Origin of the sequence: Nostoc sp. ChiQUE01b (assembly GCF_034531255.1) — a bacterium.
Lineage (GTDB): Bacteria > Cyanobacteriota > Cyanobacteriia > Cyanobacteriales > Nostocaceae > Nostoc.
In genome coordinates this window covers 1-57,671 of the sequence record NZ_JAVRBM010000041.1, presented here as the reverse complement: position 1 = coordinate 57,671, position 57,671 = coordinate 1, and the positions used below count along the sequence as shown (strand labels likewise).

The 57,671-nt window shown below is 41.7% G+C and carries 45 protein-coding genes, 1 tRNA gene and 2 pseudogenes (1 of these 48 running past the window's edge); 28 read left to right on the top strand and 20 right to left on the bottom strand.

Annotated features, from left to right (window positions below; genetic code table 11):
* The 8 genes from RMY63_RS24315 to RMY63_RS24280 all read left to right on the top strand — a co-directional run.
* On the top strand, positions 1–1,509 hold the 3' portion of the coding sequence (locus tag RMY63_RS24315) for an AAA family ATPase (protein WP_322731175.1). It extends 3,921 nt beyond the left edge of the window; the window shows 1,509 of its 5,430 coding nt (coding positions 3,922–5,430); its start codon lies off the left edge, out of view; it ends in the stop codon at positions 1,507–1,509.
* A gap of 186 nt (positions 1,510–1,695) precedes the next feature.
* Positions 1,696–1,848 carry a hypothetical protein gene (locus tag RMY63_RS24310; protein WP_322731174.1) on the top strand — a complete coding sequence of 51 codons (153 nt, stop codon included), beginning with the start codon at positions 1,696–1,698 and terminating at the stop codon, positions 1,846–1,848.
* A gap of 1,532 nt (positions 1,849–3,380) precedes the next feature.
* Positions 3,381–6,191: a calcium-binding protein gene (locus RMY63_RS24305; RefSeq protein WP_322731173.1), complete on the top strand. Its 2,811-nt coding sequence runs from the start codon at positions 3,381–3,383 to the stop codon at positions 6,189–6,191.
* 185 nt (positions 6,192–6,376) lie between these two features.
* Entirely contained in the window at positions 6,377–7,306 is a 930-nt protein-coding gene (locus RMY63_RS24300) for an ABC transporter substrate-binding protein (RefSeq protein ID WP_322731172.1), read from the top strand.
* A gap of 12 nt (positions 7,307–7,318) precedes the next feature.
* The gene (locus RMY63_RS24295) at positions 7,319–8,764 is read left to right on the top strand and encodes an ABC transporter substrate-binding protein (RefSeq protein WP_322731171.1); all 1,446 of its coding nucleotides are present in this window, start codon (positions 7,319–7,321) and stop codon (positions 8,762–8,764) included.
* 94 nt (positions 8,765–8,858) lie between these two features.
* Positions 8,859–11,339, top strand: coding sequence for a hybrid sensor histidine kinase/response regulator (locus RMY63_RS24290; RefSeq protein ID WP_322731170.1), 2,481 nt, complete (start codon positions 8,859–8,861; stop codon positions 11,337–11,339).
* A 270-nt stretch (positions 11,340–11,609) separates the two neighbouring features.
* Positions 11,610–12,422 (top strand): response regulator, encoded by an 813-nt coding sequence (locus RMY63_RS24285; protein WP_322731169.1) that lies wholly within the window; start codon positions 11,610–11,612, stop codon positions 12,420–12,422.
* An 883-nt stretch (positions 12,423–13,305) separates the two neighbouring features.
* The gene (locus RMY63_RS24280) at positions 13,306–13,950 is read left to right on the top strand and encodes a sigma-70 family RNA polymerase sigma factor (RefSeq protein WP_322731187.1); all 645 of its coding nucleotides are present in this window, start codon (positions 13,306–13,308) and stop codon (positions 13,948–13,950) included.
* A gap of 313 nt (positions 13,951–14,263) precedes the next feature.
* Here RMY63_RS24280 and RMY63_RS24275 read toward each other — a convergent pair whose 3' ends face one another.
* Entirely contained in the window at positions 14,264–15,838 is a 1,575-nt protein-coding gene (locus tag RMY63_RS24275) for an AAA-like domain-containing protein (protein WP_322731168.1), read from the bottom strand.
* Between the two features lie 5 nt (positions 15,839–15,843).
* Entirely contained in the window at positions 15,844–17,265 is a 1,422-nt protein-coding gene (locus tag RMY63_RS24270) for an AAA-like domain-containing protein (RefSeq protein WP_322731167.1), read from the bottom strand.
* A gap of 252 nt (positions 17,266–17,517) precedes the next feature.
* Between RMY63_RS24270 and RMY63_RS24265 the strand changes: the two genes are divergently transcribed.
* Positions 17,518–18,048 (top strand): AbfB domain-containing protein, encoded by a 531-nt coding sequence (locus RMY63_RS24265; RefSeq protein ID WP_322731166.1) that lies wholly within the window; start codon positions 17,518–17,520, stop codon positions 18,046–18,048.
* A gap of 212 nt (positions 18,049–18,260) precedes the next feature.
* Here RMY63_RS24265 and RMY63_RS24260 read toward each other — a convergent pair whose 3' ends face one another.
* Positions 18,261–18,413 (bottom strand): hypothetical protein, encoded by a 153-nt coding sequence (locus RMY63_RS24260; protein WP_322731165.1) that lies wholly within the window; start codon positions 18,411–18,413, stop codon positions 18,261–18,263.
* On the opposite strand from RMY63_RS24260, the gene RMY63_RS24255 reads away from it, so the two are divergent.
* On the top strand, positions 18,414–19,010 hold the full coding sequence (locus RMY63_RS24255; RefSeq protein WP_322731164.1) for a Uma2 family endonuclease: 597 nt from the start codon (positions 18,414–18,416) through the stop codon (positions 19,008–19,010).
* On the opposite strand, the gene RMY63_RS24250 is transcribed toward RMY63_RS24255, so the two are convergent.
* The gene (locus tag RMY63_RS24250; RefSeq protein WP_322731163.1) at positions 19,001–19,246 is read right to left on the bottom strand and encodes a hypothetical protein; all 246 of its coding nucleotides are present in this window, start codon (positions 19,244–19,246) and stop codon (positions 19,001–19,003) included. The genes RMY63_RS24255 and RMY63_RS24250 overlap by 10 nt on opposite strands.
* A 488-nt stretch (positions 19,247–19,734) precedes the next feature.
* Between RMY63_RS24250 and RMY63_RS24245 the strand changes: the two genes are divergently transcribed.
* From RMY63_RS24245 to RMY63_RS24230, 4 genes are all read left to right on the top strand, one after another.
* Complete coding sequence (locus RMY63_RS24245; RefSeq protein WP_322731162.1) at positions 19,735–19,932, top strand: hypothetical protein; 198 nt, start codon at positions 19,735–19,737, stop codon at positions 19,930–19,932.
* Between the two features lie 40 nt (positions 19,933–19,972).
* On the top strand, positions 19,973–21,169 hold the full coding sequence (locus RMY63_RS24240) for a hypothetical protein (protein ID WP_322731161.1): 1,197 nt from the start codon (positions 19,973–19,975) through the stop codon (positions 21,167–21,169).
* A gap of 61 nt (positions 21,170–21,230) precedes the next feature.
* Positions 21,231–23,801 carry a phosphoenolpyruvate--protein phosphotransferase gene (ptsP, locus tag RMY63_RS24235; RefSeq protein WP_322731160.1) on the top strand — a complete coding sequence of 857 codons (2,571 nt, stop codon included), beginning with the start codon at positions 21,231–21,233 and terminating at the stop codon, positions 23,799–23,801.
* A gap of 12 nt (positions 23,802–23,813) precedes the next feature.
* Positions 23,814–24,704, top strand: a complete 891-nt coding sequence (locus tag RMY63_RS24230; RefSeq protein ID WP_322731159.1) for a hypothetical protein — start codon at positions 23,814–23,816, stop codon at positions 24,702–24,704.
* Here the strand turns inward: RMY63_RS24230 and RMY63_RS24225 are convergent.
* Positions 24,682–24,816, bottom strand: a complete 135-nt coding sequence (locus RMY63_RS24225; RefSeq protein ID WP_322731158.1) for a hypothetical protein — start codon at positions 24,814–24,816, stop codon at positions 24,682–24,684. The genes RMY63_RS24230 and RMY63_RS24225 overlap by 23 nt on opposite strands.
* A gap of 405 nt (positions 24,817–25,221) precedes the next feature.
* Between RMY63_RS24225 and RMY63_RS24220 the strand changes: the two genes are divergently transcribed.
* Positions 25,222–26,454 (top strand): DUF4336 domain-containing protein, encoded by a 1,233-nt coding sequence (locus tag RMY63_RS24220; protein WP_322731157.1) that lies wholly within the window; start codon positions 25,222–25,224, stop codon positions 26,452–26,454.
* A 179-nt stretch (positions 26,455–26,633) separates the two neighbouring features.
* Here the strand turns inward: RMY63_RS24220 and RMY63_RS24215 are convergent, their stop codons facing one another.
* Together RMY63_RS24215 and RMY63_RS24210 are read right to left on the bottom strand one after the other, a co-directional pair.
* Positions 26,634–27,029 (bottom strand): hypothetical protein, encoded by a 396-nt coding sequence (locus tag RMY63_RS24215; RefSeq protein WP_322731156.1) that lies wholly within the window; start codon positions 27,027–27,029, stop codon positions 26,634–26,636.
* Positions 27,030–27,111: 82 nt separating this feature from the next.
* Positions 27,112–27,513 carry a hypothetical protein gene (locus RMY63_RS24210; protein WP_322731155.1) on the bottom strand — a complete coding sequence of 134 codons (402 nt, stop codon included), beginning with the start codon at positions 27,511–27,513 and terminating at the stop codon, positions 27,112–27,114.
* 47 nt (positions 27,514–27,560) lie between these two features.
* Between RMY63_RS24210 and RMY63_RS24205 the strand changes: the two are divergent.
* Positions 27,561–27,683 (top strand): annotated as a pseudogene (locus RMY63_RS24205) (IS4 family transposase); the annotation flags it as partial.
* Positions 27,684–27,881: 198 nt separating this feature from the next.
* Here the strand turns inward: RMY63_RS24205 and RMY63_RS24200 are convergent.
* Both RMY63_RS24200 and RMY63_RS24195 read right to left on the bottom strand, forming a co-directional pair.
* Positions 27,882–29,216, bottom strand: a complete 1,335-nt coding sequence (locus RMY63_RS24200) for a 50S ribosome-binding GTPase (RefSeq protein ID WP_322731154.1) — start codon at positions 29,214–29,216, stop codon at positions 27,882–27,884.
* Between the two features lie 79 nt (positions 29,217–29,295).
* Entirely contained in the window at positions 29,296–29,484 is a 189-nt protein-coding gene (locus RMY63_RS24195; RefSeq protein WP_322731153.1) for a hypothetical protein, read from the bottom strand.
* Between the two features lie 246 nt (positions 29,485–29,730).
* Here RMY63_RS24195 and RMY63_RS24190 point away from each other — a divergent pair.
* Positions 29,731–32,205 (top strand): annotated as a pseudogene (locus RMY63_RS24190) (calcium-binding protein); the annotation flags it as partial.
* Between the two features lie 206 nt (positions 32,206–32,411).
* Here RMY63_RS24190 and RMY63_RS24185 read toward each other — a convergent pair.
* The 4 genes from RMY63_RS24185 to RMY63_RS24170 form a co-directional block, all read right to left on the bottom strand.
* On the bottom strand, positions 32,412–32,723 hold the full coding sequence (locus RMY63_RS24185; protein WP_322731151.1) for a type II toxin-antitoxin system RelE/ParE family toxin: 312 nt from the start codon (positions 32,721–32,723) through the stop codon (positions 32,412–32,414).
* Positions 32,723–32,950 carry an addiction module protein gene (locus RMY63_RS24180; RefSeq protein WP_322731186.1) on the bottom strand — a complete coding sequence of 76 codons (228 nt, stop codon included), beginning with the start codon at positions 32,948–32,950 and terminating at the stop codon, positions 32,723–32,725. The genes RMY63_RS24185 and RMY63_RS24180 overlap by 1 nt, the downstream gene beginning before the upstream one ends.
* A gap of 99 nt (positions 32,951–33,049) precedes the next feature.
* A complete protein-coding gene (locus RMY63_RS24175) occupies positions 33,050–35,674 on the bottom strand; it encodes a PAS domain S-box protein (protein WP_322731150.1) in 2,625 nt (874 codons plus the stop codon).
* A 455-nt stretch (positions 35,675–36,129) separates the two neighbouring features.
* On the bottom strand, positions 36,130–36,828 hold the full coding sequence (locus tag RMY63_RS24170) for a rhomboid family intramembrane serine protease (RefSeq protein ID WP_322731149.1): 699 nt from the start codon (positions 36,826–36,828) through the stop codon (positions 36,130–36,132).
* 204 nt (positions 36,829–37,032) lie between these two features.
* Between RMY63_RS24170 and RMY63_RS24165 the strand changes: the two genes are divergently transcribed.
* Positions 37,033–39,162, top strand: a complete 2,130-nt coding sequence (locus RMY63_RS24165; protein WP_322731148.1) for a tetratricopeptide repeat protein — start codon at positions 37,033–37,035, stop codon at positions 39,160–39,162.
* A gap of 198 nt (positions 39,163–39,360) precedes the next feature.
* Here the strand turns inward: RMY63_RS24165 and RMY63_RS24160 are convergent, their stop codons facing one another.
* From RMY63_RS24160 to lepA, 4 genes are all read right to left on the bottom strand, one after another.
* Positions 39,361–40,410: a cyanophycinase gene (locus RMY63_RS24160; RefSeq protein WP_322731147.1), complete on the bottom strand. Its 1,050-nt coding sequence runs from the start codon at positions 40,408–40,410 to the stop codon at positions 39,361–39,363.
* Between the two features lie 330 nt (positions 40,411–40,740).
* Positions 40,741–42,588, bottom strand: coding sequence for an alpha-amylase family glycosyl hydrolase (locus RMY63_RS24155; RefSeq protein ID WP_322731146.1), 1,848 nt, complete (start codon positions 42,586–42,588; stop codon positions 40,741–40,743).
* Between the two features lie 296 nt (positions 42,589–42,884).
* Positions 42,885–44,072 (bottom strand): glycosyltransferase family 4 protein, encoded by a 1,188-nt coding sequence (locus tag RMY63_RS24150; protein ID WP_322731145.1) that lies wholly within the window; start codon positions 44,070–44,072, stop codon positions 42,885–42,887.
* A 378-nt stretch (positions 44,073–44,450) separates the two neighbouring features.
* Positions 44,451–46,262: a translation elongation factor 4 gene (gene lepA, locus RMY63_RS24145; RefSeq protein WP_322731144.1), complete on the bottom strand. Its 1,812-nt coding sequence runs from the start codon at positions 46,260–46,262 to the stop codon at positions 44,451–44,453.
* Between the two features lie 594 nt (positions 46,263–46,856).
* Here lepA and RMY63_RS24140 point away from each other — a divergent pair.
* Positions 46,857–47,093, top strand: a complete 237-nt coding sequence (locus RMY63_RS24140; RefSeq protein ID WP_322731143.1) for a hypothetical protein — start codon at positions 46,857–46,859, stop codon at positions 47,091–47,093.
* 174 nt (positions 47,094–47,267) lie between these two features.
* Positions 47,268–49,025, top strand: a complete 1,758-nt coding sequence (locus tag RMY63_RS24135) for a sensor histidine kinase (protein WP_322731142.1) — start codon at positions 47,268–47,270, stop codon at positions 49,023–49,025.
* On the opposite strand, the gene RMY63_RS24130 is transcribed toward RMY63_RS24135, so the two are convergent.
* On the bottom strand, positions 49,022–49,198 hold the full coding sequence (locus RMY63_RS24130) for a hypothetical protein (RefSeq protein ID WP_322731141.1): 177 nt from the start codon (positions 49,196–49,198) through the stop codon (positions 49,022–49,024). The genes RMY63_RS24135 and RMY63_RS24130 overlap by 4 nt on opposite strands.
* A gap of 142 nt (positions 49,199–49,340) precedes the next feature.
* On the opposite strand from RMY63_RS24130, the gene RMY63_RS24125 reads away from it, so the two are divergent.
* The gene (locus tag RMY63_RS24125; protein WP_322731140.1) at positions 49,341–49,508 is read left to right on the top strand and encodes a hypothetical protein; all 168 of its coding nucleotides are present in this window, start codon (positions 49,341–49,343) and stop codon (positions 49,506–49,508) included.
* 117 nt (positions 49,509–49,625) lie between these two features.
* Here RMY63_RS24125 and RMY63_RS24120 read toward each other — a convergent pair whose 3' ends face one another.
* Positions 49,626–49,937 (bottom strand): DUF4351 domain-containing protein, encoded by a 312-nt coding sequence (locus RMY63_RS24120; RefSeq protein WP_322731139.1) that lies wholly within the window; start codon positions 49,935–49,937, stop codon positions 49,626–49,628.
* Between the two features lie 341 nt (positions 49,938–50,278).
* Here RMY63_RS24120 and RMY63_RS24115 point away from each other — a divergent pair, with 341 nt between their 5' ends.
* Positions 50,279–50,509 carry a NifU family protein gene (locus RMY63_RS24115; protein ID WP_012408256.1) on the top strand — a complete coding sequence of 77 codons (231 nt, stop codon included), beginning with the start codon at positions 50,279–50,281 and terminating at the stop codon, positions 50,507–50,509.
* Positions 50,510–50,587: 78 nt separating this feature from the next.
* Positions 50,588–52,822: a glycoside hydrolase gene (locus RMY63_RS24110; RefSeq protein ID WP_322731138.1), complete on the top strand. Its 2,235-nt coding sequence runs from the start codon at positions 50,588–50,590 to the stop codon at positions 52,820–52,822.
* 177 nt (positions 52,823–52,999) lie between these two features.
* On the opposite strand, the gene RMY63_RS24105 is transcribed toward RMY63_RS24110, so the two are convergent.
* Positions 53,000–53,084: transfer RNA gene (locus RMY63_RS24105), tRNA-Ser, on the bottom strand.
* A gap of 106 nt (positions 53,085–53,190) precedes the next feature.
* Between RMY63_RS24105 and RMY63_RS24100 the strand changes: the two genes are divergently transcribed.
* The 5 genes from RMY63_RS24100 (at position 53,191) to RMY63_RS24080 (ending at position 57,321) form a co-directional block, all read left to right on the top strand.
* On the top strand, positions 53,191–53,559 hold the full coding sequence (locus RMY63_RS24100; RefSeq protein ID WP_322731137.1) for a 2Fe-2S iron-sulfur cluster-binding protein: 369 nt from the start codon (positions 53,191–53,193) through the stop codon (positions 53,557–53,559).
* A 25-nt stretch (positions 53,560–53,584) separates the two neighbouring features.
* The gene (locus RMY63_RS24095; protein ID WP_322731136.1) at positions 53,585–54,130 is read left to right on the top strand and encodes a thermonuclease family protein; all 546 of its coding nucleotides are present in this window, start codon (positions 53,585–53,587) and stop codon (positions 54,128–54,130) included.
* Positions 54,131–54,263: 133 nt separating this feature from the next.
* A complete protein-coding gene (locus tag RMY63_RS24090; protein ID WP_322731135.1) occupies positions 54,264–55,076 on the top strand; it encodes an inositol monophosphatase family protein in 813 nt (270 codons plus the stop codon).
* 74 nt (positions 55,077–55,150) lie between these two features.
* The gene (locus RMY63_RS24085; protein ID WP_322731134.1) at positions 55,151–56,107 is read left to right on the top strand and encodes a J domain-containing protein; all 957 of its coding nucleotides are present in this window, start codon (positions 55,151–55,153) and stop codon (positions 56,105–56,107) included.
* Positions 56,107–57,321, top strand: coding sequence for an ATP phosphoribosyltransferase regulatory subunit (locus RMY63_RS24080; RefSeq protein WP_322731133.1), 1,215 nt, complete (start codon positions 56,107–56,109; stop codon positions 57,319–57,321). The genes RMY63_RS24085 and RMY63_RS24080 overlap by 1 nt, the downstream gene beginning before the upstream one ends.
* The last annotated feature ends 350 nt before the right edge of the window (positions 57,322–57,671 follow it).

The window sequence follows — 57,671 nt, the reverse complement described above, 5'->3', positions numbered from 1 at the left end:
CTTGTTCCCATCTTACAAGAGCAACATAATCGCTTTCAACTAAATTCAACCGTCGATAGATCATCATTCCCAAATCAAACCATCCACACAAACCTTTCTAGCAGCAGTATTTCTGAAGCCCTCGATTTGTCCACCATTTTGAAAGCCTCACAAGCTCTCTCCAGTGAAATTCAATTAGAGCAATTACTCACTACCCTCTTGCAAGTGCTAATGGAAAATGCTGGGGCACAAAAAGCTACCCTACTTGTACTCCAACAGGACAACTTAGTAATTGAAGCCGTAGCCAGCATCAATGAAGGAGTCACTCTATTATCTGTACCATTGCCAATTAGCGAAGCTATTCCGATTACACTGGTAAACTTTGTCAAACACAGCTTAAAAACTGTTGTGCTGGATGATGCAACAGCACAAACTGATTTTATCGCCGACTTATATTTTATGCAGCAACAACCTAAGAGTGTGTTGTGTACGCCGATGTTAAATCAAGGTAAACTCATCGGGCTGCTATATTTAGAAAATCCGCTGACAATTGGTGCATTTACAAGCGATCGCACCAAAGTTATCCAACTGCTATGCGCTCAAGCCGCTATCTCTCTACAGAATGCCCACCTTTATCAAGAATACCAGAATTATGCTCATCAACTAGAGCGATCGCTGCAAGAACTTGAGCAAGCCCAATTACAAATGGTGCAAAATGAAAAAATGGCAACCTTGGGCAATTTGGTTGCAGGTGTGGCACATGAAATTAATAATCCCATTGGATTTCTCGAAGGTAGCCTCTACAATGCCGAAGAGTATACTCAAGACTTACTTGCTCATATCCAATTGTTTAAACAACATCATCCCACTCCAGCGATCGCAGTTATTGAGCATGGCAAAAAAATTGACCTAGAATTCCTGACTGAAGATTTACCAAAGCTAGTAAGTTCGATGAAGGTGGCTTCAGAACGGATTAAAGATATTAGTACCAGTCTCCGCACCTTCTCCAGAGCCGATACAGCCGAAAAAGTTGCTTGTAACCTCCATGAAGGGATTGAGAGTACCCTGTTGATTTTGAAGTATCGCCTCAAAGCTAACGAAAAACGTCCAGCGATCGAAGTCATCACTGAATATGGAAAGTTACCATTAGTCAAGTGCTTTTTAGGACAGTTAAATCAAGTATTTATGAACATCCTTGCTAACGCAATTGATGCCTTAGATGCATCCATTCAGAAACGTTCTTTTGCCCAAGTGCAAGCAGAACATCAGCAAATACTGATTCAAACTGAAGTATCCAGTGACGAACAAACAGTAATAATTCGCATTAAAGATAACGGTCAGGGGATGCCAGAGGAGATTAGATCGCGGATCTTTGACCACCTATTTACAACCAAAGAGGTTGGCAAAGGAACAGGATTAGGATTAGCGATCGCTCGTCAAATTGTTGAGGAAACCCATGATGGAAGCTTAAGTTGCAATTCTATACTTGGTGAAGGAACAGAATTTGTTATTGAGATTCCAGTATTTTAACTCTACCTAGCTAAGAGGATGTTTTAAAAGTATTGGACGAATAGAATTCGCGACTGCACAAACTCTCGTCCATTTCCGTGGACTAATACAAAACAAGTCTTAACCTAGAAGAATCCTCGCATTGGCAGTGATGTGCAGTCGATCTCGTAGTTTGCGATCGCACGAGCCTTGAAATAATCAGAGTTCGTGGATTACGCCAATAATGATCTCGAACAGTTCACGTGCAGAGATCCACCACTACCTTCGGCAATGGGGATTCGCAATGCACCCAGCCGTGAACGACAGGAAGGATGCGATCGCGATCGTACCCTTATAGTTAGCATTGCCAGAAGAAAATAGCACCGACTGAGCTTTGAATATGACATAACTATTTTCTTTGCCTAAAATAAGAAGTATGTACTATGTCAAATCGATACACAAACAATCGTCAGTGTATATAATCCTGATTGTATGAAGAATTAATGAAGTGAAGGGCAATAAATTTACATATCTACAAGTACTAGTTGACTTATACTACCACCTATATAAATACTATACTGATGCTAATTTAAAAAATTTTTGCTATACATAATGCGCACTCTCCGCGATATCTTGAGGAGGGGTCTTATCTATATTTAGATATAGCAATTCTATTTGATTTGTGAAAATCCAGGGGCTTCAGATCCCCGACTTCTCAAATAAGTCGGGGATCTCGTTGTTCACGAATGATTTAGGACTGCTATCAGATTGATATTGCATTCTTTTTTCAAATTGGCATGGTCAAAGAAATCCATTATTTAATACGCCTTCATTCCCTGGTGACTGTTATTTTTAATAAAAATCTATTTTTGTTCAAAATCTACTAATATAGTCCAGTTTCAGATCCACCGTCCTCAGTATTTTCTATGCGATGGCTAAGACGATCTACGCCTAAGCTACGAGGGTATGTTTGGTGGAGATAGTTATCCCTAAGTAGCTCTTGATAACGTGCCAATGCTCCAGTGCGATCGTTTTCAATTCCTGTAACTCGTCGTCAGAACCTCGCAGCATAACCCCAGATTTGAAAAACTCTTACAGCTTGCTTGTCTACTAGGGGGACGACACGCTACACGAGCAGATAAAACAACCGTTTAGCTGCTGTTTAGCTGCTGCATTTGGCTTGTTAGTGGCTATCAAGACATGAAGAATAGATAAAGATAAGTACTGACATTATACATACTAGTCGGCAAATAATATGAAGAGTATGCAAAGATATCTCTTTAAGTGTGGACATGTCAGTAAATCTTCAGATATGGTTATCAAAGTGTTATTTAGATGTTCCCTATTTTTAAGCTACACACCCACGGGCTATAGCCCACAACGACTGCATAAAAATTCTTTCCCTATCGAAAGTGAATTATTCTCTATATTTACGACAGTAGGGCTTACGCTTTGATAAAAAATATGAAGTGTTGGTTTTAGGCATTCAAGCTTGATTTTTCGACACTTTGTCAGTGATGGCTGGGTTGATCTGCGGATCAAGAATGATAAAAAAAGTGTGAAACCATCTGTTTTCATAAATATACGCTCATAAATATGTACAATGCTTAAGACTTAGATAGTCGTAAGTAGTATTATTAACGGGTACACAAATAACGAATGAAAAAGGAAATAGGGAATTAGGTAAAGAATTTAACTTTGAACCTCCTGCCTTTTTCAAGTTAGTTAGATAAGTCCTACTTAACAAGCTTATCAATAGGGTAAATCTTCGAGAAAATTGCTAGCCCCCAAGGGTGACATAAAAGTATGTCGAAAGCGTTAACTCTCGACGATTTCTGTATGTTCTGAAACAACATTAACAACAAGTTAATAGCTGAAGTTACTCAAAAAATCAATTCAGGAAGATAAAAGTTATGGTGAATATCATTGGAACCAACGGTAAGGATACTCTACTGGGTAGTCAGGACGCAGATACAATTAATGCTAAAGTAGGTGATGATTTCATTGATGGCAAAAATGGCAATGACCTTTTAAGCGGTGATGCCGGAAATGATACCGTCATTGGTGGTGCGGGGAATGATACTCTCCTTGGTGTTACAGATAACGACTCCCTCCGTGGTGGTGCGGATAACGACTCCCTCCGTGGTGGTACTGGTAGTAACGTAGTACGGGGTGATGAGGGAAATGATACCCTTGATGCTTCCTATTCTTCTGGAAATAATATTCTCAGTGGAGATGCTGGGGATGACTACCTCGATATTAGCTATTCTGCTGGCAACAATACGGTTTCAGGCACAGACGGCGATGATTCCTTTTACGCCAATGAAGTCCAGGGTATAAACACTTTAAATGGAGGCGCTGGTAATGACACCTTCTATTTGTCCGCCTCAAAAACTGCCCCTTCTTCCTTAATTACTCAAAGTGTAAATGGGGAAACTGGTGAGGATTACTTGTCTGTATATTACACCAGTGCTACTAAAGGAATCACTTCGAGTTTCGATGCTGCTAGTAAGACTGGCTCGATTAGGGCTGGCACAAATCAGATTAACTACAACAATATCGAACAATTAGAAATTAGAGGTACAACCTACGCTGACTTTATTGTTGGGAGCAATGGCAACGATTTACTCTTCGGAGGCAGTAGTGGCAATGATTTAAATTATGGCAATGATACGATTTTTGGCGGTGAAGGTAACGATTACTTAAATGTTGATTATTCAACAAGCGATAACATTCTTAATGGTGGTGTTGGTAACGATCAATTCAGTGCTACCTCTTCAACAGGCGATAACATCCTCAATGGAGAAGATGGCAATGATAATCTCTCTGCGTCTAAAACGGATGGCAATAATACCCTCAACGGTGGTGCTGGTGACGATCAATTAAATGCTAACTATTCAACAGGGAATAACATCCTCAATGGAGGAGAAGGCAATGATTCTCTTAGTGCCTCTCGCGACTATGACTATTCCGCCTCATTTACCTCTGGCAATAACACTCTCAATGGTGGTGCTGGTGACGATCAATTGAGTATTAACTATTCAAAGGGCGATAACATCCTCAATGGAGATGATGGCAATGATTCTTTCTTTGCCTCTGGCTACTACGACGACAAAAAAGCCGAGGGCACGTTTGGTAATAACATTTTCAATGGAGGGAATGGTAATGATTCCTTCTCTTTCGTTTTATATACTTCCCCACTTTCCTTAGCGACTCAAACAGTAGATGGGGGGACAGGTAACGATTTGTTGAGCGTTTCGTATATCTATCCTAGTGGGGGAATCACAACAACATTCAATGGTGCTACTAATACTGGCTCGATTAGGGCGGGCACGGATCTAATTAACTACAAGAATATCGAAGGATTAGATATCTCAGGTACAGTCTACAATGACTTGATTGTAGGAAGTAATGGCAACGATACCATCTCGCTCTACGGTAGTAGTAGTGGCAATGATACTATCGATGGGGGAAAAGGTGATGATTTATTGGAAGCCTATTATTACAGTAATTCTAGCGGGGGCGAGGGAATCACTTCGACATTCAATGCTGTTACTAACACTGGTTCCATTACATCAGGCACGAATCAGGTTAGCTACAAGAATATTGAACAATTAAATATCTCAGGTACAGCCTACAATGATTTGATTGTGGGGGGCAATGGCAATGATACACTCACCGGAGGCGATCGCGGCAAAGATACCATAGATGGAGGCAAAGGTAACGATTTATTGTCCTTCTATAACTATTCTATCAGCCAGGGAATCACAACGACATTCAATGCTGCTACTAACACTGGTTCGATTACAGCAGGCCCGAATCAGGTTAGCTACAAGAATATCGAACAATTAAATATCTCAGGTACAACCTACAATGATTTAATTGTGGGGAGCAATGGCAACGATACCCTCGCTGGGGGACGCGGAAATAACACTATTCTCGGCGGTGCAGGTAAGGATTACTTGACTGCTGACTATTCAAATGGTAATAATTCCCTCTCTGGTGATGATGATAATGATTATCTTAACGTCTCTGGCTCCTACGACGACTACCGAGGCGATTTTTATCTCGATGCTATCTCTGGTAAAAACACCCTGAATGGTGGCGCTGGTGACGATAACTTAGTTACTAACTATTCATCAGGCAATAACCTACTGAATGGGGGCGATGGCAATGATACTCTGACAGCCGCTGGTTCCGCCTCCTTATATTCCTCATACGGAGCTTATACTGTCTCTGGGAATAACACGCTCAATGGTGGTGCTAATGATGATCGCTTGATTGTTGACTACTCATCAGGCAATAATCTACTGGATGGAGGCGATGGTAATGATACTCTCACAGCCTCTAATGCCTCTGGCAAAAACACCTTCAAAGGTGGCAAAGGTAATGATAACCTGTATGGAGGAGCTGGTACTGATACCTTTGTTTTCAATAGTTTCAATGAAGGCGTTGATAATATTTATAACTTCAATGCGACTAATGAACTGATTCAGGTATCGGTTGCTGGTTTTGGTGGTGCGTTATCATCAGGTTTACTCTCAGCTAGCTCTTTTACCCTTGGAACATCTGCAACAACGAGCAATCAGCGATTTATCTATAACAACACTACAGGTGCACTATATTTTGACCAAGATGGCAGTGCGGGTGGATTTACTCAGGTACAATTTGCTTTAGTTACTGGTGGAGTATCACTAAGCCAAAACAACCTTCTAGTTGTTTAACAAAGTTTTTTTGGGGTTTAATTCCCATGCCTAACGACGGCAGCACGTTTTGATGCCTAACTAAAATCCCCGTCACAAAACGTAATTGCGAATTGCGAATTGTGAGCCACTTGCAATCTTGGCGATTTCCGTCGATTGCAAAGTGGCGAACCCGAAGGGCGAATTGCGAATTGGTTTAATCGCCAATGAGCCAAGCAACTATTCACATTTTTTACTGGCGAGATTTGCTAAAGCAAATAGGTCATAAAGAAAGTGATATACCAAAAATTTGGGATGCTTTTTGGGAGTTTTGGAAACAAATACAGGATGACTTGCGGACAAAACAAATACCAGATAAAAAACAGAATATTTATGGGTTAGGGTTTACTTTCGGTATTAGTTCTGCTGATACATACTACTTTTTTGAGCAGATTTTAGAAGCATACGATGTGCAAATTTTAGATTCTATGGATAAACTCCTCCTTGACAAACCGAAAGTACGTCAAGGTATTATTAACAGCTTAAAATGGTACACAAATTTTTATCAGCAAGGCTACGTACCACCAGATGCTGTAAATTGGTTAAATCCAGATAATAATCGTAGCTTACTTAATCAAAGCGTGGTTATGACTCCTAACAACTCGCTTTCAATTCCTGCTGCTGTGCGGCAAAACCCTGATGCATATTATCAAAAGCTTGGTATCTTAGAGTTTCCAAATAAACCCAATGGCTTGCCAATGCGCTACTTAATTACGGTTAAAGAAGCGTTTTTATTTGCCGAATCTAAGAAACAGAAACTAGCTAAGGAGTTTCTTGCATACTTAATACAACCAGAGGTGATGGGAAATTATCTCAAAGCTTCTGGAGGTCGTCATTTACCAGTTCTAAAATCAGCGTGGAAAGATCCTTTTTGGAAAAATTCTAAAGATCCCTATCTCTGGACTGCCATTAATATATTTCTCAACAGAGAAACTCGCCCATTTTATTTTGTCCAAAACCCAGCTTATAGCTTAGTTTTGAAAGATAATGTCTGGGGTAAAGCTATCAATCGAATTGTTGTAGATAAAATTTATCCAGAGCAAGCAGCTGATGAAGCGATCGCTCGGATTAAGCAAATTTTTGACCAATGGCAGTAAGCTTTTACAAAGATGACATTTAAAAGAAAAGCTAGTCAAATTGCTAAAGGCTCTCAGAATCGGGCACAATATCAACATTATCGCAGATATGTGTTGATCGTATTCACACTCAGTTTGATAATTATTGCTTGTACTAACACCTCTCAATTAAAACAATCTTCAGTCACCCATTCCCCTATTGACAACACAGTTTTAAAGATTTGGTGGGATAAAGGTTTTACTGTCGATGAGGATGAAGCAATCCAGCAGTTGGTGAGCAACTGGCAAAAACAAACTGGTAATCAAGTCAAGCTTTCCTTCTATATCGGCGATGAGTTACCGCAGAAAGCGCGTAGAGCCATTCAGGCGGGTAATCCACCCGATATTATGATGAGTTACGGCGCTGAAAGAGCTTTGAATCCGCATTTGGCTTGGGAAGGAAAGCTGGCGGATGTAACGGATGTAATTGAGCCAGTCAAAAATCTTTATCCTGAATATGCCCTGCAAGCTGTTAATTATTATAATAATGCTGCAAAAAAGCGAAGCTACTATGCAGTTCCAATCAATCAGGCAACAGTTCACATTTTCTACTGGCGAGACTTGCTAGAGCAAATAGGTCGTAGCGAAAGCGATATCCCCAAAGATTGGGATGGTTTTTGGAAATTTTGGAAAAAAGTACAGAACGATCTGCGGGCAAAAAAGCAAAAACAGGATATTTATGGGTTAGGTTTTCCTTTCTCTACTGGAGCTTCAGATACCTACATCTTTTTTGAGCATATTTTAGAAGCATACGATGTGCAAATTCTCGACTCCAAGGGTAAACTCCTGATCGATGACCCAAAGGTGAGACAACAAATTGTCCAGGTATTAGATTGGTATACTAAATTTTACCAACAAGGTTATGTGCCACCAGATGCACTCAATTGGTTAAATCCAGATAATAATCGCAACTTGCTCAACCGGATGGTGGTGATGACTCCTAATAACACGCTGTCAATTCCTTGCTCTGTCCGTCAAGATCCCGACACCTATCGCAATCAGCTTGGCATCTTAAAATTTCCCAACAAACCCAACGGCAAGCCAATGCGTTATCTACTCACACTTAGGCAAGCAGTTTTGTTCGCCGATTCTCAGCAACAGAAAAAAGCTTTGGATTTTCTTGCATATCTCACCCAATCACAAGTTATAGGTAAGTATCTGAAAGCTGCTGGAGGCTGTAATTTACCAGTTATCAAGACACTTTTGCAAGACCCATTTTGGAAAAACCCAGCTGACCCACACGTTTCAACTGCGGTTAAGACGGTGACGGAAGGTTCAACGCGGTTGTTTTATTATGTCCAAAACCCGGCATACAGCGTAGTGTTAGAGAAGAATATCTGGGGAAAAGCTCTGAATCGAATAATTGTAGATAAAATTTCTTCAGAGCAAGCAACTGATGAGGCAATTAAGCAGATCAAACAAATTTTTGCTCAATGGTAATCAATAATTATCTATATTAACTAAAGGAATAACTTATCTGCATGAATAAGAAAAAAGATAAATATCTTTAGAATAAGAAACAACTTGTAAATATATGAAGTTCTGGAATCAACACCTAACTATTAAAGTTGCCAGTTCCTTCTTATTCCTATCCTTGGTAACTGTAGGTGTAGTAGGAGGATTTGCTTTTCTCAATGCGAAGGAAGCTTTGAAGCAAGCTGCTTTTGAACGACTCAGTGCTGCTGCCACCTTGAAAGAAGAAGAAATTACCCGTTGGTTTGAAGACCAACAACGGGACTTTCTCTTAGTAACTCAGTTTCCAGACGTACAAAATAATTTTCAAATCCTTTTAAATTCCCAAGCCGCCGACGCAAATTATCGTCAAGCTTACAAAGTTCTCTCAGATTATCTCGCAAATATGGCTAAAATTAAGCCAAGTCTTGGAGAAATTTCCATTCTTGACCGGAGCAATCGGATTATTTTATCTACTAACAAGCAGCGTGAAGGTGAATATGAAATTTCAGCTAATATCACCTATATTGAACAGATTCAGCCAGGAGACTCTTTTGCCCCCATCTTCTATGCCTCACCTACTACTGGTAAGCCTTCAGTTACTTTTGCAACCCCTCTACGTGATGCAGCCAAGGTACGCCAAGGTGTTCTTTTAGCCGATCTAAATTTAGACCGAATAGATCAGATTGTACGGGAACGTACAGGCTTGGGTAAGAGTGGCGAAACTTATTTAGTTGGTTCTTTAGTAACTAAAAACGCTTTTATTTCTAAAGATAAAGATAAAACACCGGACTTTTCTCAAGGAGTTAGCAGCCAAGGTATTGATGCAGCAATGGGTGGAATTAGTGGTCAAGGACTTTATCCAAACTATGCTGGAGTGTTAGTAATTGGGGTATATCACTGGCTCAATGACCAAGACCTAGCCTTAATGGTAGAGATGAACCAGGAAGAAGCCTTTGCGCCGGCTCGGCGATTAGCAGGGACGATGATGCTAGTGGGATTCTTATCAATGGGATTTCTATTGATTGGAGTGTCTTGGCTTACACGACAGTTAAAAATCTCTGGCGAACAGTTAGAGAATTACAGCCATAGATTAGAAGTAAAAGCCAAAGAAGCCGAAACTGCCAACCGTGCCAAAAGCGAATTTCTCGCAAACATGAGTCACGAACTTCGCACTCCTCTTAACAGCATCCTTGGCTTTACTCAGCTAATGACCCGCGATTCTTCTATCAATGCTTCTCAGTTGGAACATTTAGAAATTATCAGTCGTAGTGGAGAACATTTGCTTACCTTGATTAATGATGTGTTGTCAATGTCCAAAATTGAGGCGGGTTTAACGACACTGAACAACAATAGCTTTGACTTGTACACTCTACTTGATTCACTTGAAGAGATGTTTCAAATTAAAGCGGAATCCAAAGGTTTACAGCTGATGTTTGAACGTAGACTTGAAGTTCCTAGATATGTGCATACAGATGAAAGCAAATTGCGTCAAATATTGATTAATCTCCTTGGTAATGCTATCAAATTTACTCAAGAAGGTGGTGTTAGTTTGCGAGTTAGGATCAAGGAAGAAAGTAAACTACAGCAACAAGAAGGGGCACAAGTAAGAAAAAACTCCTATCCTTCATCCTTCTGGCTTTATTTTGAAGTCGAAGACACTGGCCCAGGGATTCCACCTGCTGAAATTGAAAAGTTATTTAAGCCCTTTGTTCAAACAGAAGCAGGTCAAAAATCTCAGCAAGGAACAGGTTTAGGTTTAACTATTAGCCAACAATTTGTGCATCTAATGGGGGGAAGTATTACTGTTAGCAGTACTTTGGGCCAAGGAACGATTTTTTCTTTTGATCTCCAAATTAGTTTAGCAGAAGTAGCTGAAGCTCCAATTCAACAACTAAAACGACGAGTAATTGGTTTAGAGCCTAATCAACCAAAATACCGAATCTTAGTAGTTGAAGATAAATGGGAAAATCGCGAACTCCTAGTCAAGATGCTGGTATCGCTTGGCTTCGAGGTACGTCAAGCTGAAAATGGTCAAGAAGGAGTGACTCTTTGGGAAACTTGGGAACCGCAACTAATTTGGATGGATATGCGGATGCCTGTGATGGATGGGTATGAAGCTACTAAACAAATTAGAGCTACTTTAAAGGGTCAAGCTACTGTGATTATTGCCCTAACTGCTAGTGCTTTTGATGAGGAACGCTTTGTAGTTTTATCGGCAGGCTGCAACGATTTTGTACGTAAGCCATTCCGAGAAGAAGTAATCTTGAATATGATGTCTAAATATTTAGGGGTACGTTATGTATATGCAGAGAAACCCCTTCAAAAAGACGAATTTACCGAAAATTCTGACCGGAAACTTTTATCATTAGAAGAGATGCTGGCTCAGATGCCCACTGACTGGGTAGCACAGCTACACCAAGCGGCATTGTGTACTGATGAAAAGCTGATTTTTAGCTTGCTTGAGCAAATTCCTGAAGAATCTGCTCTTTTGACAAACACTCTGTCTGATTGGGTTAATAACTTTCGCATTGATAAAGTTATTGATTTAACACAACTGTAAGAAATGATTTTTGAATCAGAATTCAAAAGTCAGAACAAGAAAGTGGGGATTGATATCTGCCACTAATTAAAGACCACTAAATCTTCGTGTAGCGAATGCACTAGAAGATTTGGTGGGGATCTTAAACCGATTCATTCACCAGTCTGACTCCAATTAAATTCTGTTAGCGGTAACGGGGCGTTTAGCCCATTCTGATTTCTGACCGGAGCTAACGGAAACGTCTCCGGCTCCGCTCCTGAATTCTTTTTTAAAAAATTAGTTCTAATAAATATGGATAACCATCAAGTTCAGCTACCAAAAGCAAATATTCTTGTTGTTGATGATACACCTGATAATCTGCGACTTTTATCCGCTATGCTAACTCAGGTTGGGTATGAAATTCGGAGAGTCATTAACGGACAAACAGCTTTGAAAACAGCAGAAGCTGCACCGCCCGATTTAATTTTGCTTGACATCATGATGCCAGAAATGAATGGCTATGAAGTTTGTCAACACTTGAAAGCCTCACAGAAAACCCGCGACATTCCGGTGATTTTTATTAGCGCCTTGGATGAAGTTTTTGACAAAGTTAAAGCTTTTGCTGTCGGGGGAGTGGATTATATTACCAAACCTTTTAGTGAAGAAGAAGTTTTTGCCCGTGTAGAAAATAACTTGACTATCCGAAGGTTGCAAAAACAACTGACCGAGCAAAATATACTTTTGCAACAGGAAATTAGCGATCGCCAAAAAGCCGAGTCAGCGCTGCGCCTCAGTCAGTTTTATCTAGATAAATTTAAGGATTCTATCTTTTTTGTAAATTCGGATGCCCAGCTAGTTTACGTGAATGAAGCCGCCTGTCGTCATCTTGGCTACTCCCGTGCAAAATTACTGACCATGACTGTTTACGATATAAATCCAAATTTTTCGACGGTTACTTGGCAGGAGCACTGGCAAGAAGTTAGACAAAAAGGCTCTCTCACTTTTGAGTCTACTCAACGAACTCAAGATGGTCAGGACATAGCCGTGGAAATAACTATCAATTATCTGGAGTTAAACGGACAGGAATACCATTGTGCTAGTGTCCGCGATATCACCTCCTACTAACACCGTTTCAGTAATTTTCTAAAGTATTTTTGTATCAAAAATTGTGTAGGTGACTAAGTAGTCTGAGATTGCTGGAAGATATAGCACAAGCCTTGGTGATTAGGACATCAACAGATGATAAAACTTAGACACAAAAAGACTTTTCACCCAGTCCCCAGTCCCCAGTCCCCAGTCCCTAGTCCCTTGCTATACCTTTAGTCAAGACTTCTAATCGAAAATTGCTAACACAGGTGGGAAAAGAGATTTTTTCTGACGTTACCGACATTTTTTACATAAATTAATAAAACTTTGACGGCAAAATTCCTGACAAATTATGACTTTTTCATGCTGTTAAAAAGTGAGCGATTCACTTAAATTAAAAGTATGGTCAAAGTAAACTTCAATCCAAAACCTCAAGAACGTTTAATAAGTAGAAGCAGAAGGGAAAACCCCAACAGCAACAGGTTCTTAATTATGTCCTCTTACTGAGTTGATTATGTGGATTGAATTGAGTCGGTGAGCAAAAGTGCATTGCCCATTGCAACCATGCTGTTATTACCTCTGATATCTAACAGATAATGACAACATCAAAAATCAAGCAAAGAAATGCTTGGGTACTGCATCAAGCCTGCAAAGTATGCGGAATATAAGAAACTTGAGGAAAGAAAATAAGATGCGAAAAAATAGTATAAACCAAGATTTTATCCCGCCTGAAGAAGCAATTCATCGCTGTATTCAAGTATCTGAGCAAGGAAATATGGATAGCATTGCTGTTAAAACTGATGATGTAAGCAACAACTCTTTGACTGTAGAAGATGTTACTACTGATTTAGACATTCAGAGTCATTCACTACCAGTAAACCAGGAAGTCAGACATCTGTTGTTTAATACCTCAGTTAAGGAGGTGCTAAATGAACAGCTAACATCCCTAGTTGCCCAAGCCCGTAGACATCCACCTGGAAGCCATCAACGTCAGAAACTGCTCACGCAAATCATTCGTTTGACACAAGATAAACTCTGGAAGGAAAATACTCCCTACTATCAAGACGCACTGCAACAAACTTGGTTGTATTTCTGCCGCAACGTTTGTGATGGTCTGACAGGTCAAGCCTATGACTCCACTCAAGGTAGTGTGATTACTTGGTTAAATGCTTACCTAAAACGCAGACTACAAGACTTTTATCTCAACCAAAACCGGGAAAAAGCCACAACAGTCTCCTTTGGGGTTCGTCAGTCTAAGTCGGGTGAGATTATTGAAACTATTGACCCGATAGATAATATATCAGCTACCCCCCAAACGCCTCCCATTCTGGAAAACCTGGAGATATGGGTGAAGACAGACTCGGATATGGAACTACGTAGTACTCACATTAAAGGGCATCCAGACGTAAATTGTCAGGTCTTAATTCTCAAACGCTTACCCCCGGAAGTTAGCTGGAAAGAATTATCTAAAGACTTTGGGCTGTCAATTGCGACATTAAGCAGTTTCTATCAACGTCAGTGTCTACCACGCTTGCGAAAATATGCTGAGATAGAGGATTTATTCTAAACTAGACTTTCACTACAGGAAGGTAGCTCACAAAATTCCAGTTACTGGCAGCAAAGCAATATTTCAGCATCTTGAGATGATCAAAAGCAGCAGAAGTATATCTAATCTTTCAGAGACGCTCTTGCTAGCTTGCTTAAGAGCAGGGGTACGATTTAGTGGTCAACTTTCGTAGTGGCGGGTCTGAATCCCCTACTAATTGATTCTGACCGGAGGCGGAGCGTCTCCGGCTCCGCTCCTGAATTCTGATTTCTGAATTCTTCAAATCTGATTTGTTCAACAGTTTCGCACCGAGAACTAGTCTAAACTCCAGTACTCATGGGTAATGTAGTAATTGTTTTGAGGTCACTGAACAGTGCTTTTTATACTCGAAAGTCACCATCGCCAATCCTAAAACAACTATTAATGTCCAACCGAACGCGCCTAGAAAAAATAATCTTTGAAATCTAGCTGCTTTTTGTTCTTGAACTAGTCGAGCTTTAACTTCTTTAGTTCGTTCTGCTTCTAACCATGTCTCAACTTCTCGCCGATCGCATTCTTGGCTGGCTGCTAAAAATTGATAATCCAAATCACTCAAGCTTTTGCCTTGTGACCAAGCTAGAGCTTCATGTAAAGCTGTCCCGCGTAATAGTCGGGAATTATCACAGCGATCTGAGGCTACCCAAGCGTTGAATGCTTGGGAGTAGGGTCGTAATTTTGCTAATTGTTTTTCTACCCAAGTTTGGTTAAAAACCTCTTCATAAATCCGGTTTTTTACTATTAGTTGCCCTTGCTGCTTGGTTACTAACCCCGACAACAGCAGTTCTATTTGTTCTTCTCCATCATCACAAGCTATCTGAATTCCTTGTAAAATTTGCTGGTACAGTCCTAGTAAACCTCCAGTACGCTGCTCATTTATCAGTAGGCGATCGCGGATTGTTTTCAAATGCTCTGGATCGTCTTTTGCTTCCCATTTTTCAATAATATGGGTTTGCACTAGTTTCTCTAAAATTAACAAGGGAAATTGGTAATAAAAATTTATCAAATGTTGATTAATAATCGGTAAATGGTTATCCAATTTATAACGCTCATCAACTTCTATGCTTCTGTGATCCTGAACATCCTTGCTTCCAGAATTTCTTTCTTGCACTACTATCTGACAGAGCTTTTGAGTCAGAAATGGTTGACCATTTGTCCAAGCTAAAATTTCTTTGAGAACCGACATCGGATTAGCTACTTTACTTTCTAACCCTGCTGCTAATGGTTGAACTTCCGATAAATTAAAGCCATGCAGTTCAATAGATTTACCAATATTAAATGGAGTACAGTTGCGATCGGCAATCAAATTTGAAGGGGTTGCCACTCCAAACAGTGCCCAAGTTAGGCGGTTATATTCTGGATTTTCGGCTCGTTGATTGTAGCACGAGCGAATTAGAGTAAAAAAATCGACTACAGGGAAATTTAAACCTAAAACACTATCAATTTCATCAATAAAAATAAATATTTTTTCAGTTTTGAGTTCAACTAACAAAATGTCTTCAACAAATTGGCTCAATCGCTGTAATGCAGGTAAATCTTCACGCTCCGACCACCAAGATTTTATATTAACTTTGCTAAAGAGATTAAAGCTTCTTAATAAGTCAACTACTATACCCTTATACCACTGAGCAGGAGTAATATTGCCGTTGCCAATGCGAGTCATATCGATAGAAGCACAGCTATAGCCGGCTTGTTCTAATCGATGCCTTGTTTGTAACCGCAAACTAGATTTACCCATTTGTCGGGAACTAAATACATAACAAAATTCACCTTGAATTAGAGCATTATAAAGTTCAAAGTCAGCCTGCCGTTCTACATAGCTAGGAGCATCGACTTTGAGACTGCCGCCAATTTGATATTCGTATTTATTCATAACTTTTAGGTTAATTGCTCTCGGAAATATAGTTGATACAACTCACAACTAGCTATTGCCTGATTTCCTGCAAGTTTTACCAGACCCATACTTTCTAATTTATAAGCAGCGATCGCTTCTAATTGCACACTTGTTGGAGAGGTAACTACCCGTTTGAGTGCGATCGCAAGTTCGGGATGTTCTTGGAGATTGGCTAGATGATGCCGTAAATAGTTGCTATAAATGCCGGCAATTGTGGGAGCCTCTTTTAGTAGCTGTTCTAGGGTTACTGTTTGATGTCCCAGGTTATAAAAAGCCAGACGAGCTAGATAGGGATGACCACCAATCATCGCTAGTAGAGGAGCCAGCTTTTGCAATCCTTTCTCACCTTTGCCCCAATCAAGTCCATGACGCACCGCCAATTCTTGTATCTGCTCTAAACTAAATTCTGGTAACTTAATCGGTAGCCCCACATTGAAAGGGGATTGATTAATATCTAACGGGATATAAGCTTCAGTGGCATGAACTACTATTAGTCGGAGTTTTTGCCAGATTTCTAATTCGGAAGCGTCTTCATACCAAGAACGCAGTAGTGGGAGAAAATCCCTAGAGATTTCTGGATACTCAAAAATTCGATTCACTTCATCCAAAGCTAAGACTACCGGAGCGTCGATTTTCTCTAACAAATACTCTTGTAAATACAATGTGCAGCTAACTTTGCTACCAATATCTTCATCCCAATAATCATCTAGTCTAATCTCTAGGTTCAACTGCCGACTGACGTTAGCGCAAAACCAGCGTAAGAATTTTTCCAAGCTAGTGAAAACTTGACTATCTGCCCTCTGTAAACCAATCTGTACAGTGTGTACCCCAGTCTGTTTGGCATGAGTAAGAATTCTGTGCATTAGGGATGTTTTTCCCATTTTGCTGGGGGCTTTGATTCTGATTAGGCTTCCAGGTTTGTTGATTTCTGTATATGTGCGTTCTTCAATTGGCGGACGCTCTATATAAAAAAAGGAATTAAGCGGTACTGAGCCACCAGGATTTTCTAAGAAGTCGGGATTAGGGATTGGGGTTATTCTCTCGTCTTGCTTTTCGATTGCTAAAGAAGAACCTGATATCACATCTTTGGCTCTGCTTGTTGGCTGAGACTGTCTCAAGACTGCTGGCACAGTTTGTAGTTTTTCTGACAAAACGCTACTTTGCGCTCGCCGTCTCAATACTGACCGAAAATTACTTTTTGTCACCTCTTCCCCGAAAGCTTGTGAAAGTAGCTTCCATAACTTAGAACCAACATCTTTTATATAATTAGCATCGTAACCACAGCTTTCGGCGATATCTGGATAAGTTTGTCCTTCCCAAGCTTGACGAAATATTATTTCCTGAACATCACTTAAGCCATGTTCGAGAAATGTGTCTAAAATTACTAGCGCTTCTTCTATATTCATTTGTAAAAAGCATAAAGTTTGTTTTAAATAAGACTTTAGCGGAATTTTTCATACTTTTTTCACTATTTACTTAAATTTAATTAACTCAGTGTCGATGCAGCAACTAATAAGAGTAGTTTCATCGCATGAAGCCTTTAAGCTTAAGATGAACTATGTAAATATTTCTAACTAATTTCCAGAATTTATAGAATTAATACTAAATTCTAAGTTAAGAGCATTGTTTTGCCAATGTTATCTAAAAAGATTGTAACCATGAAAAATACCCTCTTTGCACTAGCGCTAACCTTATCAGCGCTTCCTATATCTATTTCTACATCAATTAATCCTGCGATCGCAGATTCAACTCCTGTTGAACCGGCTGTTTCAATACGAACATTTAATCTTTTTAGCTATTATATTCGTCATCGCAATTCCCTTGGCGAGATTAGCCAGATTTCAAGTTCTCTAGACAGAGCAGACGCAAGTTTTAGAGTAAGGTCGGGGCTAGCATCTTCTAACTGTGTTTCATTTGAATCCTCAAATTTTCCAGGATACTACTTAAGACATCAGTATTTTCAAATTAGATTAGATCGTAATAACAATACTGCACTGTTCAAAGCTGATGCAACGTTTTGTATAAAACCAGGTTTAGCAAGTTTAACAAATGTTTCTTTTAGGTCATATAATGTTCCTACTTACTACATACGTCACAGAAACTTCAAGCTATATATTGACCCGTACACCACTGATAGCTTGTTTTTAAACGATGCCACTTTTACACTAGTACCACCGTTCACTCTCTAGCTAAAGCGGCTTATAAACTTAGTCATTCAATTCCTAATGGCTTGCATAGAGTAAACTGTCTCTTGGCGCGTTGGTACATTACTAGAGATGACAATATTCTTTTGTTAACGCCTTCATCTGTGGTTTGCCCAAACCCGCCCATTTTTTCTAGCAGACTCTGTACAATTTACATATAGCTATCGTTCCGATGCTTGTTTGTTCTAATCAGCACCCTATGGATCGATAGCTTTCTTGTGGATTGGCTCAATTAAAAACTGTTGATCGCGATCGTATCTCTCAATGCAAGTAGAATAATGAAACGATCGCCCGATCGCCCTCCAAACCTGATTATTTATTTCTAATCTGGAAACAAACTGGAGACTCAAATGACCTCAGCAACGATAGCAACACCAAAAAAAGAATCACCCCTTCTGTTTGAGGGAATGACCTGGAGAGAGTTCAAAGCAGTTGAACAATTGTTAGACCGTCCAGGATATCGGCTGTCTTTTCTGGATGGAATTCTGGAAATACGACGAATGCCTGGAGAAGCCCACGAAACCGTTAAAAAGAGGATTGCTGCATTATTGCAGCTTTACCTGCTCATGGCAGGGTTCGACTTTACTCCAACTGGCTCAATGACTCTGGAAAGTGAAACAGTCGCCGTCAAGCGAGAGGCGGATGAATCTTATAAACTTGCTCCTGGTCGGATGCTACCCGATCTGGCGATAGAGGTGGTGTTTTCCAGTGGCGGCATCAACAAACTAGATGCATACAAGCGGTTGAAGATTAAGGAAGTGTGGTTTTGGGAAGATGGTGTGTTAGAAGTCTATCATCTGCGGGGAGAAGGCAATACACTTCACTATGAAAAAGTTTCTAGTAGTGAAGAGGTGAAAGGAATCGATCTAGATTTGTTGTTACGTTGCATGAATATGGTGAATCACGTAGAGGCGATCAAGACTTTTCAACAGGCGCTTCAGAAATAGGCGATCGCCTGCAAACTACGCTCCCGGTTGATAACTAGCAACTTAGATTTTGTCAAAGCTAACTTCAGTCTTGAGCCGCCTGAACTTCCTGAAGTTCGCGGTGGAGGATCGTCAAAATTATTGTTGTTCCTGTCAGCTAGAGCTATATTGGGCATGAATAACAATAAGCAAAAGGCAATGTATGTAATAATGTTATTCTGAAAATATTTATGTGAAGGACGTAATGTTTGAGCCATATTTTTCCTTAATAAGTTGCTAGGACAAGCTTTAAAAGGATCTCTAGTTAAATGATTTAACTGCACATTATGCGGCTTGAGTTTCTCGTTGTGCAGAAAAATATTGTCATTAAAAAAATAAAAAATGTTTGGATACTATTTAATTTAATAGTTTGTATCTCGCTACAATTCATGCTTTCTTGTTTAAGAAATACCCGGTTTGAGAATTATTCTACTGGAACCAAAACGAACCAGATTTAGGGTATGTATTTATGCTATGAACTTCTAACGGATTGCCCCAATAGCAACAAGCATTGATTTAAAAAATGGGTTAATATTTTTGATTAACATTAACCATGAATCTAAATTAAGCTGTTTTTTCAAGAAACACAGCATGAAAAAGACCTCAATAGTTAGGTGTTTAAAATTTAATTCTAAGTGATTTGTATTATTTAGTCATAAAAAGTCTTATCTACGGTAAACAAATACAAAGAAGGCAGAAAGTACTGATGTGGTCTACTACTATTTCCGCAAATGGCGAATTGATGTACATGGAAGGTATGAACCATAAGCTACAACAAAAGGTACGTGTTGTGGAAAACCGGGAACCTAACCCCAGCAAGGCAATAGTCGATTGCCAATCAGTGAAGAATGGAACGATGGTGTCAAACAACGTTGGTTTTGATTCAGGTAAGTTGGTAAAATGACGTATACGCCATTTTTTTGTAGAATTGCGATCGCAAGACGATGAATGCTCTAATCAATTTACTGCTTTTTTTTCTGCCGATTCTGAGTAGCCTGTGGATTGCCCAAACTTTCAACCCTTTATCTTCTTATCAGCCTCTCCAAGCTGTAGACGGTGCAGCTTTATATAGAAAACAATTAACGAATGGTAATGAAGCGTATTTACAAGTTATTAATCTCCGCAAAATGCATATAGATCAAATTATCAAAGGGGTAGATAATATGGGTCTAAATGAAGGTAAATATTATAAAGGAGAAGGTGGACATTACAGCCCTTTTTTCCAAAATAAGTTGTTTTCTGAAGTAATAGACGAATATCAGAAACTTTACCCAAACAACGTTTTTTCGATGATTAATTGTTCTTTTTTTGAACAATACCAATCTAGTACTCAATTATCTTTTCCGATTAAACTTAATGGTGTAGTCATCACTGGTGGCACTAGCCCCTATGGCCCAATCAAGGAACCAAAAGATAAATATTATCGTAATATTCGCCTCAAAACCTTAGTCTGGGATGATAAGCAGGCATATATTACTGATTACAATCAAGCTAGTGGCGCGCCTCTTAACCAAAAAGCTGTGAAGAATGCGATTGTCACTTACCGATATAGCGATCATCCAGCGAAAGTATTAGCCCAAAACCAAGCGAATAAGTATCAAGTTATCGGTACTCTGAACAAAGATGGTATTAAAGGTGACGAGTTATTGTTGATTATGACGGTGAACCAAGCAACTCTGGATGAGGCAGCCGATTTATTACGTAAATTAGGAGTCAAGGGCGATATCATTACCGTTGACGGCGGCAAATCAACTTATTTGTTCAATTCCCAGAAAGGAAACATTATTGTTCCCCAACTGTCTAATCTGCAAGAAAATCCTACTTTCCGACACCTACCTCATTATCTGGGATTCCGTAAGAAAAGCAAAAATCAGATTGCGCCAAAAATCTCGATCGGTCAGCCAGTTAGTAAAGTACTTCCAAAGAAGGATCAACCTTTTTTAATATTGTGGCAGGATAATTTTGACGGTGATGTCTCGATTAAGTTGTACGATGGGAACAAACTTATCCAAAACATTTCTTCCCGGACTGCTAGCGATGGAGTTTATGAGTGGACACCACGTATTTCCGTAATAGAGGGCTATTTTATTCGCATTTCTAGCTGGAAAGACCGGAATATTTTCGGGCAGTTGCAATTGTAGCAAAACGGGAAAATGAAATGGATAACTAGCTAAACGCAAACCTCTCAACAAGGTTGACGGTGTGGCCACGATCGCAATTGTTATCGTTTCTCACAGTAAACAGCTAGCTTTGGGTGTGCGCGAACTCGCTGCGCAGATGGTTCAAGGCCAAGTTCCCATTGCTGTTGCAGCAGGTATTGAAGATCGTGAAAATCCATTGGGTACAGATCCGATTCAGGTTTATGAGGCGATCGCTTCTGTTTTTTCTGATGATGGTGTATTGGTGTTAATGGATTTGGGTAGTGCTTTGCTGAGTGCGGAAATGGCAATCGAGTTTCTGCCAGAAGCACAGCAGGAGAAAGTGTATTTGTGTGAAGCACCTCTAGTCGAAGGCGCGATCGCTGCTGTAGTTGCGGTGGCGGCTGGTAGAGATATTCACCAAGTTATGGCGGAAGCACGCGGCGCACTTTTGGCAAAAGCAACTCAATTGGGTGTAGTTAGTAGTCCGTTGTCTATTGTTAGCCCAATAACAACCAATATAGAATCGCCAACGCGAGAAATTCGGCTGATTGTGAGCAATCGCTTAGGATTACACGCCCGTCCCGCAGCGCAGTTTGTGGCAACCGCAGCCCGGTTTCAATCCCAAATTCTGGTACGGAATTTAACCAGAAATACTGAGCTAGTCAGGGGTGACAGTATTAACCAAGTCACAACTTTAGGGGTGCGTCAAGGACACGAACTGCTGATTACTGCCACTGGTTCTGATGCAGATGAGGTGCTAGCAGCATTACAGGGATTATTTGCCAATAACTTTGGTGAGGCAGCCCGGTCTTGTTGTTCCAACAAAGAGGGACTGCCGAACCCGGAGGGTGAAGATAATGTTGCCTTGAATTCTCCACCAGCCTTTCACCATGAAGTTACTCCAGCAACTCACGGCGAACTTTCGGGGATTGCAGCTTCTGGTGGAGTCGCGATCGCACCTGTTGCTCATTATCAACCCACTCACATTGCTATTACGGAATACCACGTAGACGATCATAATGCAGAGTGGCAAAGATTACAGGCAGCGATTAACACTGCCCGACAAGAAATTCAAGCAGTTTTCTCACAAGCATCTCTGCAAATTGGTGATGCTGAAGCCGCCATCTTTGATGCCCAACTACTATTTTTAGAAGATCCAGTACTGTTGTCAGCGGCTCATCAGCGCATTTTAGACAACCATATCAATGCTGAAGCAGCTTGGCAAGCTGTAGTCGATGAAGTAGCGACTTCCTATCGCGCACTTGAGGATTCTTATCTGCAAGAGCGAGTTGACGATGTTGTAGATGTTGGGCAAAGAGTATTACGATTACTAGCTGGGAATGCTGCGGCTAACCTGCATCTTGAGTCACCGGCGATTTTGGTAGCGACTGATTTAACCCCCTCAGATACGGCTGGACTAGATCCAACCAAGGTGTTGGGTATTTGTACTACTTCTGGTAGCGCCACCTCCCACAGTGCAATTATCGCCCGGACGTTGGGTATTCCGGCAGTTTTGGGAGTGGATGCCCAGGTGTTGCACTTGGCTGATGGTACACTAATGGCACTTGATGGTGAAAGTGGCAGAGCTTGGGTAGAACCAGAATCAGATATCCTGGATTTACTAGCAGCAAAGCAGTCAGCTTGGCAAACTGCCCAACAGGAAGCACGAGCCACGGCACATCAGCCAGCGATTACTCGTGATGGTCGGCAAGTTAGCGTCTTCGCCAATATTGGTAGTATAAATGATGTGCAAGTTGCTGTGGCTAGCGGTGCAGAAGGTGTGGGACTACTCCGCACTGAGTTTCTGTATTTAGACCGAACCAGCGCCCCGACTGAAGAAGAACAATTAGCAGTATATCAGGCGATCGCTCAAGTTTTAGATAATCGGCCGCTAATTATTCGTACCTTAGATGTCGGTGGTGATAAGCTGCTTCCCTATCTCAGAGTAGGGTTAAGAGAAGCTAACCCTTTTTTAGGTTGGCGGGGAATTCGTTTCTGTTTAGATCATCCAGAACTCTTTAAAACTCAGTTACGGGCAATTTTGAGAGCTAGTGTCGGACACCAAATTAAAATCATGTTGCCGATGATTGCGACTGTAACTGAAGTACGTGCAGCTAAGGTAATTTTGGGTGAAGTGCAGGCTGAACTAAATCAAGCTGCTATTTCCTTTGATGCAGCGATGAAAGTCGGAATTATGGTAGAGGTTCCCTCAGCAGTAGCGATCGCCGATCGGTTAGCTGCGGAAGTAGACTTCTTTAGTATCGGGACTAACGATCTGAGTCAGTACGTCATGGCTAGCGATCGCACTAATCCCCGCGTGGCAAATTTGGTTGATGCGCTACATCCAGCCATATTGCGAATGGTGCAGCAAACTGTCCAAGCTGCCCATGCGGCGGGGATTTCGGTAGGATTATGTGGAGAATTGGCAGCAGATACTTTAGCGACACCAATTTTATTAGGTTTAGGGCTAGATGAGTTGAGCATGAATCCCCAAAGTATACCTGGAGTGAAACAGGCGATCGCTAGGTTTTGTATAGAGGAGAGTCAGGCGATCGTGGCATTAGCATTACAACAAGATTCCGCAGAGCATGTCAGAGAACTAATCTCAACTTCAATTACTCCCCTTGCATAATAATAAAATTGAATGACTCGATTTATTCATGACCAATTCGCCAAGGATTATCTAGAAGAATTACTAAAATCTTATGGGCAAGTACAAGCCCCCAGTCGTGTAGCAGGAGAAGTGCGAGAAATTGATGTTTTCTTTTCTCCAGCAGCACAACAAACTACCGATTTAGTAACATTAGGTTTATTAGGAAAGTTGGCGACCAGTCCTGCTATCTTTGAGCCATTCCGCAATGCGGCATCTAAAGAAGAAATTTGTGATTGTTTGTTGAAATTATTAGAAGTTAGGGGTGCATTACAACGAGAAGCTAATAAAAATAAAACCCCGATTGAAGAATTAGAAATTCCCAAATTATGGATTCTCACCCCAACAGCATCCACGACGCTTCTATCTGGATTTCGTGCAGTTCAAGGGGAAGATTGGTTGCCTGGAGTACATTTCATGGCAGACTATTTACGTGCAGCTATTGTAGCCATCCATCAGTTACCACAAACTCCAGAAACACTATGGTTGAGAATCCTGGGTAGAGGAAGGGTACAAGAGCAGGCAATTAATGAGTTAAAAGCACTACCATCAAATCATCCATTCCAGAAAGCGACGCTAGAATTAGTTTACAACCTGCGCCAGAACTTGAGAGTCAATCAAAATTTAGAAGAAGATGATAGGGAGTTAATTATGCGGCTAGAACCACTTTACCAGCAAGACCGCGAACAAGCCAAACAAGAAGGAATTCAACAAGGTGAACGTCTTGTTGTCGAAAACTTACTACAAGTTCGTTTTGGTTCATTAGATAAAGAATTAAGCGCAATTATTGAACCATTATTAGCATTATCACCTAAAGAATTTACCCCATTACTCATGCAATTGTCACGGGAGGAATTAATTGCTAGGTTTGGTAGACAATCTTAATATTTATTTCGTCGCCGAGATTTTCAAGAGCCGAGGCTTGGTGCATAATTTGCAGTTTCAATGAATCTGCCACAATTGCTGCTATAATTTCCCAATCTTCTTGTGTCAGCATTACAAGAATTAGTTGGCGCTGCCCCTTCACCCCCAGGTAATCATTATCATTATTAATAATGGCATAATTTATTTTTTGGAAGTCCCTAATTACGTAGCTTGCTTCTTGCCTTCTCTACGAGACGCTACGCGAATGGCGAGTATTATAAATTATAAATTGATATAGTAATCCGATTTGATTCGGTGAATTACTCGTAGAGACTAGGGACTGGGGAAGGTGGGGCCCCTGAAGGGGATAAGGGGTAATGGGGACTGGGGACTGGGAAGAAGGAATAAAGGTGTACTGAGTTTTTTCACGCAATCAAATATGAGTCCTATATTATTATCTCAACATTTGCTAAACTCCAACTTTGTGGAGAGCAAATAAAAACAATTTGAGTATTGGGAATTTGGAGGGGGTTGCAGAGTGGCTGATGATGAACGCATAGTCAATACACAACAGATTTATCCAAAGGACTTTTCCTGGGGATTATGGCCTGTTGTGCCACTCTACCCCTACGGTAGGCGGCAGACAATTCGTCAAGAAGTGCTTAAGGACACAATCTGGAATTTTGACCAGATTCAGGGCATTTTCTACGTTGTTGTACCGATTCGCATGACTGTTGTGAAGTTGGAAACTGGGGGTCTTCTCGTCTATGCACCTGTTGCACCAACCCCAGAGTGCATCAGACTTGTGAATGAGTTGGTGGCAGAATATGGCAACGTTAAGTACATCATTCTGCCAACTATCTCTGGTATAGAACACAAGGTCTTCGTTGGCCCCTTTGCTAGATACTTTCCGACTGCACAGGTGTTTGTGGCTCCCGATCAGTGGAGTTTCCCGCTAAATCTTCCCCTTAGCTGGCTTGGCTTACCCCCAAAACGAACTCAAGTACTTCCAGAAGATAGCAGCAAAACACCCTTTGCTGACGAGTTTGATTATGCAATACTGGGCCCCATCGGCCTTGGCCTTGGTAGGTTTGCAGAAGTTGCTTTTTTCCACAAGCGATCGCATACTCTTTTAGTCACAGATTCTGTGCTTTCGATCCCAGAAGATCCACCTGCGATCGTTCTCTTAGATTCATATCCTTTATTATTCCATGCCAAGGATTATGCTTCTGATATTGTTGTCGATAGTCAGGTAAATCGCCGTAAGGGTTGGCAGCGTATCTCGTTGTTTGCTTTGTACTTTCAACCAAGCGTATTAGATATACGCCGATGGAGTCAGGTGTTACGAGATTCCTTGAAAGCCACAGAACGCTCAAAGAAAGGTTATTTTGGATTGTACCCCTTTAAATGGCAGCAAAATTGGCAGCGATCATTTGATGCCCTGCGAGGTGATGGGCGTTTGTTTGTCGCACCAATTTTACAGACGCTAATTCTCAACCGCGCCCCGAAGGAAACCATTGACTGGGCTGATAAAGTTGCAAGTTGGGACTTTCAGTGGATTATTCCTTGCCACTTTGATTCACCCATTAAAGCCGAACCGCATCAGTTTCGCCAAGCTTTCTCTTTTTTGGAAAAACAGCCTGCTGTCAGTGGGGGTTTGTTTAGCAGTAGCAGCGATCGTTTACCAGAGGAAGATTTTAAAACACTTAGAGAAATCGATGCAGGTTTAAATAAGTTTTGCATTGTGCCAGCACCAAAGGAGAAGGTATAGCAAAGTGCTGAGTGCTGAGTGCTGTTAGCGATAGCGGGGCGTTTAGCCCGTGCTGAGTAGAAACTCAGTATTATCAAAGGTTTCAGCAACCAACATAGTCCTTACCTATGCTTCGACTGCTATATAGGATTAAACTGCGTAGTAGCACGGCAAGCTTAATTTACTAGACTGCACCACTACTATACAGTTTTAGCATTCTCATCTGATGCTTGTTCTGCAACATTTTTCAAGCGGCTCGACCTAATTTTGCGGATGCGATCGCTATTGCGGACACCACCTGCCATCTCATATTCGCGGCTGTCTTTGCCGTACTTGATAGCAACCACCATCAGCATTTTCTCAGAAAGCTGACTCAAGTTTTTTTCCATCTCTTCAATTTCAGTTCTAGAAGAGTCAACCATAGAAAGAGCAGTATTATAAACATCAAGTTTGTTATGTAACTGCTCAATTGACTCAATCAATTTTTCCAGACTATAATTTTCATCAAATTTGATGCTTGGAACAATCGATTTCAATCCGGCGGCTCTTAACTGAGCTTTTTCTAAAATGCGGGATGTGCGTTTTAGATGAGACATAAATTTATTTCTTTAAGATACTTCTAGAGCTAGCTTGCCTTATTTAAACTGCATTTCGGTTCAGGGTAACTCACAATTTTTTCTAATCAACTTTTGAGGTGATACCAGTAATTTTCCGGTATTTCATCACTCCTGAATTCTGTTTCGATAAAAGTTTTAAGGGAGACCGTTCCCGTGAACCCGAAGACTGTTCCCGTGAACCCGAAGACCGCTCCCGTGAACCCGAAGACCGCTCTCGTGAACCCGAAGACCGCTCCCGTGAACCCGAAGACTGTTCCCGTGAACCCGAAGACTGTTCCCGTGAACCCGAAGACTGTTCCCGTGAACCCGAAGACCGCTCTCGTGAACCCGAAGACTGTTCCCGTGAACCCAAAGACCGCTTCAGTTTGTTGGGGAGTGCGTAGACGCAAAGCGGCATATTGATGGATATCGTTGCGTAGGCAAAGCTTCTGTAGGCGATCGCACTATTGGTACTTGTTGCCACTTATTTCCACCATCGCACCACATCCTGAATAGCATGGCAATTTCTGCATTTCCAAGTTACGCCATGATTCGGCATTATACGTACCTTATCAAAATCCTGACTCCAATAAACGCTCTCGCCGTAAATACCGTGACAAGCTAGATTATAGTAATATACCGGACAAATATTTATCTAGCTTACCTCTCTAGGCCGTATTCATCCCGTTTCTACAGGCGTTGAACCCTCGTAAATTGGCAAAGGTATTGTAGATATAAGCTTTTTTCTTTATAGTTCTGTCTAGGAATGGATTTCAGAAAGCTTTACTTTGTTTGGAGAAAGAATTCAAAAAAATTCAACATCAAATCACTCGAACTGGATTGCAACTACTCTTAACGTTTGATTTCCTTAAACCGTTCTTGCGCCGCCTGAAATGCTTCTTGCATCACCAACTGAATTTTCTCTCGATCGGGTTTCTTACCTCCGATTAAATCACCAAAGTAAACACAGGCTGCTTCGCCTAGTGCCCAAGTGTAGGCGGCTGCCCAAGAGGCGGCGATCGCACTCCCAAAACCTGGGATAAATTTAATTAACTCCCGGGCAATTGCCTGTGCTAAAAAACCACCTGCGATCGCACTCACAACGCCTCCCGCCTGAGATGGAGTAACTGTCTGCCCATATAATTTACCCAACAGTCCCACCATTGATACTTGCAAGGCAGTGAGTACGGGCATTGTGGCAAATGGTAGGGGTACAGCAGCCAGAGTTGCAGACATAATCGCAAATGGCAAAATATAACGGCGGGCAGCATCTCGGTAAAGGTTGCCAATTTGCTTGCCAACTTCTTCTCGGTCTAATAACTGATAAATCGCCTGAGCTTCTGCTTGTGGGAGTAGTTCTGCTAAGGAATCTCGCAGTGCTTCTAAACCATAAAATACCGGAGTGTAGCCATCTTCTTCTAAGGTAAAGTCAATGAGTACAGAGCGATCGCTTATTCCTGCGAAGGCTTGTTGCATTGCCGCAAATGCGCGGTTGACTTCCTGATAATCTGGCGGATAGGTGGGATGATCGATGGTATCGCCAGGATAAACCTCGTGCAAGCAGGTAACTACCAACAGACAGGGAATATCTGGATACTTCTGGCGCAGCTGTTGAGCAATTTGTCGTAGCGTGTCAGTTGCAAAATCATTGATTTTGACCGTCAAAAGCAGGATTCTGGCGGAACGAGTTTCCTGTTGTAAATCGCCAACTAACTCCTGAATAATTGTTTGAGTATCTTGTTTGACATCACCCAGCCCCACTGTATCAGTAAAAATCAGTAACGGTAGGTCATTGGAAGGATAGGCATAGCGCTGGGTGTGTTGCGTATGGGGACGAAATCCCTGACCAACAATTTCCGCAGCAACTCCCGTCAATCCCCTTACAATGGAACTTTTTCCGGCTTGAGGTTTACCAATTAAGAGGGCTTCTGTGGTTGGCAGTTCGGCTCGGATTTTCTCTAAAATCTCTGCAACCTGAGTATCGCTCACACTAAACCATTCAACAACTGTTTGTGCCAGTTGTTCTACGGGTACGAGTTGGGTTAGACGTGTTGTTGCTTTGTTCCAGACACCAGCAATCCGATTTGTCCAGGAATTATCGACCGACTTGGTAATCGTTTTGTCGGTCGGTTCGCTCAATTGCTGAGAATCAGTTGATGGTAAGTCAGCATCACGTTGCTCAGTCATTTTCATCCAAACATAGAAGACCCTTTTTGTCATCTTATAGCGATTCTCAAAGGGATAACTAGTACCTTTGGTAGTGTTATCAACTTAGGGAATTGCCTTTTGAGGTAGCGGAGGTAATTATTGCATCGACTGGTAATGGCATTGCATCGATTGGTAATGCCATTGCATTGACTTGTAATGCCATTGCATCAACTTGTAATGCCATTGCATCAACTTGTAATGCCATTGCATCAACTTGTAATGCCATTGCATTGACTTGTAATGCCATTGCATTGACTGGTAATGCTATTGCATCGACTGGTAATGCTATTGCATTGACTGGTAATGTTATTGCATTGACTGGTAATGCTATAACGCTCTTTCATCACTCTGGATTAAAACCTTAATCTTTCGTTGCCTGAAACGGCGAAAATTCGTTAATTTTTCTAAGACTGACGGAAGAGCGATAAATAGCACTAACCCGATTATTGACAACTGAAGTTACTCCAAAAATCGATTCAGGTAGGAAAAAGTTATGTCAAATATCATTGGAACCGAAGGTAACGATACCTTACAAGGCATTTCCAATTACGGGTTCGACACCCTAACTGGTGGAGGTGGCAAGGATATATTTGTTTACAACGTTAACAACGGAACTGGACAGCCATATACAATCACTGATTTTGGTGGCATCGGTAAAGGTACAAATCCCTCAGTAGCAGTTATTGCTGAAGTTGATACCATCAAATTCGTTGGTAGTGGGTTGACTGCAAGAAATTTGGTACTCACCCAGAATGGCACAAACTTGGAAATCGGCTTTGAAGGGATAGGGAACCATAATAATGCATCTCGTGCATTTAAGGAGATAACTAAAGTTATCCTGCAAAACTTTGCTCTAGAAAATCTAGATAACCTCACCAAATCTACTGGAGCCACTGTAAACTCAGGCAATATTCTATTTGATGGGCAAAGCAGTATTCAAGACAGCTTTGATGTCTTCAATGCTAACTCTACCCAAAGCAGTGTCTTTAGAAAGAACACAGTCACCTTCCTCAACGACCTCGACAACAATGTTAACGGCTTTGACAACTCAGATGATGTTATCAACGGTCAGGGAGGTGACGACATCATCAACGGCTTAAGTGGTAACGACCTGCTGCGGGGTGGTACTGGCAACGATACTCTCATTGGTGGTGTCGGCAATGATACTCTTGTTGCTGGTACGAGGAGTGACTTCAATGTTGACAATTCAGAAGGGGATAACCTGCTCGATGGAGGCGATGGCAACGATTCTCTCTTCGCCTCTGGCTATTCCGGATCAAGTTACCGCGACTACTTAAACTCAGTCTCCTTAGGCAATAACACTCTCAACGGTGGCGGTGGTGACGATACCTTGAGTGCTAGCGTTTCAACAGGCGATAACCTCCTTATTGGTGGCAATGGCAATGATTCTCTCTCCATTTCTGGCGAGGAATATGACTACTCGTCTGAATTCTACGGCTCCAACATCTACTCTCGCTCCTTAGGCAATAACACGCTCAAGGGTGGTGCTGGTGATGATACCTTGAGTGCTAGTGGTTCGACAGGTGATAACCTGCTTTTTGGAGGAGATGGCAATGATTCTGTCTCCATCTCTGGCTATTTGAAAATATTTAGAGCCTATTATATTAACTCTAAAGACGAGTCTCGCTCTTTTGGCGATAACACACTCAACGGTGGTGCAGGTAACGATAACTTGAGTGCTAGTGGTTCGACAGGCGATAATTTACTCTCTGGTGGCGATGGCAATGATACTCTCTCCGTCTCTGGCTACTACAGCGAAGAGATAAAAGACGGAAATGAGGATTTTTACGAGCTTCCCAGTGACTCTGATTCCACAAACAACTCTCGCTCTTCTGGTAATAACACGCTCAATGGTGGTGCTGGCGATGATAGCTTGAGCGCTAGTGGTTCAACAGGCAATAATTTACTCTCTGGTGGCGATGGCAATGATTCTCTTTCCATCTCTGGCTATGATGATTCTAGCTCCTACTCTCAGTATGCCAACCACGAGCTCATCGCCGACACCTACTACAACAACTACGACTCTCGCTCTTTTGGCAATAACACACTCAACGGTGGTGCAGGTAACGATAACTTGAGTGCTAGTGGTTCGACAGGCGATAACCTCCTGTCTGGTGGTGATGGCAATGATACTCTCTCCGTCTCTGGCTACTACAGCGAAAAGATAAGACACGGAAACGAGTTTTATTTCGGTCTTCCCAGTGACTCTGATTCCACAAACAACTCTCGCTCTTCTGGCAATAACACGCTCAATGGTGGTGATGGCGATGATAGCTTGAGCGGTAGTGGTTCAACAGGCGATAATTTACTCTCTGGTGGCGATGGCAATGATTCTCTTTCCATCTTTGGCTATGATGATTCTAGCTCCTACTCTGAGTATGCCAACGACCAGCTCGCCAACACTTACTACAACAACAACTACTCTCGCTCTTTTGGCAATAACACGCTCAACGGTGGTGCTGGTAACGATTCTTTGAATGTTGACTCTTCATTAGGCGATAATCTACTCGACGGTGGTGATGGCAATGATACCCTCACAGCGTCTGGGGCTTCTGGTAATAACATCCTCAAAGGTGGCAGTGGCGATGATATCCTCACAGGTGGCAAAGGTAATGATAGCCTTTATGGAGGAAGTGGTAGTGATACCTTTGTTTTCAGTAGTTTCAATGAAGGACTTGATACTATTTATGGCTTCAAAGCCACTAATCAAGTAATTCAGGTGTCGTCTGCTGGTTTTGGCGGCGTTTTATCAGCAGGTGTACTCTTAGCCGATCAATTTACACTTGGAACATCCGCAACCACTAGCACTGAAAGATTTATTTACAACTCCACTACAGGTGCATTGTTGTTTGACCAGGATGGCAGTGCAAGTGCATTTACTCAAGTACAATTTGGTTTAGTTACTGCTGGCTTGTCATTAACCAACAACAATTTTGTTGTTGTTTAACGATAATTAGGGTTCCATCACTGGGTAGCACGCAAGATCATAAATTTGAAAAATGCGAGGTGTTGTAAATAATGCAGGATTTTTTGACTAATGAATCAAATCAGCGATCGCTTTTACCAATATATCTGGATCTACTGGTTTAGAAACATGTATTTGAAATCCTGCTGCTGATTTATTTTTAGAAATTTATTTATTTTGAGTTTATTTTATCCATCTGATGGTTTCTCTGTGAGGCGCTCTTTCCAGTATCCCGGTTCACGGCTACAGTGCATTACCGCCAAAATTAAAATGCGATCTTCCTCAATAGTGTATAAAATTCCATAGGGAAATTTGCGCGTTAGACATCGATGAATGTCTTCGTCAACAACAGCCCAGCGATTCGGTGACTGGATAATTCTGAAAATTGCATCCTCAACCGCATTAATAAATGCTTGTGCTAATTCAACCCGGCGCTCTGCGTAAAACTTGACTGCTTCACCGTATTCAGTTAATGCTGCTGGATGAAAGACGTATTTCATTACTCCAAAAGTTGTCTCACCCTAGCTAACGCTTCCTCTCCAGGAATGGGTGAAACTACACCGCTACGAACTTCATCTCTACGCTTTTTGGCTTCATCTATCCACAGTGTTTGAAGTGTTTCGTCTACATCAAATTCAAGACTTTCAACCAGCTTTTCTGCCAACAATGCTCTCGCTGCACTGGGCAAAGTTAAGGCTTCTTTCATAATCTGCTCAACAGATGCCATAATTTCTGAAAGCATAAGGGCTATTCAGAGTTTAGCAGGAAAGCAGTAGACATCGTACAACACTAAAGTGATAGACAGCCGACGGACGCCAATCTAGTATCAACTTGGTTGAATCAAATCGACGATCGCTTTTACCAATGCATCTGGATCTACTGGTTTAGAAATATGTATTTGAAATCCTGCGGCTAATGCTTGCTCCTGATTCATTTCCCCTGCATAGGCTGTCAGAGCGATCGCTGGTACGTTTCCTCCTTGCCCTGGCGATCGCGATCGCACTTCACGCATCAGCATATAACCGTCTGTTTTTGGCATTCCAATATCGCTAATTAAAACATCTGGTATCGACTCAGACAGGGCTTGTAGTGCTTCCTGTGCTGATGATACGGCAGTTACTTGTACACCGTAGTCTTGCAATATAAAGGTAACTAAGTCGCGAATATCTGGTTCATCGTCCACTACCAAAACTTGAGTGTCCGCAAGCTGCGAAGATTCTGGCTCTGAATATGAAGACTGATTCTCTTCACCCCAAACCTGTTCGCTTCTAACCAAAAGCGGTAACTCGACACTGAAGGTTGCACCTAATCCATCTCCCAGACTTTCGGCTTGAACATTTCCCCCATGCATTTCTACAACGTTACGCACGATCGCTAGTCCTAAACCTAGTCCACCAAATATCCGTGTACTTGTACCATCAGCTTGGCGAAAGTAATCGAACACATAAGGCAAAAAGTCTAGGCTAATTCCCTTACCTGTATCGCTAACCTGAATTTGAGCCTGATTATCAGCTTCCATGAGTCGAATTTCTACCCGTCCTCCTGCTGGTGTAAATTTTACCGCATTAGAAAGCAAGTTCCACACAACTTGTTGCAGCCGATTTGGGTCGCCTATCACTTGTCCCAAATTGGCATCAAATAAGGTCTGAATTTGAATTGACTTGGCTTTTGCCGCTAGTTGTACCGTTTCTAGTGCTGCTTCAACTACCATTACCAAGCTGACTGGACAGATATTCAAGTTTAATTTTCCTTGCAGGATGCGCGACACATCCAACAAATCTTCAATTAGCTGGGTTTGTAACTTAGCGTTGCGTTCAATGGTTTCTAAGGCGTGGTGAGTAGTTTTTTCATCAAACTTGCGAGTCCGCAGCATTTTCGACCATCCGAGAATGGAATTGAGTGGGGTTCGCAGTTCATGGGAGAGAACCGCCAGAAATTCATCTTTAATTTTGTTGGCGATTTCTGCTTGTTGGCGTGCTATCTTTTCGCAGTCGAGTAGGCGATCGCATTCTTGTTGAGCCAATTTGCGCTTGGTAATATCCAGTACAAAAGCAACACCATGTTCTTGGGAGTCATTCAGCAAAGCCATTCCCAAAACAATCGGTACTCGCTTACCGTTGCGGTGGATGTATTCTTTCTCGTAAATTTGGGAAATTCCAGTGGTTTGTACCTCCAAAAGGGCGCGATCGTCTAAATCTTTATACTCAATAGGAGTAAGTTCTCTCCAATTAATTCTACCTAAAGTAGCAAACTGATCACGAGTGTAGCCAGCTAGTTGAAGAAAGGCATCATTGACATCAATGATGAAACCATCCACAGTCCAAAAAGCGACCCCAATCAGGTTAGATTCAAACAAACGCCGAAATCGTGCTTCACTTTCGCGTAATGATTTTTCTACCCGTTTGTGTTCGGTAATATCACGAGAAACAGTAATTACGCCTTCAATAGTTTGGTCAACATTCCGTAATGGTGTGAGAATATATTCATAATAATGTACGCCATCAGCGGTAACATATTTACAGTTATCTTTAATTGGCTGCCCAGTTTTCATCACAGCAAGTCGTTGATTATCTACCTGCGTTATTAGGTCTGCGGGTAAATCCATTTCTGGCAAAGTTTTGCCAATAATATCTTGGGGATTTAAACCTAGTATAGTTGCTCCATCACGGCTGACAAACTGATAACAACCTTGGCGATTAAAGATGTATATATGATCGACTGAGGCGGTGAGGATGGCATTTAAAATATTTGCTTGTTCTTGAACTTGTGTTGTGAGTTCGCGAGTACTTTCTTTTGCTTGCTGACACACAGTAGTTTCCATACAAACGCCGATCATTCGCACCGCTTGTCCTTGAGCGTTATAGATAAATTTTCCGTTGGCAGAAATCCAATGTGTACTTTGGTCTGAGCGAACTATACGAAATTCATCATTGTAGTCAGTCTTTTGTGCCAAAGCATGGGCGATCGCTTGCATTACAGATTGGCTATCTTCAGGATGAACGCACTTTTGAAACGTCTCATAAGGACTATCAAAATTACTTGGAGATAGACCAAAAAGCAGTTCATAATTTTCTGACCAGATGACTTGATTGGTAACAATATTCCAATCCCACAAGCCCATCTGGGATACATCTAGAGCTAGCCTTAGGCGTTCTTCACTCTCCCTAAAAACTACTTCTAGCTGCTGTCGCGCCGCAATTTCTTGTTGGAGTTGCTCTAAAATTACTGCTACATCTGTTGGCAGATTGAGATGTACAGATGTTTCCTTAACTTTAATATGGGGATTTTCTAGTTTTACTGGCAGCTTTCTTTTTAGTTCTGTTAATTGTTCTTCAAGCGCTGCTTGTCTTTGTTGATAAAATATCTCTGATTGCTCTAACTCAGCTACACGCTGCCGCAAAACTGCTAAGTCATCAGTCAGTTGAAAGTTAATTTTATTAGTATTTTGCATATTGTACACCGCTAAAATTTAACAATTTTAACAATATTGACTTGAAGAGTAGGTATAACTAGTTTTATTTTGGAATTTTTTAACTATCAAATGTAATCTATCAAAAGGTATATAAAGAATTAAAAACTAAAAAATTATCGTAGTAATCATTTTGCTTATTAGACCTCTTCCAAAAGTTCCCTAACACCCCACCCCCAACCCCTCCCCGCACGCTCTTAGGGGAGAATTTGACGTAAGTCAAAGGCGAGGTGGGGTTCTTTTTTTGGTTTATGCAAGAAGTCTATTGAATAGATGCTTGATTAAGCAAAAACAGTTTATTAATTTCACCCAAAAGGTATATATGAGTTTCAATGACTGTAGAGTAAGCACTGCCAAAAATCTCAAAATTGAGCTTTTCGACATTAGTCAGTTAATAGTGACCGCCCTATAAAAATAACTAGAAAACTAAATAAAGTTTATCTCTTCAATCGCATGAAAGCTGCACCAATTAATAATCCCACAACCTGCCCTAAGAAGACAACACCCGATTGATTTACGCCAACAGGAGGAATATTTAAACTGCCGATACCATAAAATAATTGTTGTACAAACCACCAAAATATATAGAAAAAGGCTGGTATTTGGATAGGGATATACAAGATTATTAGCGGCAAAACAGTGTCAATTTTAGCTTTAGGAAACTTCATAATGTATGCGCCTAAAATAGCTGCGATCGCACTATTTGCTCCAATCAATGGAACTGTCAAACTCGGTTCGACCAGAATTTGGATTATACCTGCGATCGCACCAGCAGCCAGATAAAATCCTAGATAGCGTCTATGTCCTAGAAGATTTTCTACAGTTCTCCCAAAAACCCACAAAAATAGGAGATTGCCTAATATTTGACTAAAACTGCCGTGCAGAAATATTCCAAAAAATAGGGTCAATACCCGCCAAATGACAACTATCCAAGCAGCAGAGTTAAAAAAAAGAGCATTGGTAACTGCTCCACTAATCTGCGCTGGAATCACACCCCAAGTATTGACAAAATAGCCTAATTCATCACTAAACTCTAGTTTAAGTTCCCATAAAAATACGGCGATATTAATGCCAATTAGCCAATAATTAATAATCGGCTTACTTCGACAACGAATATTATCACTAATAGGAATCATATATATTTGTCATTTGTCATTTGTCATTTGTCATTGGTCATTTGTCATTTGTCATTTGTCATTTGTCATTGGTACTTATCTTTCCCAGTCCCCAGTCCCCAGTCCCCAATCCCCAGTCCCCAATCCCCAATCCCCAATCCCCAGTCCCCCAACCTGTGGCAAGATTGAAATCAGATTGCATTGCACTTACACTAGGCAAACTAGATGCTGGGAAACACACTTGTAGGAAGATACCAAATTATTAGTAACTTAGGAGGTGGGGGTTTTGGTGAAACTTTTGTGGCTTGTGATACCCAATTACCTGGTTCACCTCTATGTGTTGTTAAGAAACTCAAACCCCAGGCAAGCGATCCGGTAACTTTGGAAACAGCTAGGCGTTTATTTGATACGGAAGCACAAGTTCTGTATAAATTAGGAACTCACGATCGCATTCCCCAACTTTTAGCTTACTTTGAAGAAAATGCCGAATTCTATCTTGTACAGGAATTGATTGAAGGTCACGATCTGAGCCAAGAATTAACATCAGGTAAAATCCTTAGTCAAGAGGAAGTCATTTCACTTTTACAAGAACTTTTGACAATCTTAGAATTTGTCCATCAACAGAATGTAATTCATCGTGATGTCAATCCCCACAATATCCTCAGACGCCAACCAGATGGCAAATTAATTTTAATTGATTTTGGTGCAGTCAAACAAATTGCTACTCAAGTTATTAGTCCTCAAGGTCAAACTCTCGCAACAGTAGCTATCGGTACGCCGGGATATATTCCTGGCGAACAAGCTCATGGTACGCCAAAATTAAGCAGTGATATCTATGCTGCGGGAATAATTGCTATTCAAGCTCTCACTGGATTATCAGCAGAGGAAATAGTAAAAGATGCTGATACTAATGAAATTATCTGGCATGATAAAGCGACGGTAAGACCAGAATTTGCTCAATTCTTAGATAAAATGGTGTGCTACGACTTTCGACAACGTTATCCTTCGGCAACAGTGGCATTACTAGCGCTGAAAGAGTTAACACAACCACCTGTTCAGACAGTAGCGTTAACTCCTCCTTCTCCACCAAAAAATATCAACAAACCTCAACCCAAAAAAGGGATATTGGGTAAAATTTTACTAACAATATTTTTTCTTGCTGTTGGCGGAGTAGCATCAATATTTATTTGGAGTTACATTAATTCAAATAATGCCATAGAATTATCTAAACAAGGAAATACGTTTTTTGATTTGCAACGTTATCAAGACGCGTTAGAAGTATATGAAAAAGCCGTTAATCTCAGACCAGATTATGCTCAAGGTTGGAATGGTCAAGGTAAAACACTAAATAAATTAAGAAAATACAAAGACGCATTAGTGGCGTATGATAAAGCAATTCAAATTCAGCCAGATTATTTAGATGCTTGGATTGGACGTGGTTTTGTATTGGGAAATTTACAGCGATATCAAGAAGCGATCGCTTCTTTTGATAAAGCTTTACAATTAAAGAATGACAACTCAGAAGTCTGGAATGCTAAAGGTGAAGCTTTCAGTAATTTAAACCAATATGACCAAGCAATTAAGTCTTATGAAAAGGCGATTGAACTCAAACCAGATAATTATGAAGCTTGGTATAAAAAAGGATTAGCTTTGCAGAATTCTAGGCAATATGAAGAAGCGATCGCAGCTTATCAAAAAGTCATAGATTTAAAACCAGACTACGAGCAAGCCTGGTATAATTTAGGGAATGCACTAGTCAATTTAAAACGCTATCAAGATGCATTTACAGCTTACGATAAATCGGTGCAATATCAGCCAGATTATTACCAGGCTTGGTTATCTAGAGGTAATATACTGCTGAATTTACAACGTTATCCAGACGCGATTGAATCTTTTAATCAAGTAATTAAATACAACCCCAGAAGCTATCAAGCATGGTATAACTTGGGATGGTCGCTGCATCAAAACCAACGCTATGAAGAAGCAATAAAAGCTTATAAAAAAGCGGCGACAATTAAGCAAAATGACTATCAACTCTGGTATAATTTAGGGAATTCACAATACATATTGCAGAAATACGAAGATGCGATCGCGTCTTATAATAAGGCAGTTCGTTATAAAGTAGACCATTCCGAAAGCTGGTTTAGTAAAGGCAATGCTCTATTAAATTTGAAACAGTATCAGGATGCGATCGCTTCTTACGATCGAGCAATAAAATACAAGCCTAATTACCAACAAGCAATAGACGGTCGCAATCAAGCCCAAATTCAACTGCAAGGCGAAAAACCAAAGCCTGTAATTGTACCAATTCTTCCATTTCCTAATTCCACCAATCCACCGCAGACGACACCCTAAGCAACCTATCAAATTGACGGTTTAGGATTGATAAGCTGTTACGCATTTAAGTTGTATATTTACTCATGAGAGTTGTCATTAGTCATACCCTGCAAGAAGGCGTTCGCGTAGCGTCTCGTAGAGAAGCGCCTATGTCATTAGTTATTTGTATTTCAAAGGACAAATGACCAATGACAAAGGACAATCTTAAAGGCTTATTCAATAGGGATTTGAATCAATCCGTCCCCTTTTGACACTCCTGAGATAGTACCCAGAAGTTGGTCTGTTTCTTAAGTTGAAGGTGTCGCCACTACGAACTTTCCAAATTTTGTAATTGGAAAAGGTCAAAGGCTTTCGGGGTTCGCATACTTCCGGCAGATGATTGCCAAGTACAAAGTATGCCGCACCCCTACCCATAACTTTCACCAAACCGTTTTTATCCACAAGAACTGATGTACTTTCACTAACTGCTATACCTAAAACACTGCTAGATACACCGTCCTTAATTTGACGGGCAATGAAAGTCATAATTCGACCCATTCTTTCCCGTCTGTCGAAGTGTGTATCTACAATAGTTCCCTTCAAATTACTCCAATTGAAAAAGTTGTAAGTAAAAGTAATGTCTCGGTAGGGATCTTCGAGTGCGTCTCTAGTTTCAATGCCTTTTTCGGAAGAAGCGCAAGCATCGTAAACATACTCACTTTGAATCATTGCACCCGCACTAGTGCCACCAACACCACCTCCTTTAAGGTAAACTGACTTAACGGCAGTTTCCAGCTTGGTATCTTTCCAGTTGCGGATATATTGACATTGATCCCCGCCAGCAAAGAAAACTACATCAGCATTTTTGATTTTTTCATAAATCTCAGCTTTGTTTGCCTCTTGTCTATTTCTAACCAGAAGAGTTTCCACAAAATTTACACCCTTCATGGCATAAATTAGCCGATTGTAATCGTGATTACCATTAGTGCGGATAACTACAACATTAACTTTAGTACCAGAGTTACTACCTCCTCTAACTTGGTTAATCATCCACTGGATAGCATCATCGACATCAGGGCCTCCCCCACCCAAACTCAGGACTGGGCCCGCTAAGGAGGGACGGACATCAAAGGAGGGGGAGGTGGAGGGGTAAACATCAACAGTATCACCCAGGAAGAAGCGTTTCCAGCTTTCAATAAAACGGGTTATTAGGAAGGTTCCCATCTTCAACAACTTGATTCCTGTACTTTTCAAGCGCCTTGCTATGCTTGGGAATGCCTTTGTCATACTAAACTTCTAGAGCAAACTGCAATTATTGCTAGGCTGTGACGCATTTTAATTGCTTATTTATTCGTGAAATTCGTCCTTTGTCATTAGTCATTTATCAATTGTTGTGAATAACCAATGACAAATGACAGTCTTGACGAAAAATGTGCAATTGAAACGCGCACTAGCTTAACTGTGGCACTAGATCGGGTAGAATTTCCAGCGTACAGGGCTTGTACTGTTTGTTAACGCAAAATAACGCAGAGTGATTATTAATTCTCTGCGCTACTGTACGAAAATCTCTACATTGCTTATAGCGTTTAATTCCAGCCAGATGAAATCTAAAATAGATTAGGTGTTGGTTGTCCAGATGCTTCCGTAGTTGCTGGGAACAGTTACCCAATATTCGGAATAACTAGGAACGCCGATTAAATTGTTTTTACCATTGAGTTCTTCGTGATAATTGCCAGCAATTGGGAACCAGAAGGGTACACTCTGATCGCGATCGCTAAAGTTAAGTGCTACTAGGCTAAACTTGTTACCATGTTTGCGCGAGAATAGCAGCACATTTTTGGTATGATAGCGATCGTAATCGTTGTAAAAGAAATGTTCACCTTCCGTAAACTGCGGTTGCTGACGACGCAGTTTAATCAACTTGCGTACTAAGGAAAGTACGCTCTTACCAATGGGGTCATAAAAATAATCCCATCGTACAGGTCGAAGCAACATGACTCTACCAAAACCTTGTTCTGGCAGGAAATAGTTTTCACCAAATTCCTGACCTTGCCACAGTAGGGGAATCCCTTTACCAGTGAAAATCCCAATTAAGTAAGGCTGGACTTTATACCATAAGTCACGATTACCTTCTTTTAATAAATCATTATCGCGGGCGATCGTACCAAAGTTACAAACAAATCGGGAGTGGTCATGATTTTCTATATATTGCAATGCTGTTTTAGCAATTTTGTCACCATTGTTTGTAATCTCTGAAGGATAGCCATCTAAACCAAGTTTAAAGCCAAGATTAGCTAAATCACCTTTATTTCCATGAGCTACACTTTCAGCTGCACCAAAAGTTTCATTTTGCCAGGTAGAGTTGGTATAAGTTTGTTCGAGAATCTCCTTTGGCCCTTCTAATTGTTCAGCACACTGAATCAAATTAATCGTGTTATTGTTAAAAAATCTCTGCCAATACTCACCAGCTTGTCTCTTTTCTTTGACTGTTTTGTAAGTGTTAAAAACTAAGTTAGCGTAACCAACTCCTGTAGAACCATCCCAGTAATTGGGTACGCAGTCATAGCGAAAGCCATCGACATGATAAACCTCTAACCAGTGATAGTTGACTGTATAGAAAAAGTCTTGGGTAAATTTGCGATTATAATCTGTACTTTCGCCAAATAAATCTTTAGCAAATTTACCCATAAAAGGATTCTCACGATACCCTAGTTTTCTGTAAACATAAGAGTACGGAAAATTATCACCAGTGTGACCATAAACAGCATCTACAATTACAGCAATATTGTTTTGATGTGCCGCATCAATTAAACTTTGTAAATCTTTCCTTTTGCCAAATCGTTCATCTACACCAAAATAGCCAATTGGTAAAAAGCCCCAATCTACCGTTAAGGCTACATTGGAAAGTGGCATGATTTCCAGACAATTAACTCCCAAATCTGCTAGATAGCGGAGTTTTTCAATTGTTCCATCAATATTGCTGCCGAATTCATCAATCATCAATTCGTAAAGAACAATATCTTTTAAATTTGGAGTTTTCCAGTTTTTTTCCTTCTGGCTCCATTCATATTGTTGATAGCCAAGTGTGAAAGCGGATAATTTCCCTACACCAAATTCTCTGGCAAAAGGGTCAATAATCCAATCTATTTCTCCCTGATTGGGATTTTGTAAGCAATAGCGGTAAACATATCTACCCGGTTCTCCCCATGCAGATTTGGCACTGGGTTTTGATTGAGTTTTGATATCTATTTGAGTTGACCAATAATCACCATACTCTGAGTCAACAGAATGCTTGAGTTCAAATTCTAGGGGCTGAATATCTTGGAGAAGTTGATCTTTTTCATGGATAATTTTAATTATTAGCCGATTTCCATCCTTTTGAGAAACCCAAGGCAGAAATAGTCCAAAATCAACAATACCACTGGCTTCTCTAGCTCCTAGTTTATCCAAAGGAAGCAGTTTCATATAGTCATCCTTGATGAATTAGCTTTTTCTAGTGTTATACCAATTCGCAATTCGCAATTAAGAAATTCAGATTGTATCTGGGTTTGGTGGTTTGCATCTGTTGCCGAATTTTAGAGAATTGGTATTACTGATTTCGGAATTCCAAAAATAATAATATCCCAAACCAGATTAAATTTGCACTACTCCAGAAATTGAAGCAGTGCCAGCTATAGATTTATCAAAGGTTGATTAAGGATTTATGCAAGTTCAAATAAAATTTGAGTTCCTCGATTTCTTCAAAAAGTCAGAGAGCTATATTACCACGGTATTTGCGATCGCTCTTGTACAACTTGCTGATATACTTTTTCTGTTTGCTTGGCTAGTTTCGGCCAGCTAAAGCGTCGCTCTAAATCCTCATAAGCGTTATCCACCAGCCATTGGCGATAACCTGGATTTTTCAACACTTCCAAAATTCCCCAAGCTAAAGAATCGGGATTGTTCACCCAAGTGACAATGCCTGTTTTGGTATGTTGCACCACTTCGGGAAAACCACCAGTATCAGAAACTACTACAGGTACACGGGAGGCAAAGCTTTCTAAAGCTACAATTCCAAAGGGTTCGTAAAGACTTGGAAAAACGGCACAGTCAGCGACAGTTTGAAATTTATCTAAGTATTCATCGGAGAGAAAGCCGGTAAAATAGCAATGATGCCAAATTCCTAAATCCCAGGCTTGACGCTTGAGATGGTCAGTATTGCCGCCACCAACGATGACAAATTTCACGTTACCTCCCATTTGGGAAAGAATCTTGGGTGCAGCATTGAGCAATATCGGTACACCCTTCTCGTAAGTCATGCGACCGAGGTAGTAAACGATTTTCTCTTCGTCTGCGGCAAATTGGCGGCGAAAATCTAGAGCATGAAAATCTATGTGATGTTGTTTCTTTTCGGCTCGGATACCGTTATAAATGACATTGATTTTATCCCAAGGACTGTAGAGCGCTCGTTCTACTTCTTGGCGCATATAGTCGCTACAAACAATAATCCGCCAAGCGTTGTAAGCTAGCAAGGTTTCTTTGCCATTTATATAACCTTGGATATCTGTGTGAATACCGTTATAGCGTCCGTATTCGGTAGCATGAATTGTAGCAATTAGTGGTATTTTAAAATTATGCTTGAGAGCGATCGCAGCATCTCCGACTAACCAATCATGGGCATGAATTAAATCAAAGGGCCCTTCTTCTAAAATCAACTTACCACCGTGATCTCCCATACTCAAGTTGAGATTGACTACCCAGTGGAAAAAGTCGTTACTATATGCCACTGGCACTCGATGTATCTTTACTCCTTCAACTACCTCATACATCGACGCGTGACCAAACTCCGCTGTAATCAGGTGAATTTCATGTCCTAGCTTTACCAGTTCCGGGTACAACTCCGCTACATGTCGCGCAATTCCCCCAATAATCCTTGGTGGAAACTCCCAACTCACTACCAGTATCTTCATCTACTAGACTCCCCGATACTTTATAAATATCTAACAAACTACATTTATCTAAAAATACAAGTCTGGGCAATGCAGTGAGTAATTTTACTAAAATTTTTAGATTTTTTTAACAGTGATTTTGTTAAAGCTTATCAACTGTAGGCAGGGGGCAGGGGGCAATACGGTTCAGTTAAGGAAATTTATCTTTTAGGGTAGGCAAGGGGGGCAGGGGAAGCAGGGGAGAAAAAAAAGCTTAACTGAACTGTATTTATTGGGGCAGGAGGAACCTACCCTACGCGCCAATACGTGATTTAGTTGAATTCTGACTTCTGACTTCTGAATTCTGACTTCTGAATTCTGACTTTTGACTTCCCCAAAGGGGCTGACTGCTGAATTCTATTAGCTTTGATCCAAGCGCAGTACTGCCATAAAGGCTTCCTGGGGTACATCTACAGTACCTACAGATTTCATCCGCTTTTTACCTTTTGCTTGCTTCTGCAAAAGTTTTTTCTTCCGACTGATGTCACCACCGTAACATTTTGCTAGCACATCTTTCCGCAAAGCGGGGATGTGTTCGCTGGCAATAACTTTACTGCCAATAGATGCCTGAATTGGCACTTTGAATTGATGGCGGGGAATTAGTTCCTTGAGTTTTTCTGCCATTGCCCGCCCGACGTTGTAAGCTTTATCTCGATGCACAATCATCGCCAAGGAATCCACAGGATCGCCGTTAATCATAATATCCAGCTTCACCAGAGGATTTTCACGGTAGCCGATGATGTGATATTCCATACTGGCGTAACCGCGCGATCGCGATTTCATCTGATCGAAAAAGTCAGTCACAACTTCTGCCAACGGTAGCTCATAAGTAAGTGTGGTTCGTCCTTGGGCGAGATATTTCATATCCTTAAAGATGCCCCGACGATTTTGTGACAACTCCATCAAGCTGCCAACATAAGTTTCCGGGGTAATCATCTCTACTTGCACGTAGGGTTCTTCAATTTTTTCGCGATCATTAGGAGAAGGCAAACGACTGGGATTATCGATGTACAGTTCCTCACCTTTCAAGGTGATCACCTTATAAACCACCGAGGGGGCTGTAATGATTAAATCGAGATTATACTCTCGCTCTAGGCGTTCTTGGACAATTTCCATGTGCAGCAAGCCCAAAAACCCGCAACGGAAGCCAAACCCCATCGCGCTCGAAGTTTCTGGTTCGTAATGCAGCGCTGCATCGTTGAGTTCGAGCTTTTCTAAGGCTTCCCGCAAATCTTCAAATTGATCGGCATCAATGGGGAACATCCCGCAAAAAACCATCGGGTTCGCTTCTGCGTAGCCCGGTAAGGGTGCATCTGCTTTCGCCTTACTGAGGGTAATTGTGTCTCCTACCCGTGCATCAGCTACAGCTTTAATTGCCGCTCCCAAATAGCCGACTTCCCCAGCGTGCAGTTCTTCAACTTGCTTTTGAGTAGGAGAAAGCACACCTAATTCATCAATTTCAAATTCTTTACCGGATGCCATTAAATGGATGCGATCGCCTTTTTTCACGGTGCCATCCATCACCCGGAAATATACAATTACTCCCCGGTAACTGTCGTAATAGCTATCAAATATTAACGCTCGTAAGCGTTCATTTATCGTATTCGGCGGTGGCGGTATCCGCTCCACAACTGCTTCTAAAATCTCATCAATACCAATTCCTTCTTTAGCAGAAGCCAGAATCGCCTCACTGCAATCTAGACCAATAATTTCTTCAATTTCACCAATTACCCGTTCTGGTTCAGCCCCTGGCAAATCAATTTTATTCAAAACCGGGATAATTTCCAGGTTATTCTCTAACGCTAAATATACATTTGCCAAAGTTTGCGCCTCCACACCTTGGGACGCATCTACTACCAATAGCGCTCCTTCGCAAGCAACTAGAGAGCGTGAGACTTCATAAGAGAAATCCACGTGTCCCGGAGTATCAATTAGGTTCAGCACATACTGCTGACCATCCTTAGCGGTGTAATTCATTCGGGCAGCTTGCAGCTTAATCGTAATGCCGCGCTCCCGTTCCAGATCCATATTGTCGAGAAACTGTTCCTTCATCTGTCGGTCTTCAACAGTGCCAGTAGCTTGTAGCAAGCGATCGGCGAGGGTTGATTTCCCGTGGTCGATGTGAGCAATAATACAAAAATTGCGAATGCGAACTGCGGGAACGTCAGTCATATACTATCTTTGCCTTAGCAGCAACCAAAGTTAAAAGGGCAATTTACTTAATGTATTTTAATGCTTTCTTTGCCAAGACGCTCTGCTTTTAGTGCTGAGTTGGTCATTGGTCATTAGTCATTTGTCATTTGTCATTTGTCATTAGTTATTCTTTCTTCCCCTGCTCCCCCTGCCCCCCTGCTCCCCCTGCCCCCTGCCCAACACTCCTCTTCACCCCATCTTTAACTTTCGATCTAAATAGGTGGACATTTAAGAATATTATGAAAGTCTATTTGTCGCTGCTAGTATTCAACAGCTAGGAGCGTACAATAAATGTAAATAAGTACATGTAGGGATCATGTAAGGATCGTGGGCAATTGCGACCGGTAATTGCCCACAATCGCTGATCTATCGGCAAAATTTCTAGAGCCATTGTCTAGTCAGTTATATGAAAAATGCGATTTAAAACTTAAAGCTGTTACTTTGGTGCTATTTCAGGGAAGTATTTAACTGTGCCCTTGAAAATTTTTCAGCGAATTAGCCCAAATGATGAATATAACTACTTTACAAAGCTTTAGACAAAACCAATTCAAAGAATTCAGAGTATATAAACCTATGAATATGAGAGAGAAAACTACCGAAGCAGAAAATACACAAGCTGATAAGGTAGAAATTGCTATCCGCCTAGACTCCGAGTTACTAGAGCAAATTCAGCATCTTACCAATGACCCAAGTAAAGTAATTGAGGTGGCGATTCGCCAGTGGTTACGGGGTGAACTCCTCAGAGATGACGAACTAACGCGTACACCTGTGCGTACTCCTGTTCCTCCTCGCGGTGAATGGAACGATTGACGCCATTATTTAACTAGTCAATGCAAGTTAAAAAAAGTAAAGTTTGCCAATCTGGTTTCCAGAACACCAAAAAATAGCCAATAAAATACAAAAAAGCTGTAAAAATTTATGTATAAATTTCAGCGGCTTTAGTAAAATTACGGTCGGATACCCTTTGTCTATCCAACTCTATTAATGACTATTACTGCCAATTCCCAATTGTCGAATGTATTTTCCCAAAATCTGGAATCTATTACCAGTAAGACTGATGGCTCATTACCAACTCTAGGAGCGGAGTTGGTTTATACGCAAGATGGGGCAGGGCGCTATCTGACCTTTTGTTGGCAGTACAGCGAACTCCTGGGGTTAAATACTGAAAAAATAGTTGACGATCTGAACCAGACTCAAACCTTTGCCCCGGTGGATAAGGTTAGTTATTTGGAACGATTACACCGAATTTTGACAAGTCTGGTGCCAGAAAGGTTTCAGTGTTGGTTTAGCTATCACAAGGAATTATTTGAGTTGGACTTAGTGATTAGTCCGATTATGCCGAGTTTGGGAACCACTGCTACTACCGTTTTAGTGATGGGACGGTTAGTACAAGCAACACTCAACAAAAAACAAGCGCGCGTGGCATCAAAAACGCCCACACAAATAGAGTTAGCTTTACGATCGCAGCAACACCAAAAACTGGTAAATCGCATTACCAGAAATATTCGCCGGACATTGGATTTAGATATTATTTGGCAGCAAACAGTTGATAGTTTGGGGAAAGCACTGCGGCTAGAACGCTGCATTATTTGTCCTTATCAGCCCTCAAGCTCAAAAGTCCAGGTGAAGGCTGAGTATCGCCAGTCAGAACTCAAATCAATGCTTGGCTCAGATATAGATATAGCTTCTGAGGCTGCCTTTGCTCAAGCCTTGGCAACCCTAGAACCAGTCATGATGGAAGTGGCTGGATACAAAGAGTCTGGGCGGCAGAAAACTTTGGTAGTTGCGACTTGCTATCAAGACCAAGCTAATGGATTGGTTGCCTTGAATTGGCACGATGAATGCTATACATTAACAGAATCAGAATTAGAACTGGCAAAAGAAGCAGCAGATCAATTGGGAACTGCGATCGCTCATGCTACTTTATATGAAGAATTAGAAATAGCGCGTCAAAAAGCCGAAGAAGCTTCTCGCCTTAAAAGCGAGTTTCTAGCTAATGTATCCCATGAAATTCGTACTCCCCTCAACGGTATGATTGGCTTTTTGAAGCTGATTTTGGAAGGGATGGCAGATGATCCAGAAGAACAAAATCAGTTTTTGGCAGAAGCTCACCACTTATCGATACATCTGCTAAATATCATCAACGATATTTTGGATATTGCCAAAATCGAAGCTGGGAAAATGGAGCTAGCTTATGCTCCAGTCAAGCTAGATGAGCTATTCAGTCATGTAGAAGGTTTTATGCGTCCCCAAGCAGAAATGAGAAACCTCAGCTTTCAGATGCAAATGCCTGCTACCTCTGATGAAATCATTGTCCAAAGCAACTACCAACGGTTACTACAAGTGATGCTCAATTTGGTAGGTAATGCCATCAAATTTACCCATGAGGGTGGCGTTACCGTCAGCGCCGATTTAGTACTCAAAAAGGCGAACTTTCAAGAGCAGCAATTTCCTGGTATGGTGAGAGTACGTGTGGCAGACACTGGTATTGGTGTTTCTTTGGACAAACAAGATAAACTGTTTCAATTATTCTCTCAGGTGGATGGTTCCCGCACTCGCCAGTACGGCGGCACAGGTTTGGGACTGGCAATATCCCAAAAGCTAGTGGAGGCGATGGGCGGCGAGGTACATTTTTATAGTTTGGGCGAAGGACTTGGCTCAACAGTCACATTCACCGTGCCACTATATCAACAACCTGTGATAGTTTCATCTAGTGATGGCGACTCAAACTGTATAAGTTAGAGTTTCATATAACCGCAAGCTTGACTATGATTACCGTTAAAAAACATCGCGGCGATTATTACCGTTGTGATAATTTCTGCATCACTCATATTTCGACGGTAGTTTTCGTCATGCCCAATCGCCTTTAATAAGTCATCAATGATAGCATAGACAGCAATTGTTTCATTTAGCATTTACCCCTCCCACATTTCTCTCTGAAGGGGATTTTATTGCTTAAAGTGCTTTTAGCGATCGCCTGTCTGAATAACTAGCAACTTGGGTTAGTAAATTATCAAACCATTTGCAGGATAATCGTTAAAAGCCTTTATTCTCAATGTGCAGGCATCTCGGCTCAATGCCCACTGGTTTAGGCACAGTCATGCTATCCACGCTTTAGATAAAGGTGTTCCAGTGCATTTGGTTCGGGCTACTTTAGGGCAAAATGAATGTGCTCAAATGACAACAGAGATAGAAGAAAATAGTTCTGTTAATTTTTCTAATTAACTTGGGTTGCCATAATTACTGCCTTTTATTTCTATTTTATCGCTTTCGGTTTGGATAATAATATGAAATTCAATCTGGAAGTTTGAAAAGACTAGGGCTTGGCTTGGGGCTATTTGATCATCGCGCTTCTAACCAAGCCTGTAAATCAGCCACACTGGTAAAATCTAACAGTGCCTCGCTCAAATCTTCCAAAACAGATAAAGGTAAACCAGAAATTGAGGAGCGTATTCCCTCTGGAAGTCCCTGCCCAAGCCGCTTAGTAAGCAGTCGAATAATAATATTAGCCGTCGCTTCCCGTCCCCTTTGTTCTCCTTCTTCTCGTCCTTCTTCCTTGCGTGGGAATGGGGCACTTGTACTCTCGCACTCGTGCCGAACATCTCGACTTGCGGACATGGAACCGGAGCCGAGGTCAGCCGAAGTATGGGGCATTGGAAAAACTCTTTCCTAGCCCCTAATCCCCAGTCCCTAGTCAAAAGTCATTAAAAATAAATAAAAGACGAGTGACAAATGGCAAATGTCAACTAAACAACTGACAAACTAGTTGTAATTGGGTCTAGGATCGTTTTAACAAAGCTAGAAAATCAAATTTTGGATAATGGCTTAATGAGTAACGGCGCATAGGAATTTGAAGAGGCAGAGGGGCAGAGGGGCAGAGGAGCAGGGGAAAAGTTGCAGTAAGTCTTTCTCCTTTGCCCCATGCCCCATGCCCCATGCCCCATGCCCCATGCCCCATGCCCCATGCCCATTGTTAACTTACCTGGTCTAAAACTATGGAACTCACAATTGACAACGTTGAAACAGTCTTAGATGAAATGCGCCCTTATCTCATGTCTGATGGCGGCAATGTGGAACTCGTAGAACTTGATGGGCCTGTTGTAAAACTGCGCCTGCAAGGTGCTTGTGGTTCTTGTCCCAGTTCTGCAATGACCCTGAGAATGGGTATTGAGCGCCGCCTTAAGGAAATGATTCCCGAAATTGCAGAAATTGAGCAAGTGGTGTAAAAGTTAGGAGTTAGAAGTTAGGAGTTATGAGTTTTCAATTAACTCCTAACTCCTCATTCTTAACTCCTAACTATTTCTATGTCCCATCCTCTCTACATTGCTTTTATCTGGCATCAACATCAGCCGCTGTACAAATCCCCTGGCAGCGGCGTTTCGCTATCTCCCAGTCAGCAGTACCGCCTACCTTGGGTACGTTTGCATGGAACTAAAGATTATCTGGATTTAGTATTACTCTTAGAGCGATACCCTAAGTTACACCAAACGGTGAATTTAGTTCCATCGCTGATATTGCAACTCGAAGATTATATTGCTGGTACTGCTTTTGACCCTTACCTCACAGCCAGCTTAACACCGGATGAGCAACTCACCCAGCAACAGCGGGAATTTATTATCCAACACTTTTTCGATGCCAATCACCATACCCTGATTGACCCCCATCCCCGCTATGCCGAGTTGTACCAGCAAAGGCAGGAAAAAGGGCAAGCTTGGTGTTTAGCAAATTGGGAATTGTCAGATTATGGTGATTTGCTAGCTTGGCACAATTTGGCTTGGATCGATCCGCTGTTTTGGGATGACCCAGAAATTGCTGCTTGGTTAAAACAGGGACGGAATTTTACTTTAAGCGATCGCCAGCGCATTTATTCTAAACAGCGAGAAATCTTGAGCCGGATTATCCCCCAACATCGGAAAATGCAGGCGGCAGGGCAGCTAGAAGTTACCACCACGCCTTACACCCACCCGATTTTACCCTTGCTAGCTGATACTAACTCCGGTCGCGTAGCTGTGCCCAATATGACACTACCAAAGCAGCGGTTTCAGTGGGCAGAAGATATCCCCCGCCACTTACGAAAAGCTTGGGACTTTTATAAAGACCGCTTTGGACAGATACCTCGTGGTTTGTGGCCTTCGGAACAATCAGTAAGTCCGGCGGTACTTCCAGATATTATTAACCAAGGTTTTAAGTGGATATGCTCAGATGAAGCCGTCTTAGGGTGGACGCTGAAACACTTTTTTCATCGGGATGGGGCGGGGAATGTGCAGCAACCAGAACTGTTGTATCGACCCTATCGCCTACAGACTGCCGAGGGTGATTTATCAATTGTGTTTCGTGACCACAGATTATCAGATTTGATTGGCTTTACTTATAGTGCAATGCCAGCAAAACAGGCAGCAGCAGATTTAGTGGGACATTTGCAAGCGATCGCTAAAATGCAAAGAGATAGTCATAGTGAACAACCTTGGCTAGTTACCATCGCCTTAGATGGGGAAAATTGCTGGGAATTTTATCCCCAAGATGGCAAACCCTTTTTAGAAGCTTTATATCAAAGTTTGAGCGATGAACCCCGTCTCAAACTCGTCACTGTCTCCGAATTTCTGGAAGAATTTCCAGCCACAGCCACCATCCCCGGAGGGCAACTACATAGTGGTTCTTGGGTAGATGGCAGTTTCACCACTTGGATTGGCGATCCGGCTAAAAATCGGGCTTGGGATTATTTGACAGAGGCAAGAATTATGCTCGCAAATCATCCCGAAGCGACGGAAGAAAACAACCCCGAAGCATGGGAAGCATTGTATGCCGCAGAGGGTTCCGACTGGTTCTGGTGGTTTGGTGCAGGACACTCCTCAAATCAGGATGCCATCTTTGATCGGTTGTTTCGAGAACACTTATTTGGTATTTACAAGGCATTAAATGAACCTGTACCGCCCTATCTCAAGCAACCAGTGGAAAACCACCAAGCACAGACAAACCACACCCCACAAGGGTTTATTCACCCCATCATCGATGGTAAGGGTGATGAACAAGACTGGGATAAAGCTGGACGCATAGAAATCGGCGGGGCGCGGGGGACGATGCATAACAGCAGTGTTATCCAGCGACTTTGGTACGGGGTCGATCACTTAAATTTCTATTTGCGGTTGGACTTTAAAAGTGGCGCTGCACCAGGACGGGATTTGCCAGCAGAATTGAATTTGCTGTGGTTCTATCCAGAAAAAACAATGGTGAATAGTCCAGTACCCTTGGCAGATGTACCAGATGCAGCTCCACTGAATTACCTTTTCCACCATCTTTTAGAAGTTAACTTGCTGACGCAATCAATTCAGTTTCGGGAAGCTGGAGACAATTATCAATGGCATCCCCGTTTCAGTCGCGCTCAAGTAGCTATAAATAGTTGTTTAGAGTTAGCAGTGCCGTGGGCAGACTTGCAAGTTCCGCCAGATTATCCTCTGCGCCTGATTTTGGTGCTTGCAGATGAAGGGCGTTTTTCCAACTACTTGCCAGAAAATGCTTTGATTCCCATTGAAGTACCTTAACACTCAATATTTTTGGTATTATACCTTTTCACGAAATACCTATTAGGGGCGTACATTTGTATGCCTCTACAGATGATTCATTCTGTTGCAAAGATTTTTGAAAATCATATTTAATTTTTTTAGTCTTAAATATATTTGGCTATATTCAAACTATATATTTAGACTAAGGTTTGAGAACGGAGAGGGGGGGATTCGAACCCCCGTTAAGTTTCCCTAAACAGACTTTCCAGGTCTGCGCCTTAAACCGCTCGGCCACCTCTCCAGGTGCCACAAGTTACGATTATACTATAAAATCCCAGAAAATGCAAAGATAAAGGAAGATATTCTAGATTGAATCTGATAGTCTTAATCCCAAAACGCAAATCCAGATGTCCCGTACATACACAATTAAAGTTCGCGATCGCGCTACTGGCAAAACACACACCCTACAAGTGCCAGAAGACCGCTACATCCTACACACTGGCGAAAAACAAGGGGTGGAACTACCGTTTTCCTGCCGCAACGGGGCTTGCACTGCTTGTGCTGTGAAAGTGTTATCAGGAGAAATTTACCAACCAGAGGCGATCGGCTTATCGCCAGATTTACGCCGGCAAGGTTATGCCTTGTTGTGTGTGAGTTACCCCCGTTCTGACTTGGAAGTGGAGACGCAAGATGAAGATGAAGTCTACGAACTCCAGTTTGGACGCTATTTTGCTAGGGGAAGAATTAAAGCGGGTTTACCCTTAGATGAGGAATAAACAATTCAAAATCACCAAATTTCTGATGCCTATGCGTCTTGGTGAGAGGGTGCAAAAAATAGCTATTTTGGCTTGCTTATTGCTCTTGGTGAGTTGCCAAGGCAAGAACCAGCTGCCAAACAATGAGGCTGAGGTGAAAGTAGCACGGGTAGTTAGTGGCCAAAGTTTAGAAGTTTTAGGCATGGCTGAACAACCAAATTTGATTTCCCAAGTGCGGTTAGTGGGTGTTGATGCACCAGATTTGCGACAGCGCCCTTGGGGGGAAGCAGCAAAAGAACAGTTAGAGAATCTAATTGGTGGTGTAGAACAATCGGTAACGCTGGAGTTTGATTTAGAAGCAAAAGACAAAATTGGGCGAACTCTAGCTTATGTGTGGAAAAATAAGGTGTTATTAAATGAAGAATTAGTCAAACAAGGAAATGCAATGTTTGTAGGGCGATCGCCTAACCATAAGTATGACCTGCGTTTAGAACGTGCCCAACAATGGGCTAGACTCATGGGGCAAGGAATCTGGAACCCAGAAAAACCCATGCGCCTCACTCCCGCAGAGTTTCGCCGCCAAAATCTTTAATTAGTGCTGAGTGCTGAGTGCTGAGGGTGAGAGTGGGGGAGAGTGGGGGAGTGAGCAAGTGAAAAAGAAGAATTAATAACCAATGCCCAATGCCCCATGCCCTGTTTGCCCAATGACTAATGACTAATGACTAATGACAAATTTACAAATTTTTCTCGATATTGCTACAGAAGCAGCCTTAGCTGCTGGTGCTATTTTGCAAGGTTACTTGGGTAAGTTAGAAGACGCAATTATTGAAAAGGGACGCCCTGGTGATTTAGTCACTGCTGCTGATAAAGCCTCAGAGGAGTTGATTTTAGAAATTTTGCGTCGCCACTTTCCCCAGCACTCGATCCTCGCTGAAGAATCAGGGAAGTTAGGTAATCAACAGAATGAATATCTCTGGGCAATAGATCCTCTCGATGGCACAACCAACTATGCTCATCAATACCCATTTTTTGCCGTTTCCATCGGACTGTTAATTAATGGGGTTCCGCAAGTTGGTGTAATTTATGACCCATTACATAATGAACTATTCCGTGCTGCTACTGGCTTAGGAGCAACGCGTAACCGTCACCCTATCAAGGTTTCGGTAACATCGGAACTGAGTAAAAGCCTACTAGTAACAGGATTTGCCTACGATCGCCGCGAAACCTCTGATAACAATTACGCAGAATTTAGTCACCTCACCCATCTTACCCAAGGAGTTAGACGTAGCGGTTCGGCATCGCTAGATTTGGCGTATGTTGCCTGTGGACGTGTCGATGGTTACTGGGAACGGGGACTTTCTCCTTGGGATATTGCCGCTGGGATAATTTTGGTACAAGAAGCTGGGGGCAAAGTCACCGCCTACGATGGCACTACTGTCAAAATTGAGTCAGGTAGAATTCTTGCCACAAATAGTTATATTCACGACTCCCTCAGTAGCGAACTTTTACAGGTTCCGCCTCTGTCAGCTTGGGTGTAGCAGATGGGGGCTTTCCCTTAGACTTTGGGTACACTAAAAGCAATCTAGCTGCTCTTTTGGTGCAAAAACTCTATATGTCTTTCAAAATAGATCGTGGACTATTTAAATATGATTTCATAGATCATCACGCAGTACTGTGTGTTCCAGTTGATGCCGATGTCAAAGAGATTCGCAAACGCTATCTCCAAGTCGCCCGCCGTTTGCACCCAGACAGTAGTCTTACTGAAACTGCTGCTCAAAAACATCTCGGTAACGAATTGTTATCAAAGCTGGTTAACCCAGCTTACGAAAAACTCTCTGGCGATCGCACTCGCACTGAATATATTTTAATTTTGTCGCAAATTGGCAAGCGTCTGATACAAGAGTCTACTTCGGTAACTCTCAACACCGAGTCGGCTAGACAGTTAGCCCAAACGGCTAATATCGATCATTTTTATAGAAGTGCGATCGCAAAACTAGCCCAAACCCAATATGATTCTTTAGAACAAGCGCAGCAAGTCATTGCCCAAGCTAGTGAGTTGAATTTAGTGTATTTAATGCGGAGTGCGGGTAAAGCATCCGTAGCGCCGCCACCTGCTCAACCCAAAGCCCAATCAGGTACACCTCAGCCAAATACACCAAAAAATACACCACCAGCGCCAGCACCAGCGCCACCAAAAGAAGACTTAATTGTAGAACAGTATATTCGTCGCGCTCAATCTTTGATTGACAAAAATCAATTTGCCCAAGCCAAAGTAGAGTTGCAAGAAGCCCTGAAGTTAGAACCGAAAAATAGTCGCTGTCATAGCTTAATTGCAATGGTGTATTTGAAGCAAAATCAGCTAAAAATGGCCAAAATCCACTTTGACAACGCTCTAAAATTAGACCCCAGTGACGAAACGGCTCTGCAATGGAAACCTAAAATAGATAAGGCTTTAGGACAACAACCTAGCGATCAGAAGGTGACTTCATCCCCCAATAATGGAGATAAGCAACCAGATAAATCTGGTAGTGGTTTGTTCGGTGGTTTGTTTGGTGGGAAGAAAAAATAATGGTGTATCAACCAGCAGCGGGAGCCAGGGATTTATTACCCTTGGATGTGGAGAAAAAACGCTGGATTGAAGATCGGTTACAGCAGGTGTTTCATCGCTGGGGATATCACAGGATTATCACCTCGACTTTAGAGCGGATGGATACCCTAATGGCAGGGGAAGCAATTGAGCGTCAGATGGTGATTCAACTACAACAAAATGGCGAAGATGAAGAATTAGGGCTACGTCCAGAATTAACAGCATCTATTGCTCGTACTGTTGTGACTCGGATGGCTGGTGTCACTTATCCACAAAGATTGTATTACAACGCCAATGTGTTTCGCCGCACTTGGGAAAGTAGGCATAATCGCCAGCAAGAGTTTTATCAAGCTGGGGTGGAGTTGTTAGGGGCTGGCGGATTGCTGGCCAATGCCGAAGTACTGCTATTGGTAGCAGATTGTTTGGCAGCATTGGGTTTGCAGGGATGGCATTTAATTTTAGGTGAGGCGGGAATTACCCGATCGCTCCTGAGTGCCTTTCCTGCTAATTTACAAGCTCAAGTTCGCAGTGCGATCGCTCATCTTGACCGCATTACCATAGATAATTTACCCCTAAGTGACAAACTACGCGATCGCGCCCAAATCATCATGGATTTGCGCGGGCCAAGTGCAGATGTATTACAAAAAGTCAGTGGTTTGGATCTAGATCAAGAACAGCGAGAGGCAGTGAATAACCTCAAATCCCTAGTAGAATTACTAGAATCAGAGAAAAAATTTCCGTTAATCCTCGACCTCAGCCTGATCCAAATCATAGATTACTATACTGGTATTGTATTTGAGGTTGTCAACGATAGCGAATCTCAAGCCAGAGTTTTAGGGCGCGGTGGCCGCTATGACCAGCTTTTGGGGCTATATCATCCTCAAGGAGAAAACATTCCCGGAATTGGTTTTGGACTAAGTATCGAAGATTTATACCAAGTTCTGTTGTCTACCCAGCAATTACCACAGGAAACTCCAGCGAGTGACTGGTTGGTAGCACCAGAGACAGCTAATGCTAACGCCGCCGCCTTTGTCTACGCGCAAAAACTCAGAGATTCTACTGATTTGGTGCGAGTAGAAATTGATTTGGGCGGAAGAGATGCAGAGGCGATTCGCCAATATGCAAGCGATCGCGGCATTGCCCAAATTGCCTGGATTAAAGCCGATGGCTTACCAACCATTGAATCATTGGGTTAAGTGAGTTGGGTGGGGATTGGACATGGGGTATTGCTTTATCTGCCTCACTCTCCACTCCCCAGTTACGCAACCACGTATAATCTACATCCTTCTCAGAGGACAGTTCATTGGGAGGAGATTGCTGTTGTTGCTGGAGTATTTCTATTTCTTGCTTTTGTACTTCAGCTTCATTATCTATGAGGGCTACATCCTCATCTTTAAGCTTTCATCTTTGTGAGAGTAGGAGAAGAAAAGCTGTAGCGATACCTCTGGCATTTTGCGTTTCAGGAGTAGGATAAATTACACTTGTAACAAATTCAGGACTTACGCAACTGGCACAGGGCGATCGCAAATTGGTAGTACCAATGTAT

Excerpts from the sequence above, each read along its gene's own strand:
- RMY63_RS24305 (WP_322731173.1), top strand. The coding sequence starts at position 3,381 with ATGGTGAATATCATTGGAACCAACGGTAAGGATACTCTACTGGGTAGT.
- RMY63_RS24300 (WP_322731172.1), top strand. The coding sequence starts at position 6,377 with ATGAGCCAAGCAACTATTCACATTTTTTACTGGCGAGATTTGCTAAAG.
- RMY63_RS24295 (WP_322731171.1), top strand. The coding sequence starts at position 7,319 with ATGACATTTAAAAGAAAAGCTAGTCAAATTGCTAAAGGCTCTCAGAAT.
- RMY63_RS24290 (WP_322731170.1), top strand. The coding sequence starts at position 8,859 with ATGAAGTTCTGGAATCAACACCTAACTATTAAAGTTGCCAGTTCCTTC.
- RMY63_RS24285 (WP_322731169.1), top strand. The coding sequence starts at position 11,610 with ATGGATAACCATCAAGTTCAGCTACCAAAAGCAAATATTCTTGTTGTT.
- RMY63_RS24275 (WP_322731168.1), bottom strand. The coding sequence starts at position 15,838 with ATGAATAAATACGAATATCAAATTGGCGGCAGTCTCAAAGTCGATGCT.
- RMY63_RS24270 (WP_322731167.1), bottom strand. The coding sequence starts at position 17,265 with ATGAATATAGAAGAAGCGCTAGTAATTTTAGACACATTTCTCGAACAT.
- RMY63_RS24265 (WP_322731166.1), top strand. The coding sequence starts at position 17,518 with ATGAAAAATACCCTCTTTGCACTAGCGCTAACCTTATCAGCGCTTCCT.
- RMY63_RS24255 (WP_322731164.1), top strand. The coding sequence starts at position 18,414 with ATGACCTCAGCAACGATAGCAACACCAAAAAAAGAATCACCCCTTCTG.
- RMY63_RS24250 (WP_322731163.1), bottom strand. The coding sequence starts at position 19,246 with ATGGCTCAAACATTACGTCCTTCACATAAATATTTTCAGAATAACATT.
- RMY63_RS24245 (WP_322731162.1), top strand. The coding sequence starts at position 19,735 with ATGTGGTCTACTACTATTTCCGCAAATGGCGAATTGATGTACATGGAA.
- RMY63_RS24240 (WP_322731161.1), top strand. The coding sequence starts at position 19,973 with ATGAATGCTCTAATCAATTTACTGCTTTTTTTTCTGCCGATTCTGAGT.
- RMY63_RS24230 (WP_322731159.1), top strand. The coding sequence starts at position 23,814 with ATGACTCGATTTATTCATGACCAATTCGCCAAGGATTATCTAGAAGAA.
- RMY63_RS24225 (WP_322731158.1), bottom strand. The coding sequence starts at position 24,816 with ATGCTGACACAAGAAGATTGGGAAATTATAGCAGCAATTGTGGCAGAT.
- RMY63_RS24215 (WP_322731156.1), bottom strand. The coding sequence starts at position 27,029 with ATGTCTCATCTAAAACGCACATCCCGCATTTTAGAAAAAGCTCAGTTA.
- RMY63_RS24200 (WP_322731154.1), bottom strand. The coding sequence starts at position 29,216 with ATGACTGAGCAACGTGATGCTGACTTACCATCAACTGATTCTCAGCAA.
- RMY63_RS24195 (WP_322731153.1), bottom strand. The coding sequence starts at position 29,484 with ATGGCATTACAAGTCAATGCAATGGCATTACAAGTTGATGCAATGGCA.
- RMY63_RS24185 (WP_322731151.1), bottom strand. The coding sequence starts at position 32,723 with ATGAAATACGTCTTTCATCCAGCAGCATTAACTGAATACGGTGAAGCA.
- RMY63_RS24180 (WP_322731186.1), bottom strand. The coding sequence starts at position 32,950 with ATGGCATCTGTTGAGCAGATTATGAAAGAAGCCTTAACTTTGCCCAGT.
- RMY63_RS24175 (WP_322731150.1), bottom strand. The coding sequence starts at position 35,674 with ATGCAAAATACTAATAAAATTAACTTTCAACTGACTGATGACTTAGCA.
- RMY63_RS24170 (WP_322731149.1), bottom strand. The coding sequence starts at position 36,828 with ATGATTCCTATTAGTGATAATATTCGTTGTCGAAGTAAGCCGATTATT.
- RMY63_RS24165 (WP_322731148.1), top strand. The coding sequence starts at position 37,033 with ATGCTGGGAAACACACTTGTAGGAAGATACCAAATTATTAGTAACTTA.
- RMY63_RS24160 (WP_322731147.1), bottom strand. The coding sequence starts at position 40,410 with ATGACAAAGGCATTCCCAAGCATAGCAAGGCGCTTGAAAAGTACAGGA.
- RMY63_RS24155 (WP_322731146.1), bottom strand. The coding sequence starts at position 42,588 with ATGAAACTGCTTCCTTTGGATAAACTAGGAGCTAGAGAAGCCAGTGGT.
- RMY63_RS24150 (WP_322731145.1), bottom strand. The coding sequence starts at position 44,072 with ATGAAGATACTGGTAGTGAGTTGGGAGTTTCCACCAAGGATTATTGGG.
- lepA (WP_322731144.1), bottom strand. The coding sequence starts at position 46,262 with ATGACTGACGTTCCCGCAGTTCGCATTCGCAATTTTTGTATTATTGCT.
- RMY63_RS24140 (WP_322731143.1), top strand. The coding sequence starts at position 46,857 with ATGAATATGAGAGAGAAAACTACCGAAGCAGAAAATACACAAGCTGAT.
- RMY63_RS24135 (WP_322731142.1), top strand. The coding sequence starts at position 47,268 with ATGACTATTACTGCCAATTCCCAATTGTCGAATGTATTTTCCCAAAAT.
- RMY63_RS24130 (WP_322731141.1), bottom strand. The coding sequence starts at position 49,198 with ATGCTAAATGAAACAATTGCTGTCTATGCTATCATTGATGACTTATTA.
- RMY63_RS24120 (WP_322731139.1), bottom strand. The coding sequence starts at position 49,937 with ATGCCCCATACTTCGGCTGACCTCGGCTCCGGTTCCATGTCCGCAAGT.
- RMY63_RS24115 (WP_012408256.1), top strand. The coding sequence starts at position 50,279 with ATGGAACTCACAATTGACAACGTTGAAACAGTCTTAGATGAAATGCGC.
- RMY63_RS24110 (WP_322731138.1), top strand. The coding sequence starts at position 50,588 with ATGTCCCATCCTCTCTACATTGCTTTTATCTGGCATCAACATCAGCCG.
- RMY63_RS24100 (WP_322731137.1), top strand. The coding sequence starts at position 53,191 with ATGTCCCGTACATACACAATTAAAGTTCGCGATCGCGCTACTGGCAAA.
- RMY63_RS24095 (WP_322731136.1), top strand. The coding sequence starts at position 53,585 with ATGCCTATGCGTCTTGGTGAGAGGGTGCAAAAAATAGCTATTTTGGCT.
- RMY63_RS24090 (WP_322731135.1), top strand. The coding sequence starts at position 54,264 with ATGACAAATTTACAAATTTTTCTCGATATTGCTACAGAAGCAGCCTTA.
- RMY63_RS24085 (WP_322731134.1), top strand. The coding sequence starts at position 55,151 with ATGTCTTTCAAAATAGATCGTGGACTATTTAAATATGATTTCATAGAT.
- RMY63_RS24080 (WP_322731133.1), top strand. The coding sequence starts at position 56,107 with ATGGTGTATCAACCAGCAGCGGGAGCCAGGGATTTATTACCCTTGGAT.